Annotated in this window: 56 protein-coding genes (1 of these 56 running past the window's edge); 6 read left to right on the top strand and 50 right to left on the bottom strand. The window is 63.6% G+C overall.

Features of this window, described 5'->3' with window-relative positions; genetic code table 11:
• Nucleotides 1–350 precede the first annotated feature (350 nt).
• The 12 genes from AC1D05_RS20330 to AC1D05_RS20385 form a co-directional block, all read right to left on the bottom strand.
• Nucleotides 351–1,616: an ABC transporter substrate-binding protein gene (locus AC1D05_RS20330; RefSeq protein ID WP_477443369.1), complete on the bottom strand. Its 1,266-nt coding sequence runs from the start codon at nucleotides 1,614–1,616 to the stop codon at nucleotides 351–353.
• 39 nt (nucleotides 1,617–1,655) lie between these two features.
• Nucleotides 1,656–2,486 (bottom strand): carbohydrate ABC transporter permease, encoded by an 831-nt coding sequence (locus AC1D05_RS20335; protein WP_477443371.1) that lies wholly within the window; start codon nucleotides 2,484–2,486, stop codon nucleotides 1,656–1,658.
• Complete coding sequence (locus AC1D05_RS20340) at nucleotides 2,483–3,406, bottom strand: carbohydrate ABC transporter permease (protein ID WP_477443373.1); 924 nt, start codon at nucleotides 3,404–3,406, stop codon at nucleotides 2,483–2,485. Before AC1D05_RS20340 ends, AC1D05_RS20335 begins: the two co-directional genes overlap by 4 nt.
• Nucleotides 3,399–4,556: an ABC transporter ATP-binding protein gene (locus AC1D05_RS20345; protein WP_477443375.1), complete on the bottom strand. Its 1,158-nt coding sequence runs from the start codon at nucleotides 4,554–4,556 to the stop codon at nucleotides 3,399–3,401. Before AC1D05_RS20345 ends, AC1D05_RS20340 begins: the two co-directional genes overlap by 8 nt.
• Entirely contained in the window at nucleotides 4,553–5,389 is an 837-nt protein-coding gene (locus AC1D05_RS20350) for a metallophosphoesterase family protein (protein ID WP_477443377.1), read from the bottom strand. Before AC1D05_RS20350 ends, AC1D05_RS20345 begins: the two co-directional genes overlap by 4 nt.
• 248 nt (nucleotides 5,390–5,637) lie before the next feature.
• A complete protein-coding gene (locus AC1D05_RS20355; RefSeq protein ID WP_477443379.1) occupies nucleotides 5,638–6,045 on the bottom strand; it encodes a carboxymuconolactone decarboxylase family protein in 408 nt (135 codons plus the stop codon).
• A 366-nt stretch (nucleotides 6,046–6,411) separates the two neighbouring features.
• Complete coding sequence (locus AC1D05_RS20360; protein ID WP_477443381.1) at nucleotides 6,412–7,908, bottom strand: sugar ABC transporter ATP-binding protein; 1,497 nt, start codon at nucleotides 7,906–7,908, stop codon at nucleotides 6,412–6,414.
• Nucleotides 7,908–8,957 (bottom strand): SMP-30/gluconolactonase/LRE family protein, encoded by a 1,050-nt coding sequence (locus tag AC1D05_RS20365; RefSeq protein WP_477443383.1) that lies wholly within the window; start codon nucleotides 8,955–8,957, stop codon nucleotides 7,908–7,910. Before AC1D05_RS20365 ends, AC1D05_RS20360 begins: the two co-directional genes overlap by 1 nt.
• Complete coding sequence (locus AC1D05_RS20370; protein ID WP_477443384.1) at nucleotides 8,954–11,077, bottom strand: ABC transporter permease; 2,124 nt, start codon at nucleotides 11,075–11,077, stop codon at nucleotides 8,954–8,956. Before AC1D05_RS20370 ends, AC1D05_RS20365 begins: the two co-directional genes overlap by 4 nt.
• 75 nt (nucleotides 11,078–11,152) lie before the next feature.
• Nucleotides 11,153–12,178, bottom strand: coding sequence for a sugar ABC transporter substrate-binding protein (locus AC1D05_RS20375; protein ID WP_477443386.1), 1,026 nt, complete (start codon nucleotides 12,176–12,178; stop codon nucleotides 11,153–11,155).
• Between the two features lie 64 nt (nucleotides 12,179–12,242).
• Nucleotides 12,243–13,229: an ABC transporter permease gene (locus AC1D05_RS20380; RefSeq protein ID WP_477443388.1), complete on the bottom strand. Its 987-nt coding sequence runs from the start codon at nucleotides 13,227–13,229 to the stop codon at nucleotides 12,243–12,245.
• 269 nt (nucleotides 13,230–13,498) lie between these two features.
• Complete coding sequence (locus AC1D05_RS20385; RefSeq protein ID WP_477443389.1) at nucleotides 13,499–14,932, bottom strand: DHA2 family efflux MFS transporter permease subunit; 1,434 nt, start codon at nucleotides 14,930–14,932, stop codon at nucleotides 13,499–13,501.
• A gap of 122 nt (nucleotides 14,933–15,054) precedes the next feature.
• Here AC1D05_RS20385 and AC1D05_RS20390 point away from each other — a divergent pair, with 122 nt between their 5' ends.
• Nucleotides 15,055–16,056, top strand: a complete 1,002-nt coding sequence (locus AC1D05_RS20390; RefSeq protein WP_477443391.1) for an ornithine cyclodeaminase family protein — start codon at nucleotides 15,055–15,057, stop codon at nucleotides 16,054–16,056.
• The gene (locus AC1D05_RS20395; RefSeq protein WP_477443393.1) at nucleotides 16,053–17,561 is read left to right on the top strand and encodes an HAL/PAL/TAL family ammonia-lyase; all 1,509 of its coding nucleotides are present in this window, start codon (nucleotides 16,053–16,055) and stop codon (nucleotides 17,559–17,561) included. The genes AC1D05_RS20390 and AC1D05_RS20395 overlap by 4 nt, the downstream gene beginning before the upstream one ends.
• On the opposite strand, the gene AC1D05_RS20400 is transcribed toward AC1D05_RS20395, so the two are convergent.
• From AC1D05_RS20400 to AC1D05_RS20465, 14 genes are all read right to left on the bottom strand, one after another.
• Nucleotides 17,562–18,365, bottom strand: coding sequence for a 3-methyl-2-oxobutanoate hydroxymethyltransferase (locus AC1D05_RS20400; protein WP_477443395.1), 804 nt, complete (start codon nucleotides 18,363–18,365; stop codon nucleotides 17,562–17,564).
• 46 nt (nucleotides 18,366–18,411) lie between these two features.
• Nucleotides 18,412–18,723, bottom strand: a complete 312-nt coding sequence (locus tag AC1D05_RS20405) for a MocE family 2Fe-2S type ferredoxin (protein WP_477443397.1) — start codon at nucleotides 18,721–18,723, stop codon at nucleotides 18,412–18,414.
• 27 nt (nucleotides 18,724–18,750) lie between these two features.
• Nucleotides 18,751–19,872 carry a fatty acid desaturase family protein gene (locus AC1D05_RS20410; protein ID WP_477443399.1) on the bottom strand — a complete coding sequence of 374 codons (1,122 nt, stop codon included), beginning with the start codon at nucleotides 19,870–19,872 and terminating at the stop codon, nucleotides 18,751–18,753.
• A 10-nt stretch (nucleotides 19,873–19,882) separates the two neighbouring features.
• Complete coding sequence (locus tag AC1D05_RS20415; protein ID WP_477443401.1) at nucleotides 19,883–21,058, bottom strand: aldose 1-epimerase family protein; 1,176 nt, start codon at nucleotides 21,056–21,058, stop codon at nucleotides 19,883–19,885.
• Between the two features lie 10 nt (nucleotides 21,059–21,068).
• Nucleotides 21,069–21,851, bottom strand: coding sequence for an ATP-binding cassette domain-containing protein (locus AC1D05_RS20420; protein WP_477443787.1), 783 nt, complete (start codon nucleotides 21,849–21,851; stop codon nucleotides 21,069–21,071).
• The gene (locus tag AC1D05_RS20425; RefSeq protein ID WP_477443403.1) at nucleotides 21,848–22,852 is read right to left on the bottom strand and encodes an ABC transporter permease; all 1,005 of its coding nucleotides are present in this window, start codon (nucleotides 22,850–22,852) and stop codon (nucleotides 21,848–21,850) included. Before AC1D05_RS20425 ends, AC1D05_RS20420 begins: the two co-directional genes overlap by 4 nt.
• Before the next feature lie 58 nt (nucleotides 22,853–22,910).
• Entirely contained in the window at nucleotides 22,911–23,855 is a 945-nt protein-coding gene (locus AC1D05_RS20430; RefSeq protein ID WP_477443405.1) for a sugar ABC transporter substrate-binding protein, read from the bottom strand.
• Nucleotides 23,856–23,912: 57 nt separating this feature from the next.
• The gene (locus tag AC1D05_RS20435) at nucleotides 23,913–24,827 is read right to left on the bottom strand and encodes a sugar phosphate isomerase/epimerase family protein (RefSeq protein WP_477443407.1); all 915 of its coding nucleotides are present in this window, start codon (nucleotides 24,825–24,827) and stop codon (nucleotides 23,913–23,915) included.
• 55 nt (nucleotides 24,828–24,882) lie between these two features.
• Entirely contained in the window at nucleotides 24,883–25,968 is a 1,086-nt protein-coding gene (locus AC1D05_RS20440; RefSeq protein WP_477443408.1) for a Gfo/Idh/MocA family protein, read from the bottom strand.
• 35 nt (nucleotides 25,969–26,003) lie between these two features.
• Complete coding sequence (locus tag AC1D05_RS20445; RefSeq protein ID WP_477443410.1) at nucleotides 26,004–27,065, bottom strand: ABC transporter ATP-binding protein; 1,062 nt, start codon at nucleotides 27,063–27,065, stop codon at nucleotides 26,004–26,006.
• Nucleotide 27,066: 1 nt separating this feature from the next.
• Nucleotides 27,067–28,158, bottom strand: coding sequence for an ABC transporter ATP-binding protein (locus AC1D05_RS20450; RefSeq protein WP_477443412.1), 1,092 nt, complete (start codon nucleotides 28,156–28,158; stop codon nucleotides 27,067–27,069).
• Nucleotides 28,155–29,111 (bottom strand): carbohydrate ABC transporter permease, encoded by a 957-nt coding sequence (locus tag AC1D05_RS20455; RefSeq protein ID WP_477443414.1) that lies wholly within the window; start codon nucleotides 29,109–29,111, stop codon nucleotides 28,155–28,157. Before AC1D05_RS20455 ends, AC1D05_RS20450 begins: the two co-directional genes overlap by 4 nt.
• On the bottom strand, nucleotides 29,108–29,968 hold the full coding sequence (locus AC1D05_RS20460; RefSeq protein WP_023769530.1) for a carbohydrate ABC transporter permease: 861 nt from the start codon (nucleotides 29,966–29,968) through the stop codon (nucleotides 29,108–29,110). Before AC1D05_RS20460 ends, AC1D05_RS20455 begins: the two co-directional genes overlap by 4 nt.
• 82 nt (nucleotides 29,969–30,050) lie before the next feature.
• Entirely contained in the window at nucleotides 30,051–31,664 is a 1,614-nt protein-coding gene (locus AC1D05_RS20465; RefSeq protein ID WP_477443416.1) for an extracellular solute-binding protein, read from the bottom strand.
• A 357-nt stretch (nucleotides 31,665–32,021) separates the two neighbouring features.
• Between AC1D05_RS20465 and AC1D05_RS20470 the strand changes: the two genes are divergently transcribed.
• Nucleotides 32,022–33,050, top strand: coding sequence for a LacI family DNA-binding transcriptional regulator (locus AC1D05_RS20470; RefSeq protein ID WP_477443418.1), 1,029 nt, complete (start codon nucleotides 32,022–32,024; stop codon nucleotides 33,048–33,050).
• 49 nt (nucleotides 33,051–33,099) lie between these two features.
• On the opposite strand, the gene AC1D05_RS20475 is transcribed toward AC1D05_RS20470, so the two are convergent.
• The 15 genes from AC1D05_RS20475 to AC1D05_RS20545 form a co-directional block, all read right to left on the bottom strand.
• The gene (locus tag AC1D05_RS20475) at nucleotides 33,100–34,119 is read right to left on the bottom strand and encodes an aliphatic sulfonate ABC transporter substrate-binding protein (RefSeq protein WP_477443420.1); all 1,020 of its coding nucleotides are present in this window, start codon (nucleotides 34,117–34,119) and stop codon (nucleotides 33,100–33,102) included.
• A 36-nt stretch (nucleotides 34,120–34,155) separates the two neighbouring features.
• Nucleotides 34,156–35,061, bottom strand: coding sequence for an ABC transporter permease (locus AC1D05_RS20480; RefSeq protein WP_477443422.1), 906 nt, complete (start codon nucleotides 35,059–35,061; stop codon nucleotides 34,156–34,158).
• Nucleotides 35,062–35,073: 12 nt separating this feature from the next.
• Nucleotides 35,074–35,910 (bottom strand): ABC transporter ATP-binding protein, encoded by an 837-nt coding sequence (locus AC1D05_RS20485; RefSeq protein WP_477443424.1) that lies wholly within the window; start codon nucleotides 35,908–35,910, stop codon nucleotides 35,074–35,076.
• Nucleotides 35,911–35,927: 17 nt separating this feature from the next.
• Nucleotides 35,928–36,254 carry a 4Fe-4S binding protein gene (locus tag AC1D05_RS20490; protein ID WP_477443426.1) on the bottom strand — a complete coding sequence of 109 codons (327 nt, stop codon included), beginning with the start codon at nucleotides 36,252–36,254 and terminating at the stop codon, nucleotides 35,928–35,930.
• Nucleotides 36,251–37,873: an FAD-binding protein gene (locus AC1D05_RS20495; RefSeq protein ID WP_477443428.1), complete on the bottom strand. Its 1,623-nt coding sequence runs from the start codon at nucleotides 37,871–37,873 to the stop codon at nucleotides 36,251–36,253. The genes AC1D05_RS20490 and AC1D05_RS20495 overlap by 4 nt, the downstream gene beginning before the upstream one ends.
• A 39-nt stretch (nucleotides 37,874–37,912) precedes the next feature.
• Nucleotides 37,913–38,509 (bottom strand): thioredoxin family protein, encoded by a 597-nt coding sequence (locus tag AC1D05_RS20500; RefSeq protein ID WP_477443430.1) that lies wholly within the window; start codon nucleotides 38,507–38,509, stop codon nucleotides 37,913–37,915.
• A 283-nt stretch (nucleotides 38,510–38,792) separates the two neighbouring features.
• Entirely contained in the window at nucleotides 38,793–39,266 is a 474-nt protein-coding gene (locus tag AC1D05_RS20505) for an aconitase X swivel domain-containing protein (RefSeq protein WP_477443432.1), read from the bottom strand.
• Complete coding sequence (locus AC1D05_RS20510) at nucleotides 39,263–40,513, bottom strand: aconitase X (RefSeq protein ID WP_477443433.1); 1,251 nt, start codon at nucleotides 40,511–40,513, stop codon at nucleotides 39,263–39,265. The genes AC1D05_RS20505 and AC1D05_RS20510 overlap by 4 nt, the downstream gene beginning before the upstream one ends.
• Before the next feature lie 64 nt (nucleotides 40,514–40,577).
• The gene (locus AC1D05_RS20515) at nucleotides 40,578–41,645 is read right to left on the bottom strand and encodes an ABC transporter ATP-binding protein (protein WP_477443435.1); all 1,068 of its coding nucleotides are present in this window, start codon (nucleotides 41,643–41,645) and stop codon (nucleotides 40,578–40,580) included.
• Nucleotides 41,645–42,433, bottom strand: coding sequence for an ABC transporter permease (locus AC1D05_RS20520; RefSeq protein WP_477443437.1), 789 nt, complete (start codon nucleotides 42,431–42,433; stop codon nucleotides 41,645–41,647). Before AC1D05_RS20520 ends, AC1D05_RS20515 begins: the two co-directional genes overlap by 1 nt.
• Nucleotides 42,433–43,302: an ABC transporter permease gene (locus AC1D05_RS20525; RefSeq protein WP_477443439.1), complete on the bottom strand. Its 870-nt coding sequence runs from the start codon at nucleotides 43,300–43,302 to the stop codon at nucleotides 42,433–42,435. The genes AC1D05_RS20520 and AC1D05_RS20525 overlap by 1 nt, the downstream gene beginning before the upstream one ends.
• A 66-nt stretch (nucleotides 43,303–43,368) precedes the next feature.
• The gene (locus tag AC1D05_RS20530) at nucleotides 43,369–44,430 is read right to left on the bottom strand and encodes an ABC transporter substrate-binding protein (RefSeq protein WP_477443441.1); all 1,062 of its coding nucleotides are present in this window, start codon (nucleotides 44,428–44,430) and stop codon (nucleotides 43,369–43,371) included.
• A 39-nt stretch (nucleotides 44,431–44,469) separates the two neighbouring features.
• Nucleotides 44,470–45,453, bottom strand: a complete 984-nt coding sequence (locus tag AC1D05_RS20535; protein WP_477443443.1) for a PfkB family carbohydrate kinase — start codon at nucleotides 45,451–45,453, stop codon at nucleotides 44,470–44,472.
• Nucleotides 45,450–46,499 carry an ADP-ribosylglycohydrolase family protein gene (locus AC1D05_RS20540; protein WP_477443445.1) on the bottom strand — a complete coding sequence of 350 codons (1,050 nt, stop codon included), beginning with the start codon at nucleotides 46,497–46,499 and terminating at the stop codon, nucleotides 45,450–45,452. The genes AC1D05_RS20535 and AC1D05_RS20540 overlap by 4 nt, the downstream gene beginning before the upstream one ends.
• Before the next feature lie 3 nt (nucleotides 46,500–46,502).
• Complete coding sequence (locus AC1D05_RS20545) at nucleotides 46,503–47,228, bottom strand: GntR family transcriptional regulator (RefSeq protein ID WP_477443446.1); 726 nt, start codon at nucleotides 47,226–47,228, stop codon at nucleotides 46,503–46,505.
• Between the two features lie 188 nt (nucleotides 47,229–47,416).
• Between AC1D05_RS20545 and AC1D05_RS20550 the strand changes: the two genes are divergently transcribed.
• The 3 genes from AC1D05_RS20550 (at nucleotide 47,417) to AC1D05_RS20560 (ending at nucleotide 49,373) form a co-directional block, all read left to right on the top strand.
• Nucleotides 47,417–47,674, top strand: coding sequence for a hypothetical protein (locus tag AC1D05_RS20550; RefSeq protein WP_096447729.1), 258 nt, complete (start codon nucleotides 47,417–47,419; stop codon nucleotides 47,672–47,674).
• Nucleotides 47,675–47,819: 145 nt separating this feature from the next.
• The gene (locus AC1D05_RS20555) at nucleotides 47,820–48,113 is read left to right on the top strand and encodes a hypothetical protein (RefSeq protein ID WP_477443448.1); all 294 of its coding nucleotides are present in this window, start codon (nucleotides 47,820–47,822) and stop codon (nucleotides 48,111–48,113) included.
• Between the two features lie 189 nt (nucleotides 48,114–48,302).
• Nucleotides 48,303–49,373 carry a sensor histidine kinase gene (locus AC1D05_RS20560; protein ID WP_477443450.1) on the top strand — a complete coding sequence of 357 codons (1,071 nt, stop codon included), beginning with the start codon at nucleotides 48,303–48,305 and terminating at the stop codon, nucleotides 49,371–49,373.
• A 6-nt stretch (nucleotides 49,374–49,379) separates the two neighbouring features.
• Here AC1D05_RS20560 and AC1D05_RS20565 read toward each other — a convergent pair whose 3' ends face one another.
• The 9 genes from AC1D05_RS20565 to AC1D05_RS20605 form a co-directional block, all read right to left on the bottom strand.
• Complete coding sequence (locus AC1D05_RS20565; RefSeq protein ID WP_477443452.1) at nucleotides 49,380–49,865, bottom strand: pyridoxamine 5'-phosphate oxidase family protein; 486 nt, start codon at nucleotides 49,863–49,865, stop codon at nucleotides 49,380–49,382.
• Between the two features lie 17 nt (nucleotides 49,866–49,882).
• Nucleotides 49,883–50,056 (bottom strand): hypothetical protein, encoded by a 174-nt coding sequence (locus AC1D05_RS20570; RefSeq protein WP_477443454.1) that lies wholly within the window; start codon nucleotides 50,054–50,056, stop codon nucleotides 49,883–49,885.
• Between the two features lie 273 nt (nucleotides 50,057–50,329).
• Nucleotides 50,330–50,494 (bottom strand): DUF3309 family protein, encoded by a 165-nt coding sequence (locus AC1D05_RS20575; protein WP_202353493.1) that lies wholly within the window; start codon nucleotides 50,492–50,494, stop codon nucleotides 50,330–50,332.
• 187 nt (nucleotides 50,495–50,681) lie between these two features.
• On the bottom strand, nucleotides 50,682–51,185 hold the full coding sequence (locus AC1D05_RS20580; RefSeq protein ID WP_477443456.1) for a hypothetical protein: 504 nt from the start codon (nucleotides 51,183–51,185) through the stop codon (nucleotides 50,682–50,684).
• 347 nt (nucleotides 51,186–51,532) lie between these two features.
• Nucleotides 51,533–52,096, bottom strand: a complete 564-nt coding sequence (locus AC1D05_RS20585) for a hypothetical protein (protein WP_477443458.1) — start codon at nucleotides 52,094–52,096, stop codon at nucleotides 51,533–51,535.
• 559 nt (nucleotides 52,097–52,655) lie between these two features.
• Complete coding sequence (locus AC1D05_RS20590; protein WP_477443788.1) at nucleotides 52,656–53,345, bottom strand: methyltransferase family protein; 690 nt, start codon at nucleotides 53,343–53,345, stop codon at nucleotides 52,656–52,658.
• 178 nt (nucleotides 53,346–53,523) lie between these two features.
• Entirely contained in the window at nucleotides 53,524–54,540 is a 1,017-nt protein-coding gene (locus tag AC1D05_RS20595; protein ID WP_477443460.1) for an ABC transporter substrate-binding protein, read from the bottom strand.
• On the bottom strand, nucleotides 54,533–55,300 hold the full coding sequence (locus tag AC1D05_RS20600) for an ABC transporter ATP-binding protein (RefSeq protein WP_477443461.1): 768 nt from the start codon (nucleotides 55,298–55,300) through the stop codon (nucleotides 54,533–54,535). Before AC1D05_RS20600 ends, AC1D05_RS20595 begins: the two co-directional genes overlap by 8 nt.
• Nucleotides 55,297–55,841, bottom strand: partial view of an ABC transporter permease gene (locus AC1D05_RS20605; protein WP_477443463.1) — the 3' portion only. 277 nt of this gene lie beyond the right edge of the window; 545 of the gene's 822 nt are visible here — the last part of the coding sequence; its start codon lies beyond the right edge, outside the window; the stop codon is at nucleotides 55,297–55,299. The genes AC1D05_RS20600 and AC1D05_RS20605 overlap by 4 nt, the downstream gene beginning before the upstream one ends.

Below are 55,841 nucleotides of genomic sequence, written 5' to 3' on the forward strand. Positions count from 1 at the left end.
TTGGACGCTCAATGCGCTTGTGCAGGGCCTTCGCGGGAAAGTCCGTCGCCTTCAGGCCGACCGCAACGGACGGCCTATTCGACGCATGGTTCAGACATCAGAAAATAGAAACCATCGACCTCAATACCCTGGCTCGATAGAATGCAAAACTGTTCGCGATGTCCTCGCACACCTGTTCGCGATGTCTCCGGTCCAAACACCCCTGTGGGAGAAGGTGTCGCCGAAGGCGACGGATGAGGGGTGTTCCAGGGAACGCCAACGTCTCACTCCGCTGGAACACCCCTCATCCGTCTCGGCGCTGCCGATCTTCCTTCCCCCACCAGGGGGAAGGAAGAAGCCACCACAAGCCATTACTGCGTCGGCAGCATGCCTTCGACGTCGCTCGCCGCGTCCGTAAGCGCCTCCTTTGGCGAGGCCGACTGGTCGACGATCCGCGACAGATTGTCGACGATCGTCTGTGTCACCTTGACCCCGTTGGTGCCCGGGAAAGCATACCACGGAACCATCAGCGGCATCTGGCTGAGCCCGGCCTGGAACAGCGGGTTCTTCTTGTAGAAATCGCCGAGATAGTCTGATGATTTCGCCGCCAGCTCATTGTTGGGGACATAGCCGGTGCCCGGCACGACGACGGAAGCGCCATAGGGGCCGGCGGCGAATTTCGCGAACTTCCAGGCGGCTTCCTGCTTGGCAGCGTCCTTGGTCAGGATGACCACGGCATTGCCGCCGGTCGGCAGATGGCCGTTGACCGGATCGATCAGCGGAATCTTGGCGGTGCGCAGCGTGAACTTGTCGCCGACATTCTTGATCGTGTTGACCAGCGCACCTGTAGTCTGGAATTCGAAGCCGACCTTACCGGCCGCGAAGGCCTGCTCGCCCGCCGGCTTGGTGAAGACCGGCATGCCGCCCTCCTTCACCATGCGCGCCAGGATCTCCACCGCCTTCTCGCCTTCCGGACCATTGAAGGCGACCTTGCTTTCGTCCTCGTTCAGCATCTTGCCGCCCGCGCCGAACAGCAGCGCCGAGAACATCCAGTCATCGCCCTGCCAACGGAAGTCGATGCCGTCGACGCCGTTGCCGAGCGCCTTGATCTTGCCGCCAAGCGCGATCACCTCATCCCAGGTCTTGGGCGGGTTGTCGGGATCGCCACCAGCCGCTTTCACCAGGTCGGCGTTGTAATACATGATCGGGTTGGACGTGGCGAAGGCGAGGCCAACCTGCTTGCCGTTGACCTGCGCCAGCTTCAGGATCGTGTCGGAGAAGCCGAGCTCCGCCATATTGCCTTCCTTCTTGACCAGCGGGCCGAGATCGACGGCAACGTCACGCTCGTTGAGCATGCGCAGGCGGTTGAGGCCGATGAAGGTGATGTCGGGCATCTCGTCGGTGCCGGCCTGGCGAAGAATGGTCTGGATGCCTTCTTCATAGGTCGCCGACGGGCTGGCGAACTGGATCTTGATATCGGGATTTTCCTCCATGAACTTCTTCGAGATCGTGTCCATCACGTTCTTGAAGAAGCCGGGCATCGGATAGTGGACCGTCAGCACCGTTTCGGCATAGGCCGGAAGGGCCGCCGCCAGCGACACCGCCGCCGCGGCGAAAATCCTGGAAACATGCTTCATTGCTCGTGCTCCTTGTTGGCCCAATTGGTTGTAGGCAGATCAGCCTTTGAGACCGGTCATGGTGATGCCCTCGACGAAGCGCTTCTGCGCGAGCAGGAAGGCGGCGACGAGCGGGAGGGTGATGATCAGCGTGGCGGCCATCAGCGCGCCGTAGTCGTCGCCGGCCTCGGCTGCGCGGAAATACATCAGGCCGAGCGGCGGGGTGGCGTAGGCCTGCTTGCTGACGACGATCAGCGGCCAGTAGAGGTCGTTCCAGTGCGCAACGACGGAAAAGATGGCGAAGGCGGTGACCGCCGGCCAAGCGTTGGGGACGATGACGCGGGCGATGATGCCGAGTTCAGACATGCCGTCGAGCCGCGCCGCGTGCAGGAGATCGTCGGGCATGGCGCGGAAGAACTGCAGGAACATGAAGATCGCAAACACCGATATGGTGAACGGCGCGACCAGCGAGGCGTAGCTGTTGAGCAGCGACATCCTGTCGAAGGCGACGTAGAGCGGCAGCGCCGTCGCATGGATCGGCACCAGCAGGCCGAGCATGACCAACACCATCATCAGCCGCGCGGCGCGGAACTTCAGCTTGGCCATCGCGTAGGCGCAAGGGATCGCGACCACGACCTGGAAGAAGAAGATCAGGCCGCAGACGACGACGCCGTTCCACAGCAGCGTCGCCATCGGCACCTTGGCAAACGCCTTGGCGAAATTCTCGGCGAAGTAGAAATGCTGCGGGATGAGCGTCAGCGACGAAGTGAAGATGTCGCTCTGAGTCTTGCCCGCCGTCGAGATCATGAAGATGTAGGGCGCAAGGATCATCAGCGCGCCGAGCGAAAGCAGCGCGAAGCGGATGATGCGGCCGGCTGGGACGCTGCTCATGTGTAGTGCACCCGCCGGTCGAGCACGCGGTATTGCAGAAGCATCAGCACGACCAGGATCGCCAGGAAGACGACCGTCATCGCCGAGGCGTAGCCGACGCGCAAATAGACGAACCCCTCTTGGTAGATGGTGAAAAGCAGCACTTCCGACGCCTTGTTGGGGCCGCCATCGGTCAGCATCTTCACCGTTTCGAAAACCTTCACCGCATTGGTGATGCTGATGGTGACGACGAACAGCGTCGTCGGCCCGAGCATCGGCCAGGTGACCAGGAAGAACCGGTCGAGCGCCGATTTCGCGCCGTCGACGTGAGCGGCGGCATAGAGCTCGCGCGGGATCGCCGTCAGCCCTGCCAGGAATAGCACCATGTTGAAGCCGACCGACTGCCAAATGCCGATGATCGACAGGCTGTAAAGCACGGTGTTCGACGCGCCGAGCCAGTTCGGGCCGGGAATGCCAACCAGCGAAAGCAGCGCGTTGAGTGGCCCGATCGTCGGGTGGAAGATGTATTGCCAGACGGTCGCCATGGCGACGATCAGCGAGGCGACGGGTAGGAAATAGACAGTGCGGAAAAAGCCGCGCGCCCGCCCCTCGCCTTCGATCAACAGGGCAACGCCGAGGCCAAGCGCGATCGAGACCGGCGCGACGATCGCCGTGTAGACCGATGTGTTCCACAGCGATCGGCGGAAGGTGCGGTCGTTCAGAAGATGCGCATAATTCTCGAAGCCGACGAAGCGAAACTTGCCGTAGCCGAGTTCGAAATCGGTGAAGCCGAGGAAGATGACGGCGGCCACGGGCAAGAGCACGAACAGCAGCAACAGCACGATGGCCGGCGCCGCCAGCAGCCAGGCGGTGCGGTCCTCGCTGCGCGCACGAAGTGCCGCGGCGCTTGGGGCATTGCCCGCCAGCGCGACGCTAGACATAGGCCGGCTCCTGCCGTGCGCTCGCCGTCTCCGCGATGCGCAGCCGCTTTCCCTCCGGCCCGAAGACCATCGCCTGTTCCGGCGGCAACAGGATACCCACCGGCATTCCCGCAATCAGGTCCCTCGCTTCCTGCGGTGCCAGCTTGGCGATGACGATCTCGCCGGAGGCGTCGAGCCGGCAATGGGCAATGACTTCCGAGCCGAGGAATTCGAGGCGCTCGATCCGCCCGGCAAGGCCGCTGCGCCCGCTGGGGGACAGTTTGACGAATTCAGGCCGGATGCCGAGGCTGACCGGACCGTTCGCCACCTTCTCCAGCAGCGCCAGCCGGATGCCTTCGAAGCCGACCCAGCCGTTTTCGGCCCGCGCCTGGATGATGTTGATCCGCGGCTGACCGACGAAACGCGCGACCTCGATATGGGCGGGGTCGTTGTAGATCATTTCGGGCGCGGCGAGCTGCAGCAGATTGCCGCCGATCATCACCGCCACGCGGTCGGCCATCGAAAGCGCCTCGGCCTGGTCATGCGTCACATAAAGTGTCGGCACACCGGCGCGGCGGTGCAGTTCGACGATCTCGCCGCGCGCATGGACGCGCAAATTGGCATCGAGATTGGAGAGCGGCTCGTCCATGAGGAAGATGCTGGGATGCCGCACCATGGCGCGTGCGAGCGCCACGCGTTGCCGCTGGCCGCCCGACATCTGCCCCGGCTTGCGGTCGAGCAGATGGTCGATCTTGAGCAGAGCCGCCATCTCGCGGACATCGTGCGCGATGCCGGTGCGGATTTCTTTCTGGCCGGGCAGCAGGGAGCCGACCAGCGGCAGGCGCTGCGACCGGCTCAGCCGTTTCATGGCAAGCGGCACGGCGATGTTCTGACCCGCCGTCAGGTGCGGATAAAGTGCGTAGGACTGGAACACCATGGCGATGTTGCGGTCGGCCGCGGCAACCGGCGACATGTCCTTGCCGCCGACGAAGATGTCGCCGCTGTCGGCATGGTCGAGCCCCGCCAGGATGCGCAGCAAGGTACTCTTGCCGCACCCGGAAGGGCCGACGAGCGCGATGAACTCGCCGGCTTCGACATCGAGGCTGACGCCGTTCAAAATGGCGTTGCCGCCGAAGGATTTCTTCAGGCCGCGAAGCGACAGCGCGCTCATGACGCGACCCGCTTTCGAACCTTGTGCGCCTCGTGCGGATAGACCTCGGCCACCACATCATCGAGGACGTAAGCCGTCATGCCGGGGATGGCGACGATCTCGCTGGCGACCGTGTCGCCGAATTGATGGATCACGGCGCCAAGCAGCCGCTCGCCCGGCATCTCGCGCTCCATGTCGCCGACCACGAAGGCGGCCGACGGACCCCATACCAGCGACGTGTTTTCGTAATGGCCTTGCCATGCCCGGTGCAGGTGGCCGCTTGCAAACAGCGCGACATCATGGGCGGCGATCAGATCGTAGAGGCGCTGGCGTTGCGCCGGCCTGACGCTCCAGTAGCCGGTATCGCCCTCACCCGGTGCATCGACGAACAGCGGCTTGTGGGCGAAGAGCGCGGCGCGCCGGCCGCCACGGCTTTCCAGCACGGTCCGCAGCCAGTCGAACTGCGCCTCATCCTCGGCATCGTCAAACCCCATCAGCAGGCTGTCGAGCCCGATGAGGCGCCAGCTTCCCGTGTCCTCCATCCAGTAATCCGGGCCGACCAACCGGCGCCAGCGCTCGAGGCGTCCGGCATTGACCGGCTGCAGCGAACCGGGGAGATGGCCGACATCGTGATTGCCGGGCACCAGCAGCATCGGCGTGGAGACTTCCCGCATCAAATCCATGCAGAAGGCGATGTCATCGTCCTTGTCGGCACCGTCGACGCTGAGGTCGCCGGTATGGATGACAAGGTCGACGCCGCTCTGCTCGATCCAGGCGGCCAGCGGCTCCCAATTGCCGTTGAAGTGCGGCTTGGTCGGGCTGAAATGGGTGTCTGTAATCTGAACGATTTTCATGCCGGCTCCGCCATGCGAGCCGCGCCCCCAGGCGAGCGGCATCGCATGGGGCTTCCTTAGTGCCGTTCCATGTCACTTCCTTAACAGCGGCCGGGATAAACCCTGCAATTGCGGTCAGAGGCCGGCGAAGGGTAGCCGGCGGCGATCGCGGCAGCGCGGGAAACCGAATAGATTTCAGACGCTTATTGCTGTTCGACTACACGTCGGCCGCGCTCACAATCTTGTGACGGCGCAGCCGAAAATCACACTCACTTCACCTCGAATTGCTGATCGACCGGGATCTGCATCGCCGTCACCAGATGGTTGGTCTGGCCGGCGAGCCCGATGATCGACACCAGCTCGCCATGCTGCGCGTCGGTCATGCCCTTGGCCCGGGCGGCGGCCGTATGCGAGTGTACGCAGTAGGAGCAGCCATTGGCGGTCGACACCGCGATGTAGATCATCTCCTTGGTCAGCGGATCGATGGTGCTATCGGCAACCATCACCACCTTGAGCTGCTCCCACACCCGCTTCAGCGACGCCGGATCATTGGCCAGCCCGCGCCAGAAATTGTTGACGAAATCGGATTTGCGCGTCGCGCGGATATCGTCGAACACGGCCTTCACGGCCGGGATATTTTCGACCTCGGCATCGCTGAGGAGTTTTGTGGTGGCCATGGTGTGGTCCTTTCGTGTGAATTGAATCAGGTCGTTGAATCAAGCTTGGAGCAAAGATGGCTAACCGGCTTTCCTGATTCAGTTTTCGGGCGCACTGGAGTAGAGCCGTGGGGGTTTGCGGAGCCTCCCTCACCTTCGTCATCCACGGGCGGAGCAGCCGCGAAGCGGCGTCGCAGAGACCTAGGATCCATGCCGCGACCTTAGCCATAGAGTGCAGCGGAGCAGAATTCTGCACCGTGGCAGCGCATCCGAGTCCCGGCATGGATCCTCGGGTCTGCGCCGCGTCGCTTCGCTCCTTGCTCCGCCCGTGGATGACGAAGGGAGAGACGCCTCGGCCAATTGTCGACGCACACACCAGCCAGCACCCTAATGCACCGCCGCGTACATGATCTTCTCTTCCGTCGCCTCCGCCGGTGAAAACTCCTCGACGATCCGGCCCTGACGGCAGACGAGAATCCGGTCCGACAGGTTCATGATCTCCGGCAGATAGGACGAGATGACGACGACGGCCAATCCCTCATCGGCCAGCCGGTTGATGATCTGGTGGATCTCAGCAATCGCGCCGACATCGACGCCGCGCGTCGGCTCGTCGAAGATGACGATGCGTGGCTGCTGCACCAGCCCCTTGCCGATCACCACCTTCTGCTGGTTGCCGCCAGAGAGTTCAACGACGCGCGCATTGTCGTTGATTGCCTTGATGTTCAGCGTCTTCGTCCACTCCGCCGAAAGCGCGCGCATCTCTTGCTGGTTGATCACCCAGGCCTTTTCACGCCCCGCCGCCAGCAGCCCGCCGAACAGGTTTTCGGCAATGCCCATCGTCTCGAAAATGCCTTCGCTCTTGCGGTCCTCGGTGACGTAGACGATGCCGTCGGCCACCGCTTCGCTCGGCACGAGATAGCGCACGGGCTTGTCGTCAAGCTCGATCGCCCCACCGCGCAAGAAATCGCGCTTATAGATGCCCGAGACGATCTTGAAGGTCTCGGTGCGGCCGGAGCCGATCAGCCCGAACACGCCGGTGATCTGGCCCTCGAAGATCGAGAAGGAATTGTTGCGCACGACATTGCTCATCGAAATGTCCTGCACCGACAGTACCTTCTTGCCGGCCTTGCGCAGCTTGGCCTCGTCGCGCTGGCGATAGATCTGCCCCGACAGCGTGCGCCCGACCATCGCGGCAACGATCTTGTCGCGGTCGAAGGTCGACGTATCGTCGGTGACCACCAGCTCGCCGTCGCGCAAAATGGTGATGCGGTCGGCGATGGCAAGCGCCTCTTCCAGCGCATGGCTGATGAAGACGATCGAGACGCCGCTCGCCTTCAGCCGCCGGATCAGCGCGAAGAAGTGGCGCTTCTCTTCCGGCGTCAGCGTCGCCGTCGGTTCATCGAAGATTATGATCTCGGCATTGTGGTGGACCGCTCGGGCGATCTCGACCATCTGCCGCTTGGCCGCACCCAAGGTCGCCACCATGGCGTTGGGATCGACCGGGAAATTCAGCGACTGCAGGAACTGCTGTGCTGAAATATACGTGCCGCGCAGCCGGTTGAGGAATTTTTCAGTACCGAGATAGAGGTTCTGCGCCACCGTCATCGACGGAACCAGGCTGGTTTCCTGGAACACCATGGCAATGCCGGCCTCGAGCGCCGCATGCGGCGAGGCGTAGGCGATCTCCCGGCCCTTGTGGAACATCTTGCCCGACGTGGCGTCGACGACACCGGCGATGATCTTGGTCAGTGTGGATTTGCCGGCGCCATTCTCGCCGAGCAGCGCGTGGATTTCGCCCTTGCGCAGTTCAAAGCTGACATTCTTCACCGCAGGTACGCCGCGATAATTCTTAGTGACATTCTCCAGGCGAACGATCGGTTCCATCAGAAACCTCCCGTATCGACGGCAAGCACACAGTCGCCGCCCCTGGAGGCGATGAACAACCGGCCGTCCTTTTCCGCCACGCTGCAGATGCCGTGCCGCGTGCCGTTGGCACGGCTGTGCAGGCTGAACTGCGGCTGCATGTTCCGGTCGAGCCTGACCACGAGCCCGTAGGAACGGCTCGGCGACCACGGCTTGTGGATGCCCATGGTTCTGATGCCGCCGCATTGCAGCGGTTCGAGGAAGCTGCGGCTGGAAGCCAGCGCCGGCGCGATCCAGTAGGCTGGCGGCACCTGATCGATCATATCCTGCCGGTAGTGCGTCTCCTGCAGCACGAATTCGATCAGCCGGTTGCGCGGCGCAAACAGCGCCAGCCAGGCGCCACCATCGGCGGACGGCGAAAGCCGTGCAGGATAGCCGGGCAGATGCGTCAACACCGTCGAACGGCTGCCGGTCGTGCCATCGAAACGGATGAGCTGATGGCGCCAGCTTTCGCTGACCAGCACATCCCCGCCGGCGGGATGGAGCCCATAGGGAAAAGCGAGATCGCCGGCGACCTTGCGGAATTCGCCGCCTGCCGCGTCCCGCTTCCAAAGCGAACCGGACGCACCTTTCTTCATCAAATCGGCAGCCCACTGCGATGACGCGTGCGAGGCCGAACCATTGGTCAGCCACAGCGTGCCATCCTCGGCATAGGCAAGCGCGGTGATGCAGCGGATCTCGGCCGGCAGCGAAATTTCCTTGCCGGCGACCAGCAGCTTGCCGCTTTCGAGCGCCACCGTCAGTTCGCCCGATGGCGACAACGACAGCGCCGTGATGGGCGATGGAAAGGTCTCGACGATCTTGGGCTCCGTCTCAGCGGCAAGCGAATAGATGGCATTGCCGCTGGAGGCGAGCAGCCGGTCTCCGTCGGCCAGCAAATTGTCCGGCTCGGTCAGCTCGGCAAAAGCCGGCGCATCATCCAGCCGCGTGTTGGGCCGGAAAGCGCCATCGAGCGGCGGGATGGTCACCGCCTTGCCGCGAAACATGTCCAGGATCGGATCGAGGATCATGGCTTTGCTCCCCAGTAGGAAGCCGGGCTGGTCCAGTTCGGATCGGCGCCCGCAATCTTGTATCGGCCAATGCGGTTGTTGAGGATGCCGCCGACGAACAGATATCCTTTGTGCTCGCGCATCGAGGTGACCATCGGATGCGCGCCGCCGGTGAGGTCACCCATCGCCTCGACGATGCCGCCCTTCTCCGTAAATTTCACGACGCCGCCGGTGTTGATGTTGGGAAACAGCCATTCGTCCTGCGGCAGCCGGCGCGTCATGCGCTTGCGCATGTCGGGGTGGCGCAGCGACAGGTCAAAGCTCGGCGTGCGCATGCCGAGCCACGCCATCCAGTAATTGCCGTCCGAAGCCCGGTTGATGTTGTCGGGATAGCCCGGCATGTCGCGGATGACGCATTCGGCGGTGCCGGCCTTCGGCCCTTCCAGCCAGTAACGATGCACGCGGCAGGCCCAGCTTTCGGCGAAGAAGAGCGACTTGCCGTCATGCGCCATGCAGACACCGTTGGTGTAGCGGTAGCCGTCGAGCAGCGTCTTCGTCGAACCGTCCTTCGGGTCATAGACCAGCAGCCGGCCGGTGGCGCGGTTTTCGATCGAGTCCAGCGCCCAGTCATGGGCATCATAGCGCTTCGTAGAGTCGGTGAAGTAGATACGCCCGTCGGGAGCGATGTCGCAATCATTGGGATCGCGCAGGCGCGCATCGTCGACGATCGAGGTCCAGGAGCGCGACGTCTCGGCCGACAGGCGTTTTACCTCGCGCTCAGGTGAGACGGAATAGAGTCCCATGGCGCCGACGCAGCTGATCAGGTTGCCTGACTTGTCGAAGGCCAGGCCAAGCGGAAAGCCGCCAATATGAGCGAACACTTCCGATTTCACATAATCCGGCGCGAAGAAGCGGACGATCTCGCCATGGCGCGTGCCGCAATAGAGATTGTCGTCGCGGTCGAGGATGACGTCTTCCGGCCCTTCCAGCTCGCCCAGCCCGATATGGTCGGCCGCCGACAGACGGTTGTCGAGTTCGTAAGGCGTGCCTGAGCCCGGCACCGCCGACTGTGTCTCGCCCATCTTGAGATAGACCGGCGCGACATAGACCTCGTTCAGCACCTTGTGACGGTTCTTCAGCCAGCGGATGTCGATGGTCACGGCCACCGCCAGCATGATGCCGAGCACCATCTGGTTGGTGCCGGTGCCGTAGCCCAGCCGGATAAGACCGTTGGTCATGGTCAAGACGATGATGGCGCCCATCAGCCCCTTGATCACCGAGCCGCGGCCGCCGCCGAGGCTGACGCCACCGACCACCGCCGCCGTCAGCGCCATGATCTCGAGGTTGAGGCCGGTGCCCGGCCCTGCGCCGCTTAAGCGGCAGGCGATGAGGAAGCCGCCGATCGAGGCGCAGAAGCCGGAGAAGACATAGGTCATGAACACGGTGCGGCGCACGCGGATGCCGGCATTGTGCGCCGAGCGCCGGGAGCCGCCGACCGCCAGCACATGCCAGCCCGGCCGCGAGCGCGTCAGCGCGATATGGGTGACGATGGCAAGGATGATCGCCAGCCAAACCGACACGGAGAGACCCCAGAAGGTGCTGTCGCCGATGAAATCGAGCACATCCGAGGTGGCGGTCGAAAGCTGCACGTCGGCGGCGTAGGTGGTGACCAGGATGTCGAACAGCGCCCGTCCGAAAATGAAGGTCACCAGCGTGGTGAGGAAGGCGCGCAGGCGCAGATAGCCGACGAGATAGCCGTTGATGGCGCCGAAGACGAGGCCGGTGGCGAGCGAAGCGGCCAGCGCCAGCCAGATCGACTGTTCGAGGATGAAGAAGACATAGACGGCGGAAAAGCAGGACAGCGCGAAGATCGAGCCGACGGAGAGATCGATGCCGCCGCCCAGCATCACCACCGTCATACCGGTGACCACCATCGAGAACTCGCCGAGCTGGCGGGTCGATTCCTGCAGCGCGTTCAGCTTGAAGAAGCCCGGAATGACCGAGCCGAAAGTCGCCAAGGTCACCACTAGCGCCAGGAATGGAATGGCGTTGTCGGTCCAGCGTTTGGTCAGGATCTCGCCGACGAGATGGTCGGGCACGAGATTGTAGCGCCAGGACTGGAGGCGTTCGCGAAAGGACATTGGCTGCCGCTGATCAAGAGAAAGAGGTGGCCGAACTGTCCGGCCACCTCGTAGCATTCGGTCTGCAAAACCGGCTTATTTCGCCGCCGCTTCGGCCTGCAGCGCCTTCAGGTCCCAGCAGGTGTCGGGCTTGAGGTCGGCCTTGGTCGTCGCCGTCTCCAGCGTATAGATGTAGGTGTGCGAGGTGCCGGCAGGCTGCCCGCTCTGCAGCAGGAACTTGATGATGGCGTTCATGTCGCCCGACTGGCGGGCAAGGTCGGTCATCACCACGGCGCCATAGGTGCCGTCTGCCAGCTTGTCGCAATCGGCCGCCTTTTCGCCGCCGCCGGTGGTGACCAGGAACACCTTGCCGTCGAGCTTGGCGTCACGGATCGCCGCCGATGCGCCGGTGGCGTCACCGTCCCAGAAGTCGATGATCGAGCAGATGTCCGGGTTCTGCTGCAGCATCGTCGTCGTCACATTGCGCGAGGTCGTCGCATCCCAGTTGGAGTCGGGCTTGGCCACCACCTTGAAGTCGGGATGCTTGTCCAGCACCTTCATGATGCCGGCATACTGATAGAGGCTGGAAGAGTTCGCCTGGTCGCCCTGCACCAGGCCGATCTTCTTGGACGAATTTTCGCCGCACCCCTTGATCGCCGCTTCGGCCTCGAGCTGGCCAAGCCGGTCCCAGTCGCTGCCGACAAAGGCATCGGCCGGGAAGTTGGCGGGATTGTCGACCAGCAACACGTAGGTGCCTGCGGCCTGCGCCTTCTTCATCAGCTTGGAGTAGGAGTTGAGGTCCGGCGCGTGGATGATCAGCACGTCAGGCCTGGTGTCCGACGAGATGGCGTCGGTGATCGCCTGCGCGCCGGCATCGACCACCCAGTTCGGATCGCGCGTCTCGAACGTGCCGCCCCAGGCGTCAACTTCCTTCTTCAGATAGTGCGCCCAGCCCTGCGCCAGGTCGAAGCCCATCGCCAGCGGCACCAGCATGACGCGCTTGCCCTTGAGCGCCTGCGCGTAAGCCGCCGGGCCCGGATCGTCGGCGGCGAAGGTCGGCGCCACGAAGGCGGTAACGGCGAGCGCCGTTGCGGTGGCCATAAGTGTCTTGATCAGTCTCATGTCACGTCCTCTGGTTTGGTGTTGTTATCAGCGGCCGGCCCCAACCGTCCGCCGCAGTTCCGGTCTAGATGTCGCCCTGTTGCGCGGTCTGTTCGTCGCGCGGGTTGATGATGCCGTCGACGATGATGGCGCCGAGCAGGATCGCCGCCTTGATCAGGTTCTGGTAGAGCAGCGGAATGTCGATGATGGTCATGGCGTTGAGCAAAATGCCGATCAGTGCCGCCCCGACCAGCACGTTGCGCACCCCGCCCCGTCCGCCCGACAGGCCGATGCCGCCGATCACCGCCACCAGCACGATGTCGTAGAGCAGCGTCGAATTGACGATGCGGGTGTTGATCGAGTGCAGGCTGGCCGCCGTCAGCAGGCCGGCGATCAGCGCCACGAAAGCCGAGAGCACATAGCGCAGCACCAGCATCGGCCGCACCGGAATGCCGATATTGCGCGCGGCGACCGGATTGTCGCCGGCGAAATAGATGTAGCGCCCCCATTTGGTGTAGCGCAGGAAGAGGAAGAACAGGAAAGCCAGCCCGGCGAAGACGAACACCTCGATCGGAATGTCGAGGAAGCGCAGACCGCCGAGCAGCTCAACCCAATGGCCCTGCGGCACGGGTACCGCGTCCTGCGTGATCAGTTGCGAGCGCACATAGCCGAAGACGAAGGAGCCGGTCGCCAGCGTCACGAAGATCGCCGGCACATCCGCATAGGCGACGAGAAAACCATTGAGCAGGCCGATGGCAAGCACGCCGGCCAGTACGTAGGCGAAGGCAAGCCCGTCAGAAGTGCCGATGTTGAGCAATTGCAGATACCAGGCGACCGACATCGCCATGATCGCCACCGCCGACAGGTCGATGCCGCGGCCGATGATGACGACCGCCATGCCGAGCGCCAATATGCCCAGCACCGACACCGAGCGGACAATGGCGACGAGATTGTTGGGGTCGATGAAGCCCGGCAGGCCGATGGCAGCAGCGACGAACAGCACCACCGCGATGGCAAAGACAATGCCTTCCTGATTCAGGCTCCTGAGATTTAGCCAGCCAATCGCGTTCATGTCTGCATTTGCCCCGATGGCAGCGCTGCCATCCCGAAAGCAGAGCTAATCGCCTCGGCGCCGGTTCGTCAAATGAATCTGCGTTCAGAACGAGCCTTGGTGCCGATATTCGCCGAGTGGACGCATTGATTGTCTAAGCTGGCGCAATGCGCGGAAACTCCTGCATTTTTGGCAATCGATTGCGCCATCGCAGCCATTCGCGAAAGCGCTGCATCGAGGCGAAAGGATGAGGCGGAATTTATCTCCCATCAAGCGCAAAGAATACGATTTCAGTTCCCTGGCGCGTGGCCGGAAACCTCTGCCCCAGCGGCGGGCGGCAACACCAGAAAACGCAGCGCCGCCACCAGCCCGATGGCGCCAATCGCGAGAAAGGCGATTCGAAAATCGACGAGGTCGAGCGCCGGTCGCGCCCTGGCGATCTGCGACAGATTGAGGATCGCCGCCGCGACCGCAACGCCGAACAGCATCGCCACCTGCTGAAGCATGGACGATAGCGTCGCTGCCGAACTGCGCTGCGCCGCATCGATATCGGCGAAAGCCAGCGTGTTCAGCGCCGTGAACTGCATCGAGCGCGACAGGCCGGCGATCAGCATCAGCGCCACCACCAACACCTGCGGCGTCTGCGGCGAGATCGCCCCGCAAACCATGATCGAGGCCGAGGCGACGATGCCGTTGACCACCATCACCGAGCGGAAACCGAAACGCCGCAACGTCGGCGTCGTCACCGTCTTCATCCCGAGATTGCCGAGGAAATAAGCCAGGATCATCAAGCCGGCATCGACGGGCGAGAGGCCGAAGCCAACCTGGAACAAAAGCGGCAGCAGGAACGGCGTGGCGTTGATCGCCACCCGGAAGATGGTGCCGGCAGCGAGCGTCGAGATGGCGAAGGTCAGCACCTTGAACGAGGAGAGATCAAGCAGCGGATGCGGCGCACGCCTGAGATGCCGCACCGCCAGCCAGCCGATGACGATACCCGTCGCGATCAGCAGCACCGTCGGCAGCACGCCATCCTCGGGATGCGCGATGCGCTCGAGGCCGTAGAGCAGGCAGGCTAGCCCGAGCGACGTCAGGAAAAATCCCGGCCAGTCGAGCGGCTTGGGATCGGCTTCGCGGTCGCCGGGGATGAACCGCGCGACCAGCGCCAGCCCGATCAGCCCAAGCGGTATATTGATGAAGAAATTCCAGTGCCAGGACAGGTAGGTGGTGATGAAACCGCCGAGCACCGGCCCGACCACGGGCGCGAACAGCGCCGGCCAGGTGATCAGCGCGGTGGCGTTGAGGAGTTCGGATTTCGAGGCGTTGCGCAGGACGAGGATGCGGCCGACCGGCGTCATCAGCGCACTGCCCAGCCCCTGCACGGCGCGGGCGACAACGAATTCGGTCAAATTCCCCGAAAAGCCGCAGGCGAGCGAGGCCAGGGTGAACAGCGCGATCGCCACGAGAAAAATGTTGCGCGCGCCGAACCGGTCGGCAAGCCAGCCCGACAGCGGCACGAACACCGCCATGGTCAGCATATAGACGGTGATGCCGATGCTCATCGCCACCGCCGGCACGCCGAAGGAGGCGCCCATCTGCGGCAGCGAGGTCGAGATGATCGTCGAATCCAGCAGTTGCATGAAGAAGGCGATGGCGACGATCAGCGCCACGCGCCGCGCATTGGTGGCCGTTTCGGGTAAGGCTTCAGTCTCGGGAATGGCAGTCATGACGGGACCGGTTTGAACAGCATTTGGCCGGCCGCGTCCAGACTTGGCGCAACAAACTTTCGTGTCGCCTCGCGGCCTGCTATGGGATGGGAGGGATGGACCGAGGAAAGCATGCGCGTAAAATGAAGCCCATCTATATCGATTATCTCAATGCCCTCGACATTGATGCGCTAGATATGACCGACGGCGAAATCATTGCCGCCGTCGAGGCTGGCCTTGTCGCCCAGGGTAAGGGCCAGACGGTGATCGAGCCGCGCGTCCATCTTGAGCCGGATCCGTCCTTCCACGGCCATTTCAACGTCCTGCGCGGCTATGTGGCGCCGCTCGACACGGCGGGCGTGAAAATCGTCGGCGACTATGTCGACAACTATCTGCACGGGCTGCCCTCGGAATTCGGCATCCTCAATTTGTTCGATCCGCGCACCGGCACGCCGCGCGCCATCCTCGACGCCACCGTCATCACCGACATGCGCACCGGCGCCGTCACCGCCATCGGCGCCAAACATCTGGCGCGCAAGAATTCGAAAGTGCTCGCCCATATCGGCGCGCGCGGCACCGCCTACTGGAATGTGCGGCTGCTCGACCATCTCTTCGATTTCGACGAGATCCGCGTCCATTCACGCCGGCCGGAAAGCCGAGACGGCTTTGCCGCCAAGCTTTCGGCCGATCTCGGCAAGAAGGTCACCGCGGTCTCCGATTGGGAGAGCTGCGTCAGGGGCGCCGACATCGTCGTCGAGGCCTCGCGGCTGCCGGAACCGCAGCCATTGTTGAAGACCGAATGGATCAAGCCCGGTGCACTGGTGGTGCCCTATGGCACGATGAGCGCGGTGGAGCTGTCACTGACCGACATCATGCAGAAAATGGTGGTCGACGATTGGGGCCAGTGCAAGGGCGGCAAGTTCGGCTCGCTGCGCGCCCATGTCGAGACCGGACGGCTGAGCGAAAAGACACTGCATGCCGAACTCGGCCAGATCGCCGCCGGTCTCAAGCCGGGCAGGCAGAGCGAGGACGAAACGATCCTGTTCTGGCACCGCGGCCTGTCGCTGTCCGACATTGCGTTGGGCAAGGCGATGCTGGCCAAGGCGCAGTCGCAAGGCATCGGCCAAAGGCTGCGTTTCGCATGAGCGCGCTCGTCCTCACCGGAGCCGGCGTCAGTGTCGGCGATGTCGCCATCGTCGCCCGCGAAGCCCGCAAGGTGGAGATCGGACCCGATGTCATCGTCAGACTGGAGAAGGCGCGAAAGGTGCTCGACCAGGCCGCCGCCTCCGGCCAGCAGATCTATGGCCTGAACACGGGTCTCGGCGCCAATCTCGGCACATCGGTCGAGGGCGATGCCAGCGCCTTCCAGCGCCAGCTGCTTGAGGGACGCAGCGGCGCGGTCGGCGAAGCCTTGCCGGTCGAGGCAGTGCGGGCCACCATGGTCGCCCGCGCCTCGATGCTTTCCGCCGGCGGCTCCGGCCTTTCGCCCGCCGTGTTTGTCGCCCTGGTCGATGCGCTCAATGCTGGCGTCCATCCGGTCATGCCGTCGCTCGGCTCGATCGGTGCCGGCGACCTCGTGCTGATGACCGCGCTTGCCCGTGTGCTGATCGGCGAAGGCGAGGCCGATTACCAGGGAAGGCGCATGCCGGCGGCCAAGGCGCTGATGATGGCCCGCCTCGCCCCGATCAGCCTGGCGCCCAAGGACGGGCTGTCGTTGATCAATGCCTCGGCGGTCTCCTCGGGCAGCGGCGCGCTTTGCGTTACGGACGCGCTGTCGGCGCTGGCGCAACAGCAGCAGGCCGGCGCGCTGACCATGGAAGGTTTTGGCGCCAACCGCACCATCCTCGATCCGCGCCTGCAGATGGCGCGGCCGGCCGCCGGACAGCAGGAGGCGGCGAAGGCTCTGAATGATCTGCTAGCCCGCGACGAGGCCCCGGCGCCGACCACCTTACAGGATCCGCTGTCGATCCGTTGCATGCCGTCGATTCATGGGGCACTGATCGAGGCGATCGGCCAGGCGAAGCGTGCCGTCGAGATCGAGCTCAATGCCGCCGCCGACAACCCGCTGGTGTTGGGCGATGACGAACTGGTGCTGTCGACCGGCAATTTCCACACGGCCGCACTTTCGCTTGCCTTCGAGACGCTCAGCCTGGCAATCGCGCAATGCGCCGCCGCGAGCGTCGCCCGTTTCATCCAGCTCAGCGGTTCGGGCCGCAACGGCCTGACCAAATATCTCTCACCCATTGGTGGCGCTTCGGCCGGTTTCGTGCCGCTGCAGAAGACGGCGACATCGATCCTGGCTGCCATCCGCCACAAGGCCAATCCGGTGATGCTCGATTTTCTGCCCGTTTCGGAAGGCGTCGAGGATCACGCGACCCAGTCGCTTCTCACCGTCGCGAAATGCGCCGGAATGATCGCGCTGTGGCGACGGCTGATCGCCTTCGAGCTGATGGCCGCGGCCCAGGCGGTCGACCTGCGTGAAGGGTTGACGCTGGCACCACGCACCGGTGCGATCTATGCGTCGGTGCGCGCGCATGTGTCGATGCTGAAAGAGGACCGGCCGCTGGGAGCCGACGCCGAGGTGCTTCACGCCATGCTCGCCGATGGAACGTGGCAAGGCGCTGCGGCGGCCGGCAAAGACCCCGACTAGTCAGCTCTTTGCGTCCACCTTTTTCATGAACAGGCTGAGCTCGGCCGGGTCCATGTGCACGATGTGCCTGTCCTCTGGATAGGTGCCGCTGTTGACGTCGGCGACATATTCGGAAAATGCCGCTACCCGCTCCGCCTGCAGCCGGTCATACTCGGCGGCGAAGTTGCGATAGACCTTGGAATGCCGCGGCATGTGGCCCCGGTTCTGGCCGAGGATATCCTCGGCGAACAGATATTGCGCGTCGCAGCCGGTGCCCGCCCCCATCGACAGCATGATCAGCGAGGTGCGCTCCGAGATCGCCTTGGCCACCTCGACCGGCACCACTTCGATCTCGGCGCCGATGGCGCCGGCCGCCTCCAGCTGCTTCACCGCCTCGAATATCTGTATGGCGGTGTCGGCGGTCTTGCCGACCGCCTTGAAGCCGCCGGTCCAGGTGGCGCGGGACGGAATAAGGCCGACATGGCCGATGACAGGAATGGCATCGTCGGCCATGCGCTTGATCGTGGCATAGCCGGCGCTGCAATAGACCGCGTCGGCGCCGGCCTTGTAGAGCCGGAAGGACCAGCGGACAAAATCATCCGCCGTGCCGATCTCGAAGAAATTCTCGCCCGGCATGGTGAACAGGCTGGGCGCGGCATCGCGATATTGCGGGTTGAGCACCAGTTCGGGCGGCACTGAGACGATGTCGACCCCTGCTCGTTCGGCGGCCTCCGCCTCGTCTAGCGTCAGCACACGCAGCATGGTTAGCTGGCGCTTGCCTTTCATCGCGCGCAGATCGGCGACGGTCGGTCTCTTTCGGCTCATGAAAACGTCCCTCTATGCTGACTTGACGCGGATCGGTCGCCACGTTTCAGATCTGGATCATAACCTTGCCGGCCTCGATCTTCACCGGATAGATCGCGAGATTGACGCAGACCGGTGCGCCCTTGGCCTGGCCGGTCTTGTAGTTGAAGCGGCCATTGTGCTTGGGGCATTCGATGATGTCGTCCATTACCAGCCCGTCGGCGAGATGCGCCTTCTCATGCGTGCAGAAGCCGTCGGTGGCGAAGAACTCGTCATCCGGCGAGCGGTAGACCGCAAAGGTGCGGCCGCCATGATCGAAGCGGATGACGTCCTCTTCCTCGACATCGTCCACCGCGCACGCTTCAACCCAATCGGCCATCTCAACCCCTGCAAAATTCGCGATCGCTTATTCAGCCGCCGCCGACATATCGACCTCGTGAAACTCGCCGCGATAGGGCCTGGCCGTCGGCGGCAATTCGCGCTTTAGGTAATAATCCTCATATTTCAGCTGCCGGAGCAGAACCGGCCAGACCTCGCGATAGGCATGCCACATCGACGGGTTCGGCTCGGGAAGATCGTGCTTGATCAGCTCGTGCAGCCTGGGCAGCGCATGATACGGCACCATCGGGAACATGTGGTGCTCGACATGATAATTCATGTTCCAGTAAATGAAGCGGCTGATCGGGTTCATGTAGACGGTGCGGGTGTTGAGCCGGTGGTCGATGACATTGTCGGCAAGGCCGATATGCTGCAGCAGGCCGGTCGTCACCATGTGCCAAGTGCCATAGAGGCGCGGCAGGCCGATAAGCACCAGTGGGATCCATGACCTCAGCGCGATCGCAAGCGCGATCGTCGCGACATAGATGGCGACGTGCCAGCGGGCAACGACCACGGCCTTGTGCTGTTCCATCTCGGGGATGTAGCTCTTCTCGTCCTCCGACAGCGTGCCGAAGGCCTGGCGCACCAGCGTCGGCAGCGAATAGCGGAAGTCGAGAATGCCGGTGAAGGCCAGTCCCGCCTTCAACAGGTCGGGCGGACGCATGACGGCGATCTCGGCGTCGCGGCCGACGATGATGGTGTCGGTGTGGTGACGGGCATGGCTCCAGCGCCATTGCACGGGATTGCGCATCAGCATGAAGGAGGCGATGTGGTAGACAACATCGTTCATCCAGCGCGTGCGGAAGGCCGTGCCGTGGCCGCATTCATGCCAGCGCGAGTCGCTCGACGAGCCGTAGAGCACGCCATAGACGAACAGGAACGGCACCACCCACCACGAGGCCCAGAACCAGACGATGCCGGCGGCGGAGCCCGCGATGACGGCGAGCCAGATGATGGTGTCGCGGATCGCCGGGCCATCGGAGCGCTGCATCAGCTCCTTCATCGCCTTGCGCGGTACCTCGGTGTGGTACCACTCGGCCGAGGCCAGGCCGGTCTCGATCGCGGCCCGCGTGCTTTCACCGACCAGGCTGTAGTCGCGCTTGTTGCCCTTCACACCGACCTCCGGTTTCCAGCCCGCCAGCCGGAGCATTCCTGTCGCATCATGCCCCCAATCTCGCAAAATTGCCCGACGGCCTGGGATAATCCTGCTGCGGCTGCCTGGCGATCGCCGCGATCCTGCCTTCAGCCTCCGCAATCTCACCAGCGCCATCGAGGACGCGAAACACCGCGTCGTAGGCCCGGGCTTCGCCATGCTGCAGCCAGATCATCTCGCCGCGTTCGCGCGCGGCGAGATCGCCGAGCACATGATGGGTCGACGGCTCTATGCCCAGCGCATACTGCCCGGCCTGGAAATTCTGCCATTGATAGGCGCAAGGCAACTGATCCTTGCGCGTCACCACTTCGAAGCCGAGACCGAGCCGGTCATTGACCACCGCCACCGGCACCTCGCCCTTTGCGTCGGCGCCCATTTCGTGCTGCCAGACCTGCTCGCTGAATCCCATTTGCGGCTCCGGCACGGTGCGGTAGCCGACCTTCTGCGCCTCGTAACGCTCGCCGGCATGGCCGGCCCAAACCACGTCGCTGATCGGCGCCAGATAGCGCGAGCCCTGGTCGAGCAAGGGATGGCCGACATTGACGTGGTAGAAATACATATGCGGCGTGCGGTTGAAGCCGTGGTTGACGACACGGTCGGAAAGCCGGATCTCGTTGCCGCCGACATCGGCCTCGATGCGGCGGATGAGATGCAGATCCTCGCCGAACACCGCCGCCTGCTGGACGATGCCTTCGGCCCACAGCACGCATCGGTCGCCATCCCACGCCTCGCCATAGCCGGTCAGCCGCGCCGGGATCGTGCCGACGCGGCCGTGCAGCGAATGGGTGACGGTCTTCTTGCCGGGGTAATTGTAGTTTTCGGCCGGCACGTCTTCGCGGCCCAGTATGTGGTCGAGGCCGCAGGTGACCAGCAGGCCGGAAAAGGAGCGTGCCCAGGCGAGCCCGCTCTCCCCTTCATAATCGTGCAGGCCCGGATGGCGAAAGCCGCTCGGCGAATGCCAGCCGATTGCCTGGCCCTTGAAGTCACAGTCCGAGATATCGAGCGCCCGGTCGACCAGCGCGGTGAAACGAAGGCCCGAACCGGTGCGGAACTCCAGCATGCGGATGCCGCGCTCCACGCCGTCGCCAAGCGTCATCAGCCGCACGCCGGCGAACTGCGACAGCATGCCGGAGCGCTCGGCCACTTGCCTTCGTGACAGCGTCTTCCCGTAAAGCTCTACCATGCGACGCCCTTCACTTTGCCCTCGCCTCCTTGAGCAGGGCCGACATATCGGCGCCGGTGATGATGCTTTCCACGGTCAAGAGGTCGGTGTCGGCGACGATCTGTTCGGCGACGATTTCGCCGCGGCGCATGACGATGATGCGGTCGGCGACCTGGAACACGTGGTGGATGTTGTGGGTGATCAAAAGCACCGAATGGCCGGCGTCGCGCACCTCCTTGACGAAGCGCAGCACGCCATGGGTTTCCTCGACGCCGAGATTGTTGGTCGGCTCGTCGAGGATGATCACCTTGGCGGCGAACTGCATGGCGCGCGAAATCGCGATTGACTGGCGTTCGCCGCCCGACAGTGTCGAGACCAGCGCATCGGCGTCGAGCTTCTTCGAGATACCGACGCGCTTGAGCAGTTCGGAAGCAGCCTTGCGCAACTTCGCCAGATCGAGCGGCGCGAAGACGCCGAGCCAGCCGAAATTGACCGGCTCGCGGCCGAGAAACAGGTTGCGGGCGATGCTGAGATCCGGGGCCAGCGACGTGTCCTGGTGGATGGTCTCGATGCCGAGATCCATGGCATCGCGGGTCGAGCGGATCGAAACCTTCTCGCCGCGCACATAGATGTCGCCCCGGTCGGCTGGAAACACGCCCGAGATCGCCTTGATCAGCGTCGATTTGCCGGCGCCATTGTCGCCGAGCAGCGCCACCACTTCCCCCTCCCGCAATGTCAGCGAGGCGTTCTTCAGCGCACGCACGCTGCCGAAGGATTTTTGCAGATTCTGCAGCCGCAGCACGTCCATCGTCAGCTCCTTGCGGCGTTCTTCTGCAGCAGAGCGTGCAGGATGAGCATGGCCAGGATGATCAGGCCGACGAAGATGTTGTAGGCGAGCCCCGGCACACCGATCAGCACGATGCCGTTGCGGATGGCGCGCAGCATCAGCGCGCCGACAATGGTGCCGAGGATGGTGCCGCGCCCGCCGGTCAGCGCCGTGCCGCCGACCACCACCATGGCGATCACTTCCAGCTCGTAGCCGGTACCGGCCACTGGCGAGGCAGCGGAGATGCGGAAGGCGCTGATCATGCCGGCAAGGCCGGCCAGCACCGAGGTCGCGACGAACAGCCCGATCTTGACCGCATCCGCCGGCACGCCACGCGCCACCGCCGCGTTGCGATTGGAGCCGATGGCGCTGATCCAGTTGCCGAGCTTGGCGTAGCGCAGGATGTAGATCGCAAACAGCGACAGGCCGATGAACCACCACAGCGAGGTGTAGAAGCGGAACGAGCCGATGTTGAAGCTGCCGGCAAGCAGCGTCACGAAAAAGCCGGGCTGGTCCCAAGATTTCAGCGGAAACCCTTGCGTGATGTAGAGCGCCGCCCCGCGCACGACGAGCAGCATCGACAGCGTCACCAGGAAGGACGAGATGCCGATCTTGGTGACGATCAGCCCGTTGATCGCGCCGATCGCGATGCACAGGACAAGCCCGGCCAGCAGGGCGACGCCGATATCCCAGCCGCCGTTCTGCACCAGCAGCATCACCACCACCGGCGCCAGTCCGAACACGGCGCCGACGGACAGGTCGAATTCGCCCGCCGTCAAAAGCAGCGTCATGCCGAGCGCGATGATGCCGAGCTCCGGCAGGAACGCCATCATGTTGGAGATGTTGAGCGGCGACAGGAAGTTGCGGTCGGCGATGGCGAACACCGCCAGCAGGACAATGAGGATGACGAGCGAGGAGAATTGCGGCGAGCGTATCAGGCTCGATCTGCGTTTCCCGACAGGCATCTCGTCTTCTGCGGCGATCGTCATGACTGTTTGAACCATGCTTGAAAGACGCCCGCCGCTTTCGCAGCGGGCGCTGCTTTTCTCACTTCTTGTCGTAGAGCTTCAGGATCGGGTCGACGCTGGAGGCGTCGTAGAGGCCGAAAGTGTGGATGTCGTAGCCGATCGGTTCGCCCGAGGCGGCGAGCCCGAGCAACGCCACCGGCATGAAGCCCTGCGCCGACGGGTACTGCCAGGCGGCGGCATTGACGAAGCCGTCCTTGACGGCCTGCGCCGTCTCCTTGGAGTTGCCCCAGCCGACGACCGGGATCTTACCGGCCGGCACGCCGGCGCCGTCGAACACCCGCTTGACGCTGGCCGCCACGGAATCGCCGAGCGCGATGATCGCCGGCGGATTGTTGGCCACCATGTAATCGGTCATCTTGGCGATGATGCCGGCCGGATCGGTGCCGCAATCGACCACGTCATATTTGATCCCCAACGGATCGAACACGCTGGCGATGCCTTCGGTTTCCAGCTGCTGATAGCTGGCGCCGGGGACCTCCACCGGCAGGAACACCTTGTCGCCCTGCTTCACCATCTTGTGGTCGACGAGATATTTCGCCCAGATCGCCCCGGCCTCCTTGAGGTCGGCGCCGACATAGGCCTGGCGTCCGGTCGCCGGATCGTCGGTGTTGAAGAACACGATCGGAATGCCGGCCGCCTTGGCCGCCTTCACTTCTTCGGCCCACAGGCCGGGCTGTGCCGAGGTCGTGGCGATTCCGTCGGGCTTGGCGGCAAGCGCAGAGTTGAAGGCCTCCTTCTGCGCCGCCATGTCGCCGCCGCTGAAGGAGATCTTGCAGGTCACCTTGAGCTGGTCACAGGCTTTTGTGGCGCCGGCGTTCCAGTCAATCCAGAACGCATCCGACGGACCGCCATGCGACAGCAGATAAAAGGTCTTCTGGCCATCCTGCGCCTGCGCCGTCGTGCCCAGGGCGACGCCGGCGAGCACCGTCGCGGCGGCCGCCAATTTCAATGCGAATTTCAACATTCTGTCCTCCCTTGTTTGGAGCCGCACCGCCGCGAACCGGGCAGCGCGGCGTGATCATCACAGGCCGTTGGCGCGGAACTTCCCGTCGAGGAATGTCTTGGCGCGGGGCACGTCGTCTTCCGAGAGATGCTCGATGATGACCGGGATGTTCGGATGCTTCTCCGCCAGCCGCTTGAGGTAGAGATCGTAATTCAGCGAGCCGAGGCCGGGCGCCGGCAGTTCGATCTCGCCAACGCCGCGGAAGGTGTGGCTTTCCATCGCATCGGCGTCGCCGATATCGGCGTGCTTCTCCGACTTGTCGTCGCCCGAGCGCTTGACGTCCTTGGCGTGGGCGATTTTGATCTTGTCGGTCAGCGTGTCGAACACCTGGTTCAGGATCTGGTCCATCCTGTCGATGTTGTGCGTCTCGAAATAGTTGGTCGGGTCCATCAGCAGGCCAAGGCCGGGATGGTCGACCTGCGCGAACAGCTTCACCGTCTCCTCGACCGAGCCGACGACGTTGTTGACATAGGTTTCGAGCAGGAAGACCGCGCCATGGTCGTAGGCCGTCTGCGCGAGGTCGGCGATCACCTTGCGGCATTCCTCGAAACCTTCCTCGGTCTTGTTCTTGGGGTGATGCACCCAGTCGGATTCGGTGTTGTAGGTGCCGGTTTCCGAGATCACATAAGGCGAGCCGAAATGGCGGGCGTTGCGGATGATCTCCTTAAGATAGCCGACGCGCTTGTCGCGCTCGGCCTTGTCGGGATGGATGATGTTGGTGTAGCCCGACACGCAGCAGACCGGCAGATTGTGGTCGCGGAAGACGTCGCGCACCTTCTTCGCCTTGTCCTTGGTGATCTGCCCAGCCGACAGGTCGACATCCTTGAAGTGCAGGTCGAGCTGCACCGTGTTGAAACCGAGGCCGCGGATCTTCTTCGCCGTCTCTTCGAGGCCGTACGGGAAATAGCCCGTGAAAATACCTGCCTGCATCATGGTGTGAATTCCTCCCTGTAAGCGATTCAGTTGTCTGGTGTTTCAGTTGCGGTGATCAGATAGCGATTTCGGAAAGCTTGACCGTGCGGCCTGACGCCATCGAGCGGTAGCCCGCCTCGACCAGCGCCATGGTCTTGACGTTGTCGGCGACGGAGAGCGCCGGCGGCGTGCCGGTCTTCACCGCGTGCTGCAGCTGCTCCATGACGCCGATGAAGGCATGCGGGAACCACATCGTGTCCCAGCTTGGGCTGACCCATTCGCCGCCGGTCGTCTCGGCCGAGGCATAGGTCAGCGTCGAGGCCGCCCCTGTCGGCCAGCCGATCGTGCCCTTGGCGACGCCCTTGGTGCCGTCGACACGCCAGTTGATATGCTGGTCGTCCTTGTAGCCGTCCTGGCGCGGTCCGGACCAGACATCCTCCAGCGACACGGCGAGAACGCCGGATGGGAAGCGCAGCGTCGAGACGGTGATGCCGTCCAGATGGTCGAATGTCGTGCGCGGGTCTTTGCGGGTGAGTGTCGTGATCTCATCGGGATCGCCGAACAGGAAGCGCAGCACGTCGAGATGGTGCACGCTCATATTGGCGAGCGTCAGCCGGTCGTAATCCTCGAGAAAGGTCTGCCAGTGCGGGATGGCATGCATGTCGATCTGCGCGAAGACGATGTCGCCGAGCGCGCCGCTGTCCATAATCTGCTTCAGGACTCGCATCGACTGGTCGTAGCGCATGTTCTGGTTGACCGAGAGGATCTTGCCGGCCTTCGCCGCCTCGTCGCGCAGCTTGACGGCTTCCTCGACCGACAGCGCCAAGGGCTTCTGCGCCAGGATCGCCTTGATGTGCTTCTGCTTCAGCGCATGGCGGATCAGCGCCGGCTGCAGGTCGGGCGGAAAGGCCAGGTCGATGATCTCGACATTGGTGTCCTCGATCAGCTGTTCCGGCGTGTTGTGCACGGTCGGGATGCCCCAGCGTGTCGCGACCTTCTGCGCATTCGCCGGGGTGCGCGAGGCGATCGCCACCACCGGAAACCCGGCTTCCTTGTAAGCGGCGAGATGGCACTCGGCCATGATCATGCCTGCCCCGACGCAGCCGATCCTGTATTCCTTGGTGCGGACCTTCACGTCCGGCTCGAAGCCTTTGGCAGTCATATCGTCCTCCCGAAATTCTTTGCTCACGGCCGCAGTCATCGTGCCAGCGCTCCCCCGCTCTGTCCGAAATAATGCACGCGTGCCGGCTCGCAGGATATCGCTACCATCGCATCCGGCCTGACGTCAGGCTGGCCGCGCAACAGCGCCTTCAGCCGCGCCTGCCCGGCGGCGAGTGTCACGACGGTGTAGCCGCCAAGCGGCTCGACCTCGAACACCCGCGCCGGGCGGCCCGAGCCCCCGTCCGCCCACGGATTGACCTTGATGTCTTCCGGTCTCAGCCCGATCTCGACAGCGTCGGCGGGAGCAGTCTTGTCGGCAATGCGGATCGTGCCTTCGGCCGCCTCAACGCCGCCCTCGCCCCTGGCCGATTTGAGGATGTTCATGACAGGCGAACCGAGCAGCCGCGCCACATAGGTGCTGGCCGGGCGGTCATAGATCTCGGCCGGCGCGCCGATCTGCCTGATCCTGCCATTCTCCAATATGGCGATGCGGTCGGCGATCGACATCGCCTCTTCCTGGTCGTGGGTGACATAGATCAGCGTCTTGCCGAGCTCGCGCTGGATGCGCTTCAGCTCGACGCGCGTCTCCTCGCGCAGCCGCGCATCGAGCGCCGAGATCGGGTCATCCATCAGATAGGCGTTGGGGTCGCGCACCAGCGCACGCGCGATCGCCACACGCTGCCGCTCGCCGCCCGAGAGCTGCGCCGGCGGCTTGTGCAGGATGTGGCCGATATGCAGCTTGGCGGCGACATCGGCGACGCGCTTTTTGATCCGGAGCTCCGCAACGCCGCGTTCGACCAGCGGAAAGCGCACATTGTCGAGCGCGCTCATATGGGGGAACAGCGCCAAGTTCTGGAACACCATCGCCACATTGCGCTCGGCCGGCGACATCGCGTTGACCGGTCTGCCGCCGATAAGGATTTCGCCGGTGTCCGGTGCCTCCAGCCCGAGCACCAGGCGCAGGATCGTCGACTTGCCCGACAGCGGCGGCCCGAAGAAGCAGAAGAACTCGTTGTCGTTGACGGTGAACGAGGCGTCGTCGACGGCGAGTGTGTTGCCGTAGCGCTTGGTCACATTGCGAAAGACGATGTCAGCCATCTCAACCTGCCTTCATCGCAACACCAGAGGCGGCATCGAAGACACGTACCGACGACGCGTCAGGGGCGACAATTGCGGTTTGCCCGATCGCCAGCCCGACATCATTGTCGAAGACCGCTTTGACGGCGCCCTCGCCCTCACCGAGATGGACGATGGTGCGCGCACCGATGCGCTCGACGAAGGTGACAGGCATGGCAAGCCCGCGCCCATCTTGCGCCAGCGCCACCTGCTCCGGCCGGAAACCGTAAAGCAGGTCGCCGCGCGCGCCGCGCAAGCTCGCCGCCAGTTCATCCGGCAGCGGCGGCGTGATGCCCAGCGGCCCGAGATCGACGACCAGCCCGCGATCGCTCTCCGCCGGCTTGCCCTTGAGCAGGTTCATGCCCGGCGCACCGATGAAGCGGGCGACGAAGACATTGACCGGATTGTTGTAGACTTCGAGCGGCGTGCCGACCTGCTGCAGCACACCATGGTCCATGACGGCGATGCGGTCGGCCATGGTCATGGCTTCGAGCTGGTCGTGGGTGACATAGACCATGGTCTGCCTGAACTGGCGCTGCAGCTGTTTCAACTCGGTGCGCATGACCGCCCGGAACGCCGCATCGACATTGGACAGCGGCTCGTCGAGCAGGAAGATCGCCGGCTCCATGATCGCCGAGCGGCCGATCGCCACGCGCTGCAAGATGTTGACCGACAGCCTATCCGCCTTGCGGTCGAGCAGCGGCGTCAGTTGCAGCAGTTCGGCGATGGCGCCGACGCGGCGGTCGATCTCGGCTTTGGCGGCACCGCGCATCCTCGGCCCGTAGGCGAGGTTCTGCCGCACCGTCATATGGGTGAAGATGGCGTAGTTCTGGAAGACAAAGCCGACACCGCGCCGGCCCATCGGCACCCCGGCCATGTCGCGCTCGCCAAACAGGATCCTGCCGCTGGTCGGCTCTTCCATGCCGGCTATCATGTTCATCGTCGTCGACTTGCCGCAGCCCGATGGCCCGAGCAGCGCCATGAACTCGCCGTCCGCTATATCGAGGTCCATGGTCTTCAGCGCGGTGAAGTCGCCGAATGTCTTGGTGAGGTTGCGCAGTTGGATCGCGCTCATGCCGCCACCTGCCTTGCCCGCGCCATTCGCTTCATGGCGAAAACGGCAACGATGGACAGCACGATCAGGATGGCGAGCGCGATGGCCGCGACATAGCCCCAGATCAGGTCCTGTGTGGTGACCTTGTAGATGTAGACGGAGATCGTTTCCGTGGCGACGCCGGGGCCGCCGCCGGTCATGATGTAGAGCGTGTCGAAGATCTTGAAATTCTCGATCACGCGGATCGCCAGCGCGATGATGATGATGGTCTTCATCTTCGGCAGCACGATGGTGACGAAGCGCTGCCACGGATTGGCGCCGAGCAAGGTCGCCGCCTTGATCTGGTCCTCCGGCACGCCGACCAGGCCGGCGAGCAGGATGAGGAACATCAGCGGCGTCCACTGCCAGATATCGGCAATCATCACCGCGATCAGCGCCAGCGTCGGGTCCGACAGCCAGGCGATGGTGACCTGCGTGCCTGATAGGGCGGACAGGATGTCGTTCACCGGGCCGCCCGACTGGAACAGCATGAAGAACATGTAGCCGGCCACCGCCGGCACCACCATCATCGGCATCAGCAGGATCGAATAGAAGATGCGCTTGCCGGGAAAATCGTCGGCGAACAGCGTCGCCAGCGCGAGACCCAGGAACTCCGCCGGCACGCAGACGACCATGACGATGGCCGTGCGCTTCAACGCGCTCCAGAAGCGGGCATCGGCAGCGAGATCGGTGTAGTTGGCAAAGCTGTTCCACATCTCCCAGGCATTCCACCAGCCGAGGCCCGACAGCGGCGACCAGTCGGTGACGCTGATGTAGAGCTGCATCAGCAGCGGAAAGACCGAGATGAACAGCACCAGTATCTGCGCCGGCAGCGTCAGCCGGAAGCCCAGCCGGGCGCCTTCGTCCCGCAGGGCCGGCTTTGCAGGCGCGGCGCCCATCTCGTCCTCCGAAACAGTCACGGTCACCGCGCTCATTGCTTGAGCGCCCCGAAGGTCAGACCGCGCACCAGATGACGCTGGATGGCGATGCCCATGATGACGGGCGGCACGGCGGCGATGAGCCCGAGCGCTGCCTTGGCGCCGTAGAGCTGGCCGGTCATCGAGGACGACAGCGAGGCCATGTAGACCGGGATCGTCACCCATTCGCGCGTCGTCAGAAGCAGCGCGATCAGATAGTCCGACCAGTTGAGGATGAAGACGAACAATGCAGCACTGGCGAGCGGTGCACGCATCATCGGCAGCGTGATGCGGGTGAAGACGCGCAGCCGCGAGCAGCCTTCGACAAGTGCTGCCTCCTCGATCTCGCGCGGCATGTCGTCGAAGAAGGTCTTCATCAGCCAGAAGGCGAACGGCAAGGTGACGATGCCATAGATCAATGCCAGGCCCCACCAGCTGTCGGTGAAGTTCAGGAACGCCCACATGATCATCACCGGGATCATCACCGCCATCGGCGGAAACAACCGGAGCTGGATCAGTGCCAGCGGCAGGTTCTGTCCGGAGCCGAAGCGCGACAGCCCATAGGCCGCCGCCGTGCCCGCCGACATGGCGATCGCGGTGCCGAACACCGCCGACAGCAGCGACGACAGGATCGGCTTCAGCGCCGTGCGGTCGAGCGCCACGATCAGGCTGTTGGTGGATTCGCCGAACACGAAGCGGAAATTGCTGAGCGTCGGGTTCTTCGGCCACCATGTCAGGTCGGCACCCGTCGCCGACCATTCGGCGATCGGCTTGAAGGCCATCGACACCATCCACAGGATCGGCACCAGCGTCACCGCCATCGCCGCGAGGATCGCGGCGTAGCGGAATATCTCGAAAGGAACGGAACGCTTCATCTGGCTGCTTTTGCTGGTGGCGTTGAGTGCGGAGGGGAAGAGCTTTCGCCCCTCCCCTCCGGCTCTGATCCAGGGAGACGGATCAGCTGATCGGATCGAGAACGGTCGGCCAGGCCTCCTTGTTGGTTCTGATGGCTTCGAGCAATTTGTCCTCACCGATGCGCCGGGCGATCTTCTTCCACTCGGTCTCGGTGTCGGCCATCGCTTGCTCCGATGTCTTGGCCTTGGTCAGTGAAGCCATGAGGTTTTCGTCGAGCGCATTGTGGAAGGCGGTGGCGCCGGGATAGTTGATGGTCGGCACCGTGCGGGCGACCGTCTCGCGCACCACGTCCATGTGGTAGGCGTGATAGGTCTGGCGCACCAGCGGATCGGAGAAATCCGAAAGCCGGAACGGATCGAGATAGCCGCCGGGGTTGGCGCTCATCCAGGCATAGATGCGGGCCGAGCCCAGCCATTGCAGCAGGAGATAGGCGACCTCCTGGTTCTTGGACTGCGACGAGACCATGCCGGTCAGCGAGAACCACAGCACCGATCGGCTGATCAGCTTGCCGTCGATCTCGCGGCCGGGCGGCAGCATCGAGCCGATCTTGCCGGTGACGGCCGAATCCTTGTTGCCGGCATTGTCGAGGAATTTCGGCAGGTTGGAGAAGGCGCAGGTCATCGCCGCACCGCCCTTGGCGAAATTGCCATACTGCTCCGGCCAGCCCCACGAGATCGCATCCGGCGAGTGGTGAGCAAGCGAGCCGACATATTCGTTGGTGGCGGCGATGCCGTGTTCGGAATTGATCAGCGGCTTGCCGTCGTCGCCGAACAGGAACTGGTTGGGCGAGGCCATCGAGACATAGCGCTGGTACCAATTGGTGTAGCCCCAGCCCTGGTTGCGCAGGTCGGTCGAGCCGAACAGGCCCTTGTCCGGGCGCTGGAAGAAGGCGGCGATATCGCCGTGCTGTTTCCAGGTTTTCGGCGGCGCCAGATCGTAGCCGTATTTGTCCTTGAAGGCCTTCTGTTCGGCTGCGTCGCCGAACAGGTCGGTGCGGTAGACCCAGGTCTGGAAGTCGCCGTCAAGCGACACGCCATAGTTCGAGCCGCGATATTTGTTGAGCAGCGACACGCCCTTGGCGCCGTCGACATAGCCGGTCTTGGGATCGTCCCATTCAGGCTTGTACTGCGCAACGAAGTCGTCGAGCTTGGCGATGCCGCCGGTTTCGGCGAGGTCGCCGAGGCGGTTCCATTCGGTCGAATAGATGTCGTAGGCCCCACCCTTGGTGGAGATGTCCTGCATCGTCTTGGTGAATTCCTGGCCGTTCGGCAGGCCGACGATTTCGATCGGAATGCCGGTCTCTTTTTCCCACAATTCCTTGATCGACGGCGCGCCGGCCGGGAAAGGCTGCGTCAGCTGGCCGATCGAGCCATCCGACAGGCCGAGGACGATCTTCGCCGGCGCCTTGCCGGCTCCCTTCAGCGCCTTGGCCGCCTCGATGGCGCGGCCTTCCGGCGTATCGGCGCCATATTGATAGCGCTCGGCGCCCTCGAAGCCGGTCGGGCCGCCGATCATGCCCGGCGCCAGTGCGTCGGCGGCGAAGGCACGGCCGGGGCGAATGAATTGCGGTGCGATACCTGTGGCGGCTACGAACACTGCCGCCTTTCCTCCGGACGCCAGCAACCGGCGTCGCGATATGCGGATCAGATCAGACATTGGGTTTCCTCCCTCAGGGCTCACGTTTCCTCCACGAGCCCATGAGGGATATTGACGGCAGGATCGGAAGGCTGTCAACATCATAAATAATCAAAACACCTCACAACATCGCAATGGGGCGAGGAAATGCGTCATACCGGGGTCCATATACCGCTCCAGATGCCTCGATTTGATGGGAAATGTATCTTCCCGTCCCGAAATAGCCGTGCCAGCCGAGCTGATTTAGCCGGACGGCTTGCGCTTCGGCCAAGGCCGGATACATCATTTCCCATCAGAATCGCCGATGGCGAGGAGTCGTGGCCATCAGGCCGGCTGCCGGCATTGCGTGATCCTGATGCGTTGAGGAGATGAAAGACGGTGCGTTCCACCCTGACTGACATAGCCCGGGAAGCCGGCGTTTCCGCCGCCACCGTCGACCGCGTGCTCAACAACCGGCCCGGCGTGCGGGCGCGCACCCGCGAAATCGTGCTCGAAATGGCGCAGCGCCTCGGCTACATCGCCGAAAGCCCGAACGGGGTGCCGCCGCGCGCTTTGCACGGCGAGGTCATCCGGCTCGACTTCGCGCTGCCGGCCGGCACCAATTCCTTCATCAAGATGCTGCATCGGCACATCGAGGCGCAGGCTTTGGCGCGGCCGGATCTCGACGTCCACATCGCCACCATAGAAGGCTTCAATCCCGACCGGCTCGCCCGCCTGCTGCAGGATTTGCGCGGACAGACGCAAGGCGTCGGCGTCATCGCGCTCGACCATCCGACGGTGCGCGAGGCGATCCGCTCGCTGTCGGCCAACGACATCAAGGTGGTGACCATCGCCTCCGACATCCTGCATGTGCCGAGGGTCGCCTATATCGGCATCGACAACCGCGCCGCCGGGCGGCTGGCCGGCTATCTGCTCAACCGTTTCATGGGGTCGGAACGCCCCGGCAAGGTGGCGCTGTTCGCCGGCTCGCTGTCCTATCGCGGCCATGAGGAGCGCGAGATGGGATTCCGACACATATTGACCGAGGAATCGCCCAATCTGGAGATTGTCGAAATGCGCGAAATGCTCGACGACCGCGAGAAGGCCTATTCGGAGGCATCAGCGCTTCTGGACCGCCACCCCGACCTTGCCGCGATCTACAATGTCGGCGCCGGCAACACCGGCATCGCACGCGCGCTCAAGGAGCGCGGCCGCGCGCAATCCATGGTCTTCCTCGGCCATGAGGTGACGGACGGTACCAAGGACCTGCTGCTCGACGGCACGCTCGACGCGGTCATCGACCAGAACCCGCGCGTCGAGGCGCGTGAGGCGCTCAACACCTTGACCCATGCGGTCCGGGGATTGCCCTATGAACTGCACCAGCCGAGACTGCAGGTGATCTTCAAGGAAAACATCCCGGAGATTTGATCCGGCAGAACGGGGCAGCGCTGCGAAGCGCCCGCTCGATATTTCCGGCCTACTGGACGGCAGCGACTTCCGCTGCGGCGCCGTCGACAAAGCTCTTGTCGACCCATTTGCCGTAGTCGATCGAGCCCTTCAGCAGCCCGGCACCGGCCATGAATTTTTCCTCGCCCTGCAAGGCGGCGATCGCGTCGTCGGTGAGTTTCGGATCCTGGTGGAACACGCCATCGGCATATGTCTTGCGCACGGATTTTTCCGACGATTTGGTCGCCTCGACAAAGGTCTTGATCGTGTCCTCGGGATGCGCGTCGGCCCAGCGCGAAATCTCGATATCGACCTTTAGCAGCCGCTTGACCAGCTCGGGATATTTCGCCGCAAAGGCGCCATTGACCGAGATGACGTTGGGCACGTTCCATTCCGGATGGGTGCCGGTGTCGAACAGCACGCGCGCCTCGCCGGTATCGACCAGCTTGGCTGCCGTCGAGTCGGTCTCGACGATGGCGTCGATGTCACCGCGCAACAGCGCCGGTCCCGACGCCTCGAACGGCAGGTTCAGTCCCTCCACATCATTCGTCGTCAGGCCGACGCTGTTCAGCGCCTTGCTGAAATTCGAATGCCGCACCGTGCCGGTGAGATAGGCAACCTTCTTGCCCTTGAGGTCCTGCAGCGTCTTCAGCGGCGAGTCGGTCTTGACGACGATGTAGGAGCCGCCAGCCTTCACATAGCTCGACAGGCCGATCAGCTTGACGTCGGCGCCGGACGCCGCAACGCGCAGCGCCGGGTTGTTGCCGGTGTAGGTGAACTCGATGGCGCCGGTGGCCAGCGCTGTCGTCGCCTCCGAGCCGCCATTGAAGGTCACCAGTTCGACCTTGATGCCGTCCTTGGAGAATTCCTTTTCCCACCAGCCATCCTTCTGGGCAAGGATGAATTTGAGATGCCCGGGCGCGGTGCTGCCGATGCGGATGACATCGGGCATGTCCTGCGCGAAGGCAGGCATGCCGCCGAGGCCGATGACGACGGCTATGGCGCCCTTCAGGAGCAGTCGGCGAAGTCCATCGAATGCGATGCTGGTCATGTGAAAAATCCTTCCTGATTGGAATGAATGGGTGGCTTAAATGAGCGAAGACTCGGACTGGCCCTTCCAGGCGGTTGCCCAGCGTTCGAACCAGACGAGCAGGTAGTTGACCGTCAGCCCGATGACGGTGAGCGTCAGGATGCCGGCATACATGTCGGCTGTTTCCATCATCAGCTGCGAGTTCTGGATGAGGAAACCGAGGCCGGATTTGGCCGCCAGCATCTCGGCGCCGATCACCGCGAACAGCGAGGATTTCACCGCCAGCCGCGCGCCGGCGACGATCGAGGGAATGCTGGCCGGCAGGATGACTTTGCGGAACAGATCGAAGTCCGACGTACCCATCGAGCGGGCTGCCTTGATCAGCAGCGGATCGACCGACTTGACGCCGCTGATCGTGTTGACGAGGAGAAAGAACACCGAGGAGTAGAAGGTGATCGCCACCTTCGATTCCTCGCCAATGCCGAGCAGCAGGATGAACACCGGCAGCAGCGCGAATTGCGAGGTGTTGCGCAGCGTCTGCACAAGCAGGTCCGAAACCTTCTCGAACAGCGCATAGCGGCCCATCAGCAGGCCCAGTGGAATGGCCACCACCACGCCGAGCGCGAAACCGATCGCCGCGCGCTGCAGGCTGATGCCGATATGCTCGATCAGCACGCCCGAGGCGAGCAGGTTCCACCACGCCACCATCACCTCGCTCAGCGGCGGAAAGAAGATGCGATTGAGCCAGCCGAGACGCGGCGCGATCTCCCACAGCAGGAAGAACAGGCCGAGCAGTGGCAGGCCATAGAGGAAGGTGCCGGCATGCGCCCGTCTCTTCCGGAACTTCGTGCCCGCGGCAACACTGCGCGCCTTGATCGCGGGGACTTTCGCCGGAACCGCGGCCTCGCCGGCAACACTGCGAAAGCCGATGGCGGGGCCAAGCTTTTCGGTCAGGTAGGCCATGGCTCTAGCTCCTCAATGGCTGAAGGCTGGCGACAGCGTCCAGTCCTTCTGCGCCTTGTTGACCTCGTCACGCAGCACGTCCCAGACGCGGGCGCGATAATCGTTGAAAGCGGTGCTGGCGCGAATGTCGCCGTCGCGCGGCCGTGGCAGATCGATATCGATGATCTCCTTCACCGCGCCCGGCCGCGCCGTCATCACCACCACGCGGTCGGCGAGGAAGATCGCCTCGTCGATCGAGTGGGTGACGAAAATGACCGTCGTCTTGATCTTGCCCCAGATCCGCAAAAGCTCGCCTTGCAGCAGTTCGCGCGTCTGCTGGTCGAGCGCCGCGAAAGGCTCGTCCATCAACAGCACTTCCGGATTGCTGGCCAGCGCCCGCGCGATCGCCACGCGCTGCTGCATGCCCCCGGATAGCTGGTTGGGAAAACGGTCCTCGAAGCCGGCAAGGCCAAACAGGGACAGCAGATGCCGGGCGGTGGCCGTGCGTTCGGCCTTGGCGACGCCGCGAACCTCCAGCGCATATTCGATGTTGGCCAGCGCCGTGCGCCAAGGAAACAGCGCATATTGCTGGAAGACATAGCCGGTCTTCGGATCGGGCTTGGTGATGCGCCTGCCGTCGAGCTGGACATCGCCGCCGGTCGCCGGCGTCAGCCCGCCAATGATATCGAGCAGCACCGACTTGCCCGAGCCGCTCGGACCGACCAGCGTGATGAACTCGCCCTTGCGGATGGAGAGATCGACGCCCTCGAGCACGGTGACGCGGTCGGTCGCCTCGCCGTCGACGGTGACGAACTGCCCCGGCTTGAGCTGGAAGGTCTTCTTGATGTCGCTGACGACGATGCGGTCCATTTCTGTCTCCGATCGGTTCACTGCGCCACGCGGATGCGGTGCGTCGGGTCGAATTCCGAGCCCCCAGTCTTGCCGCGCTTCCAGCCGAGCGCGCGAGCATAGGAGCCGAACAGAAGCCGCTCCTCGACTTCCGCCTCGCTGATGCCGGTTGGTCCGTCCGCCACCTCGGCCACGTAAAGCGCGTCGGTCGGGCAGTAGATCTCGCAGAGGAAGCAGGTCTGGCAGTCGTCCTGCCGGGCGATGATTGGCGCGCCGTTCTCGGTCGCGTCGAAGACATTGGTCGGGCACACCTTGACGCAGATGTCGCACTCGACGCAGCGCGTGGCCGAGACGATCTCGATCATGACGCCAGCTCCGCCAGCCGTTCAGGCGCGCCGGCGATACGGAATCGGTCGACACCGGTGATCACCAGCCGATGCGCCAGGGCGTTCTTGCCCGGCAGGTCGCTTCGGCGATGCATGCCACGACTCTCGGTGCGATGCAGGGCGGCCGCTACCGACCAGCGCCCGACAGCGGCGATCGATGCCGCCTCGCGTGTGCGCACCCGGTCCAGCCCCTCGCCCTGCAGATGATCGCGCACATCGCGCCAGACGCTCTCCAGCCGCTCTCGGCTTTTCTCCAGGCCGGCGCCTGTGCGAAAGAAATTTCCGTTGAGCGGCGTCACCTCATTGCGTACCGCTTCGATGACTTCGCTTGCGGCGACGTCGGCGCGAGGCGTTGCCGCCGGGCGCAATCCGGCCTGACCGAGCGGCCGCGAAGCACTGCGGAATGCCTTGCCGGTCCGTCGCTTGGCATGGGTCGAGGCGCCCTTGCCGGCCCACCAGCCGCTGGCCAGCGCCCAGGACGAATTGACAGCGCCGCCACCCGACACCGCACCGGTCATAATCTCGCGGCTGGCCGCGTCGCCGGCTACATAGAGACCGGGCACGCCGGTGGCGCAGTCGTCGGAGACGATGTCGATGCCGCCGGTGCCACGCACCGTGCCCTCGGCGCGCAGCGTGATGCGGAACAGCTCGGTGAACGGATCGATGCCGGCGCGGTCGTAGGGCACGAAGCAGTTCGGCTGGCCCTGGCGCAGCCAACCCTGCAGCGCCGGTTCGGCCTGGTCAAGCCGCGCATAGACCGGACCGTCGATCAGCGCCCGCGCCACCTCTTCCTCGCGGTCGCCAATGCCGTTGCGCAATGGTTCGCCGGTCGGCCCGAGGATCGGTGAACCATCCTCGCGATGGAACGAGGCCCAGCGAAACGGCAGCCCCTTGTTCAACGAGGAACCATAGGGCGCCAGCGTGTACTTGCCGGTGAATTCCATGCCCGACAGGCTGGCGCCGGCTTCCGCCGCCATCAGATAGCCGTCGCCGGTCAGGCCGGTACCGCCGAGGATGCGCTCGCGGAAGGCGCAGCCACCGGTCGCCAGCACCACGGCATTGGCATCGACGCGCCAGTCATGGCCCGCCTGCCTGGCAACGCCGGAAGCGCCGACGATGGCATCGCCATCCGACAGCAGTTCCAGTGCCGGATGATGGTCGAGCACGGTGACGCCGGCCATCAACACACGACGGCGCATGAAACGCATATAGTCGGGACCGCGCAGATTGGCGATGTACAGCCGGCCATCCTCCTCGCTCGGGAAGGGATAGCCCCATTCGGAAAGCCTGAGCAGATTGTGGTAGGCGGTGTCGACGCAGCGCAGCATCCAGCGCTGGTCGGCGAGTTCGCCGGTGCGCTGCCAGCGGCGTTCGACCACGGCATGCCTGTTGTCGCCCGGCGGCACGCACCAAGTGCCGGTGTTGGACGGTGCCGTGGCGCCGCTGGTGCCGAGGTAACCCTTGTCGGCCAGCACCACCTTGGCACCGCTTTCAGCCGCCGCGACCGCCGCCCAGGCAGCCGAAGGCCCACCGCCGAGCACCAGCACATCGGCCTGCAGGTGCAGACTGTCGGAAGCGGATCGTTGTGGCTGGGGCATGGCTACTCGGCGATCAGGTCTAGACAGGCTGGAGCCGCTTCAGGCGGCGCGGGCCGCACCCGCGAACCAAACCGGCTCGTTGCCGGCGCTCCATTTGATGTTGCAGCCGATCGACGGCACCTGATCGGCGGCCGGCCTGCCGCCCTCTAGCACCGTATCGACCGCAGCGCGCAGATCGGCACCCGTCACCGGTCTGCCGTTGCCGGGCCGCGCATCGTCGAACTGACCGTGATAGGCGAGCCGGCGATCGGCGCCGAACAGGAAGAAGTCGGGCGTGCAGGCCGCGCCATAGGCTTTCGCCGTCTGCTGCGACGCATCCTTGAGATAGGGAAAGGAATAACCGAATTTCTCCGCCTCCTCGCCAATGCGTGCGAGCGTCTCCTCCGGATGCGCCTCATGGTCGTTGGCGTTGATCGCCACCACCTGCAGCCCCTTGGCCGCATAATCCCTGGCGAAGGCGGCAAGCTGCTCGCGGATCAGCACGACGAACGGGCAGTGGTTTGAGATGAAGGCGACCAGCAAGGCCGGCCTGGCATCGAAGTCGGCCAGCCGGTGCAGCACGCCCTGTGCGTCGGGCAGCAGGAAGTCCGCTGCTTTGGTGCCAAGATCGATCGGGTTGGATTCTGTTTTCGGCATCCCTGCGCTCCCTTTTTCCACCGATTTCACGGACCATACCACAGGCGCTTAGGGCGCCTTCAGTTAGTCTATGAATTTAGTAGAATTATAGGCTGGAGAACGCGTTTACGGTCAACCGCGGGGACTAGAATATCGTGCCAATGTTCCAGGCCGGACCGGCACGTTTGTGCGGCAAGCAGTCGATCCGGAGAAATCAGCCGCGGACCGTGACTTGGCGAGGGCAGCGGGTTCCGCGGTCAATGGGCGTTGTTCCTGCCCAGCGAACCGCCCGCTTAGCCGACGGCTACTGGCGGCGTTGCTCCGGGAGATTGATGGCTGGCTGAACGCTGACGATTGCCCGACCATCATCGGCTGAGCTGATTGCGATCCGGTCGCCGGAAACAATCCCCGCAATGTCGCAGACCACCAGCGGCATGTGGATGGCGTAGAGAAACTCGGCGACGATGGCGCCCACCGCCAGGATCGGGTCCGGACGCTGCAAGACAATGCCGGCCGGCGCCGTGCCCCGGCGGATCGCTTCGGCCAGCACCGACGATGAGGACGACGATCCCCGCCCGCTCGGCATGACCAGAATCTTGCCGGCGACATTCTGGCCGAGCCCCGGATGCGAATGGTCAATAATCTCACCAGTCTCGGCATCGACACCGCCCCAGAAGCTGAGCGGCTGCGAGAACACCAGAGCCAGGCCATCGGCCTCACCGGCAAGTTGGAAAGTGCCCGGCCGTTCGACGGCTCCTGCTGCAACCGGCTGCGTCATGAGGCGCTCCGCACGACATGCCCGACCGCCGCGGAGCGGATGCAGTCCTTTATGTCGGCGAAGGCGACGGTCACGCCGATATTGCCCGGCGCGTAATGTGCCCACTTGCCGGAATTGGTCATGACAACGCCCTCGAGCCGCTCGAGGATGGAGGTGACATAGGTGCAGGTGTCGGCGACAGGGATCAGGCCGAAAGCCTCCATGCCGGCCAGCGCGCCCTCCTCCTGCAGCCGCGTCAGCGTCGCGCGACCGGTGTTGACGTAGATCGGGATGCCCCTGCCCGGCGCAACGTCGCGCAGCATTGGCAACAGGCGCATCCACTCCTCATGCGAAAAATGCGGCGTGCCCAGTGAGACCGCCGAGAGCAGCGCGCCGTCAGGCACCATCGACAGCCTGGCAAGCGCATGATCGAGATCGGCACGGGTGATGCGGATCGTCTCTTCCGGCGCGTGGCCTTGAAAAGCCTCATCGAGCGTCCTAGCCTCCGGCGTGATGCCGACCGCATGGAACAGCGCCACGGCACCCGTCGTCGCGGCCGCCGCGCCCAGCGCCTTCAGCTGATCCTCATCGCGCGGCTGCTGCAGGCCTGCAATGACCGGAATGCGGTCGCCACTGGCTTGCCCGATGATCAGACCGACACCGACGAACAGGCTGTCGCTTGGTTCGGCCTCGGCGATATCCAGTTCAAACAGGATGCGGCCACGCCGGTTTTCGCTGAGATGCAGGCCCCAGGCAGGCGCGCGCCCGGTCATGGCGCGGCACAAATCGATGAAATCGCCATAGCGGTTGGTGCGCGCGCCGATCACCGAATTGGCAAAGACGATGGCGTTGGATTCACCCCAGGCGATCTGCTGGCCGAACTCCGGCCGAAACCGCGTCTGATACGGCGCGCAAGTAAACGTCGCCTGGCAGCCTAGCTCCATATGCGCCTTCATCAGCCGCCGCGCCGGCACCTCGTCCGCCGCCGGCATCTTCACCATGCCGGGATGGATGAGGTCGAACGAGCCGACATTCAGCGTCGTCGGCACCTGCACGCGGCCGCCGCCCTCGACCAGCCGTTCGACGAAATCGAGCCCGGCCTTGCCATGGTAGAGGCAGCCATCGATATGGGCACCTGATATGTCGAGCAGACCGCCTGCGCCGATGGCGTTGGAGAAAGCGACGAGGATTTTCATCGCCGCGGCCGCGGATGGGCCTTGCTCGCCGTCGAGCATGGATCGGTCCTGTGCGGTCAGCTCAAGCGTCATCGGTGTGTTCCAGGCCTTACTCGACCTGATGGCGGGACAGCGCCCCAGCTGTCAATGCCATCAATCAACCCGCCGCGATCAACACCGTACTTTCCGGCGACCAGCGCAGCACCACATCCTGCCCTTCCGTCAGCCTGTCGGCCCCGGTGTTCTGCACGATGACCTTCAGCGTCTGGCCGGCGCGCTCGACAAAATACGTGCTGTTGTTGCCGGCGAAGATGCGCTTGGAAACCTGGCCCTTGAGCATGTTGGCATTGGCAGCATCCGGAACCCCGGCGTCGGTGGCGATGCGGATGCGTTCGGGCCGCACGGCACAGCTGGCCTTGGCACCAGCGGCAAGCGTCGGACCGGCGCCGGCCGCAATCGCCGTGCCGTCCGGCAGGCGGATGCCGTTGCCTGTCGAGTCGCCGCGAAAAATGTTGGCGTCGCCGAGGAAAGTCGCGGCAAACTCGCTTTTCGGCCGGTCGTAGATTTCCTCCGGCGGCCCTTCCTGCACCAACCGGCCGTCGCGCAAAATGCCGATGCGGTCGCTCATCGTCAGCGCCTCTTCCTGGTCGTGGGTGACGAAGATGGTGGTGATGCCGATCTCGCGCTGGATACGCTTGAGCTCGATCTGCATATCGACGCGCAGCGCCTTGTCGAGCGCGCCGAGCGGCTCGTCGAGCAACAGCACGCGCGGCTTGGTGACGATGGCGCGCGCCAGCGCGACGCGCTGACGCTGGCCGCCGGAGAGCTGGTGCGGACGCCGACCGCCGAGCTTGCCCAATTGCACGAGGTCGAGCGCGCGCTGCACTTCGGTGGCAATCACCGCCTTGGCTTCGCCGCGCACCGACAGGCCGAAGGCGACATTGTCGGCGACGCTCATATTGGGGAACAGCGCATAATTCTGGAACACCATGCCGATGCGCCGCTTCTCGACCGGCACCCGCTCGACACTTTCACCGCCTATGGAAATACGACCGGAGTCGGGAAAGTCGAAGCCGGCGATCTGACGCAGCAGCGTGGTCTTGCCGCTGCCGGATGGCCCAAGCAGCGCATAGAAGCCGCCATCGGCGAAATCGATGGAGACATTGTCCAGCGCCTTGTGCGCGCCAAAGCTGCGGGAGACATCAGATACCTGCACGCCGGCCATTATTTCTCTCCGCCGAATTTGAAGAACCGCGCCGTGAGCAGCATCAGCGCCATCGACACGACAATGATGATGGTCGAGACCGCATTGATCTCGGGCGTAAAGCCCTTGCGGATCGCGGCGTAGATTTCGACCGGCAGTGTCGTCTGGCCAGGCGTCGCCAGGAAATAGGAGACGACGAACTGGTCGAACGAGACGGCAAAGGCAAACAACCCGCCGGCAATGACGCCGGGCATGATCCAGGGCAGCGTGACGCGGTTCGTCACTTGCCACTGGTTGGCGCCGAGCGAGCGCGCCGCCTCTTCCAGCTCCGGCGTGAAAGTCTGCAGCCGCGCCGAGACGACGACGATGACATAGGGCAGCGCCAGCGCGACATGGCCGAGCAGGATGGCGAACAGGCCGCGCCCGATGCCGACGCCGAAGAAGAAGATCAGCATCGCCGTGCCGGTGATCAGCCACGGAATGGCGATCGGCGGAAACAGCAGCGCCTGCAGCACTTTCTTGCCGCGGAATTCATAGCGATAAAGCGCCAGCGACGCCGCCGAGCCCAGCACCACGCTGATGAGCGTGGTGATGACAGCAATTTCCAGGCTGTTCCAGGTCGCGGCAATCAGCTGGTCGTTCTGCCACAGCGACGCGTACCATTCCGTCGTCCATTCGAATGGCAATTGATAGAAGGGCGAGACGTTGAACGACATCAGCGCCATGATGATGATCGGCAGATAAAGGAAGGCGAGCAGCAGTCCGATATAGAGGCGGCCAAGTCCTTCGAGGATGCGCGTCGTCACCATCACGCAGCCCTCCGCAGCACTGGCGAGGCAATCGCCAGGATGACCAGCACCACGGCCAGCAGGATGAAGGAGAGCGCGGCACCCAGCGGCCAGTTGAACACCGCGACGAACTGGTCCTCGATGACGGTGCCGTAGAAGGTGCCGGTGCGGCCACCGAGGATGCGCGGCTCCATGAAGGAACCGACGACGGGAACGAAGATCAGCGCCGCCCCCGCCACCAGGCCGGGCATCGACAGCGGGATGATCACCCGCTTCAGCACCTGCAACCGCGAGGCGCCGAGCGAACGGCCGGCCTCGATCAGCGAGTCGTCGATCGCTTGCAAGGTGAGATAACAGGTCAGCACCATATAGGGCACGTAGGAGTGCACCAGCCCGATGATGACGGCCGGATAGGAATACATGAGATCGATGTTGATCTTGAACGGCAGCACGGCGTTGAGCGCCGTGTCGAGGATGCCGCCCTCACGCAGCACCATTGCCCAGGAGAAGATGCGCACCAGCCCGTTCGACCAGAACGGCAGGATGACCAGCAGGAAGATCGCTTCGCGGCTGCGCCCTTTCAGCACCTTGGCAAGCACGTAGGCCGCCGGGTAGCCGATAACGATGCACCACAATGTCACTTCAAGGCCGAGGCGCAGCGAGGCGAGCAGCAGTGTCAGATAAAGACTCTGCGAGAAGAAGGCGGCGTAGTTGCCAAGGGTGAACGCCCACGGCTTTCCCGACAGCGGCAGCTCGGTCATGAAGGAGAAGAAGACCATGGCCGAGAGCGGCAGGAAGATCGCCACCGTCAGCCAGAGATAGGCCGGTGCCAGCAGCGGCAGCGCCGATCTCAACCCGCTGCGCGATGCGGTCGCGCTCTGTGCTGCCATGCCACCACCCTCCCCAGGATTGAAGGGCCAGCCGGCGCGAACCGCCGGCTGGTCCGGACGCGAACTTTACTTCACGTCGACCTTGAGCTGCTGCCAGAGCGCCAGATAGGCCTCGCGCTGGGCATCGGTGACCGGCGCCTGGAACTGGATGCGCTTGGCGACCTCGGGATCGCCCATCACCTTGCGGTTAAAGGAGTCTTCGGGCAGCGCTTCGACCGCTTTTGTGTTCGCCGAAACCGGGGCGCCCACCTTGGTGACCCATTCGACATAGAATTTCGGGTCGATCATCCAGTTGATGAAGGCCTGCGCGCCTTCGACATTTTTCGAACCTGCCGGAATGGAAAAGGCATCCAGCCAGGCGACGGCGCCTTCCCTTGGAATGACCAGCGAAACCGGCAGCTTGAAGTGGGTCTTGGCGCGGTCGGCCGAGCCGCTCCAGTAGGTGCCGATGTCGATCTGGTTGGAGGCGACCATCTGGTTCCAGTCGTTCTCCGAGCTCCAGAAGGTCTTGATCTGCGGCATCAGCGAAGTGAGCTTCGTCTTGACCGCATCCATATCCTTGATGTCGTTGATGTTCTGGCCGGTGGCGATGGCGCCGAACTGCACCGCCTCGACGGCGTCGTCGCGGATGACGACGCGGCCCTTATGCGCGGGATCCCACATTTCGGCGATCGACGTCGGCGGCTTGTCGAAGGACTTTTCGTTGATGGCGAGCGCCGTCAGGCCCCACACCCACGGCACGCCATAGACCTTGCCGTCATGGTCGAGCATCGGCGAGCCGGCCTTGTCCTTGCTGATGTCGGCATAGTTCGGCAGTTTCGAGGTATCGATCGGCTGGATCAGCTTTTCCGCCATCGCCTGGTCGTTGAAGGCGGCGTTGATCATGACGACGTCGTAGAGACCGGGATTGGTCCGGATCTTGGTCAGCATTTCCTGTTCGGAATTGAAGAAGTCGTTGACGACCTTGTTGCCGGTCGCCTTCTCGAAGGCTGCGATGGCCCAGGGTTCGTCGGCGCCGTAGCCTTTCCAGTTGAGCACATGCACTTCAGCGGCACTAGCGGCCAGCGTGAGCGCGGTGGTGAAGACGGCGGTCGCCGTCAAGAGAGCAGTCAGTCTTGGCATGCGCATGTTGGTTCCTCTCTTTGGTTTGCCCGCTTCCCGGGCTTGTCAGGCTGTCTGATGGGCCTTCTTTGTCTGGCCCGGCGCGCCGGTCGAAGGACCATTGGCCTGGCTCAGGAAAGTCTGGATTTCCGCATCGGTCGGCGCCGATGAACCGCCATGGCGGGTGACCGAAATGGCCGCTGCCGCATTGGCGTAGCCGGCCGCCTCGAAGGGTGGCACACCGCGCGCCAACGCACTGACGAAAGCGCCGATGTGGGTGTCGCCGGCGCCGTTGGTGTCGATGGCATCGACCTTGAACCCGGCGATGGTCTGCGCCGTGCCGTCGGCCAGCCTGACATGGCAGCCCTTGGCGGCGGAGCGGATGACGACACCGGCCGCCTGTGGGCAATGGTCGGCAAGCAGCCGCGCCGCGAGGGCCTCGACATCACCGGGGCCGGTGATCTCGGCGGCCTCCGTCGTATTGCAGCTCAGCCACGTGGTGCGGCCGAGCACCCGCGACAGGATGGCGCGCGGAATGTCTGCAATGACCGGCGTCGGGTCGAAGACAAAGGGAATGCTTTCCGGCAGCGCCTCGATCCAGTCGGTCAGCGCGTCGCGGCTGTGGGGATAGCTCAGCGTATAGCCTGAGGTGAACACCCAATCCCCCGGCGCCACTGAGACCGGCGCCATCATGTCGAGGCTGAGCACGCTTTCAGCACCGGGCCACGACACGAAAGTACGTTCGGCATCGCTTGAGATCATCGCCACGCAATTGCCGCTGTCCATCAGAGGCGATGGCGGCGTCAGCGTTTCGATGCCCTCGGCGGCGAAGGCGGCGCGCAGGAAATCGCCGTTCGGCCCGCTGCCGAGCTGGCCGCCGAACACCACTGTCATGCCGGTGCGGGTGGCCGCGACCATCATGTTGAAGCCGCCGCCGGCGACCTGGGCAAAGCTCGATGCCGTCTTCTCGGTGCCCGGCGCCGGCAAGGCGTCGATTCGGTAGACATAGTCGACCACCGCGCTGCCGATATGGACGAGGCACCCGCTCATGCCGCCGCGTCCTTGCCGGAACCGGTTTTTGGCGCAAGCCCTTTGGACGTCCGCGCCGCGACAAGGTCGGCGGCCAGCGCGCGGAGCTCGGCCATGTCGATCCCCCTGAGGCCGGCGACACGTTCGCTTGGCAACCGCGAAAACCCGGTGCAGGCGCCGGCCATGCCGGCCGCGATGGCGCCGATCGTGTCGGTGTCGCCGCCGAGATTGGCGCTGATGACAGCCGCTTGCCAGGGGTCGCCGCCGGCGACTTCCAGCACCGCGAAGGCCGCCGGAACCGATTCCTGGCTGGCGACGCCGGTGCCGACCAGATCGGTGATCAGCCCGATCGCGTCCCTCGTCACCTTGCCGCGCACCAGATCCCGTGCCCAGACGATACGCGCGGCGATGTCGCCGCCGGTCACCCAATGGCCAAGCGTCGCCCCTCGCCTCGCCGCGGCAATGGCACTGTCGGAGGCGGCGCGCCAGTCACCGCCGGCAACGCCGCGGCTGACGGCGGCCGCGACGGCCGCGGCAGACGCTACGGCGATCGAGGTGTTGTGCGTCGCCCGGCAAGTCTCTGCCACCTTGGCGACGAACGTGTCGAGCGGCTCCAGCGGCATCATGATGCCGACCGGCGCGATGCGCATGGCCGCGCCATTGGTGTCGCCGCTGCGCCCCGCCTCCTCCGCCGGCACGCCATTGTTGATGGCGTCGATGGCGCGCTTCGTCGAAGGACCCAGCAGATCGTAGCTGCCGCGCGCCTTGACCTCGCGCTCCCAGTCGAGCAGCGCGTTGACCCAGCGCGCATGGTCGAAGCGCTCGCCGGACTCAACCAGGATGCGGCCAAGCAGCAGCGCCTGTTCCGTATCATCGGTAATGGTGCCGGCCGCGAGCCCCTTCGATACCGGATGGTCGGCGAAGGGCGCGATGAAATCCTCGACATGGCCGTAGAGTTCGGCAATCCGGGTCGGCGACAAAAGCTGCGTCGGCATGCCGAGCGCATCTCCCAGCGCTCCGCCGATAAGCGCGCCCATGGCGCGATCAAGCGTGGTGTTGTCCGGCATCGCTCAGAACCTCATATGCAGCGCGAAATGCGCGGGATTGAGCAAGCTGGTGACATATTCGATCGGCCGGTCATCGGCGGCGCGGGTCAGCCGGCGGCCGCGCAGGAACGGCGTGCCTTGCGGGCAACCGAGGATGGCGGCATCCTCAGCATTGAGCATCTCGATGCCGACCCATTCCTCGCCGTGGTCGGGGATGAGGCCGGCACCGCGCAGCGTCTGGTGCAGCGACCCTTCGCGCAGTCCGCGCAGCGGCACATCCTCCAGTTCCGGTGACAGCGGCAGGCGGCTGCGCTCGATGGAGATCGCATGGCCGTCGCTGGCATTGGTGCGCACCCGGTCGACAGCGATGAAGAACGGGCTTTCAATGCCAAGCAAGACAGCGAGATCAGCGTCTTCGATGACCTCCAGCCGCAGCGTCCTGGTCTCGGCATTGGCGCCGGCATTGGCAAGCGCGCGTGACCAGCCGATCGAATCGTCGACCGGCTTGCCGTCGAAGGTGACGAAGGAGCCGATGCCGACCTTGGTGGTGATCAGCCCGCGGCTGGACAGTTCCTCGAGGCCCTTGCGGACCGTGTTGCGGCTGACGGAGAAGCGCTGGACGAGCTCGTTCTCGCTTTGCAGGCGGTCGCCGAAGCCGAGAACACCGGAGCGGATTTCGTGTTCGAGAACGGTGGCGATCTGCTCGGGCTTGCCCGTGCCGGGAGACAGTTGAACCGCGCGCCGCTTCATATCCATACCTGTTCAGTGAACCTGTATAGTCCTGTTCAATATACGGCAACAAACCGCATGTCAATGCGATGGCCGAAGAGTGCTCAAGGGAGGCAGCGGGCTCCGGAGACTGCTGCAAAATACGATGGAAGCCAGACAACCGACCCCTGGGTTCGGTAGTGTGATAGGCTCCGCGTCGAAGGAGCACCATGTCCCATTCAACAGAGCACAAGAATCCCAAGCTGATCGTCGTGGTCGCGTTCGATCGCGGCGAAGACGGTGAATTGTTTCCCGCCTTCGGCCCCGCCGACCAGCAGAGCGAAGACCGCGCCATACGCACCGCCAGGGCGCTGGCGGCAAAGCATGTCGGCGTCATCGCCTGGAGCCGCGATGCCGACCCGACACTTGGCGACTACGGACCACCCACCACGCTGTTTGTCAGCGGTGACGTACCGGACATGGAATAATTCGGCAGCGCTTGGGCAGACTAGGCAGACCAGATAGAATGAAATCGGATTTTAATATTCCTTCATCCAAAGGAACTGTTTTCTATCGATTCCGTTTATCTGCAGGTCGTTTATTCCAATGGCCTCCACAGAGAGGAATTCCCCAATGAACTTCAAGATGCTCACGATGGGCGCGATGGCGCTTGCAATGATGACCGGCTCGGCGCTGGCCGCTTCAGGCGGCAACACTTCCGCGCTCGACAATCGGGACAAGATGACGCCTTTCTATACGGACTCCGGCATGAAGACGATGAAGTCCGAGAAGGAATTCAAGGTGGCCTGGATGGCGATGAAGGAAGAAGACCGCGCAGGCATGATGAAGGAATGCGGCGACAAGGCCATTGCCAAGTCGCATGACAATTTCTGCAAGATGACCAAGCAGCTCGGCGGCGCGAACTGACGCACCGCGATTTGGGCGCAGGCCTGAATGGAACAGCTGGACGAAGGCGGGCCGAGTGCCCGCCTTTTTCAGTGACAATATGAGACATCACGTCATCGTGGCCGGCGATTCACTTCGCGACAACGGTCGGGCAAAGGGATAGAGTCCATGCTTGGAGAGGCAAAACGCCGCTCATCTGGCTTTTTGCCCATGTTTCAACCCATCGCGAATATCGAGGATGCGCAGACGCTGGCGCAGGCGATCGTCAATACGATCACCGAGCCGTTCCTGGTCCTGGACGAACAGTTTCGCGTGCTGGCCGCCAGCCGCTCCTTCTACAAGACATTCGAAGTCGACCCGGCGCAGACCCAGGGCTCGTTGCTCTACGCGCTCGGCGACGGCCAATGGGATATTCCCGCCCTTCGCCTGCTGCTGGAAACGATCATCCCCGAGAAAACCGCCATGGACGGTTTCGAGGTCGAGCATGATTTCCCGCGGATCGGCCGCAGAACCATGCTGCTCAACGCCCGCAAGGTGCTTTACGACCACAGCCCGGCCGTCACCATCCTTCTCGCTTTCAACGACATAACCGCCCGTCGGGTCATTGAGAGAGAAAAGGAGGAGCTGCTCAAGCGCACGGAAGATCTGCTCCACCAGAAGGACGTGCTGCTGCGCGAGATGGAGCACCGGGTTGCCAACAGCCTGCAGATCATCGCCAGCATCCTGTTGCTGAAGGCACGCTCGGTCACGTCGGAAGAAACGCGCCAGCATCTCAAGGATGCCCACCAGCGCGTGCTGTCCGTGGCCGAGGTGCAACGCCATCTCCACACCGCGGCCGGCATCGACGAGATCGATGTCGGCTCCTACCTTCCGAAGCTGTGCGGCAGCCTCGCCTCGTCAATGGTTGGCGAAGCTCAGCCTATCACGGTCACAGTGACGGCCGAAGGCGGCAGGATGGACTCGCAAAAGGCGGTCAGCCTCGGTCTGATCGTCACCGAACTCGTCCTCAACGCCATCAAATATGCATTTCCCAGGGAAAAGGCCGGCGCCCGTATCCAGGTGAGCTATGAGACCGCCGGCAACGACTGGAAGCTGACGGTTTCGGACAATGGCGTCGGCAAGATCGCCAACGACTTGCCGGCCACCGGCCTAGGGACAGCCATTGTCGAAGCGCTGGTGAAGCAGCTGGAGGCCAAGGTTGAGACGATCAGCGACAATGGCGGCACCAGCGTGTCGGTCACCCGGGCGACTTTCGCCTCACGGGTGCCGCGTGCGGCGTAAGAACCGTTACCACGAGGCCTGCCTTCCCGACATCGCTTCGATCCTGATCTGATAGAAGAGATGGCTGCCCGAGGGCGCCAGAGCATCGCCGGGCTTCAGGGCTCCCGGCTCCCACCAATTCGCGTGCGTGGCAAGAAGCGACCAGGCAAGCCGGCGGTCGCCGTCGACAGGAGCGGTCATCCTTTCGACGCCGGTCATGCCGGCATCCAGATCAGGCGCTTTGGGCAATTCCTCAAACAGGCCTTCCACCACGACGCTCCTCCAGCCATTGACACCGCCGACATCGTCGACCTGAAGGCAGACATGGGGGTTGGCCCGCATCCAGTCGACTTTCTTGCCGGGAAGCGAGAAACTGAAAATGGAATTCTCGCCGAAGGCGAAATGGACCGGCACCACATAGGGTTTCTGGTCACGCACGCAGGCCAGGCGACCAAGGCGTTGCGTCTTCAAAAGGGCGACGCAGTCCTGCCGCGTCATCTCCTTGATGTTCATCCAATCCTGCTTCCTGTTCAGGCCGCGCGATCGATGCGGCGTATAACCTTGATAGCCTCTGCTTCCGCCATGCCGATCAACGCGTCTATACCCTGGATCGTCTCTATCTGACCGCGAGCCGCCACCATCCGCCGCAGGACATGAAGATCATCGCGAATTTCGCAGAGTGTCGTTCTGAGTGTTGCGGGCATTGGGCAGCCTTCCGCAAACTCAACTGTCTCGACGCAAGCCGGTTCCCTCCCCTTCAACGCAAAAGCCCGCTCCGGCATACCGGGGCGGGCCTTGGAGGAGGATGAAGGGGTGGGACCCTCTCCTCTTGTTTCCACGGGGGGTGTGGACCGAATTCACAATACGAGAGTCGCGAAGAATTTTGGATCACAAGCCGGCTTGCTTTCATCACGATCCGGTGCGCTCCCTTTGTTTGGCAGTCACGAGATCGCGATTATCCGAAGCCCTGCGAGCTTCTAGATCCGCCCTAGCACGACAAGGATGATGAGGATCAGCAGCACAAGCCCAAGCCCGCCGCCACCATAGTAGCCCGTTCCATAGAATGGGCCGCCGCCGAGCCCGCTGAAGCCGCCCAGCAGCGCAATGACAAGAATGATGATGAGTATGGTGCCTAAGCTCATGGTTCCCGCTCCCGTTGGGCGCTGATGCGCCGGTTTGAGCACCGTTGGTTGCATGCGGTGTTTCGAAGACGAGAACGTTCGAGCGGCCTTACCGTTCCGCGTGAAGGTGCATGATCGCGAAGAAGATTCGCCGGCAAAATTAAGAGGCCCGCCACCTTATGGGCAGCGGGCCCTGACATTTCCTGCTCTACCGGCGCGAGATCAGCAGGCACAGCTGACGCAGGTCGGGATCGTAGCTGCCCGAACTGGCCAGCACGTCGGCGCAGCGCTTCTTCATCCGCGCCACCTGGCTGTCGGACATATCGGCGACGACGCCTGGCAGGCTGGGATTTGACAGACTGCTGGGCTTTGCTCCACCAGTGCCCGCGACGCCAGAGCCAACACCGACACCCGCACCGACTCCGTTTTGACCGCCAACCGTAGCACCGAGCCCTGCTGTGGTGCCCCCGCTGTCGCCAATGCTTGCTCCGGCGCCCGCATCGACACCAGTCCCACCGCCAATCGATGCACCGGCGCCGCCATCGACGCCATTGCCCCCGCCGACCGAAGCACCGGCGCCGGCATTGACACCGCTACTGCCGCCGACCGAGGCGCCAGCGCCGATTCCGGCGGCGAGGGCCGGCATGCATAGAGCGGCCACGACTGCGCTGCCCGCGAGGATTGTGGAAAGTCTTTTTTCGATACCAAACATGGCTCTCTCCTTGGGTTGTCTCGAACAACCGGACTTCAAAACCGGCTGTATAACCAACCTGAGCCTCTATCATTGGTTGCTAAAACAAGAAGAACAACCAATGGTATAGTTAATCGTGTACCGGCCAATTTGAGACAACTGGACCCATTGGGGAGATGTTGCTCGGGAATTGGCGGAAACGTTCTCCGCCTGGAAGCCTGAAAGGCGGCCCTGAGCGCCGACGTTACGAACGCGCTCCACAGCAGGAAGCCCGCCTGAGTGGCGGGCTTCCGACCGGCCGCAGGCCAGGAGAGTGCTGTCGAAGCCTCACGGCTGGTTGTGCACTTCCACTCCCGGCGGTTCTGGCCCTAGCGGCGGGCGATCAGCAGACAGAGCTGACGCAGATCGCGATCATAGGTGCCTTCGCTGCTGAGCACGTCGACACAACGCTTCTTCATGCGCGTCACCTGGCTGTTGGACATCTGGGCCACAACACCCGGCAGGCTCGGACGGCTGGGGTTCGAGAGATTGCTCGGGTTGGACGGATTGCTGGGATTGGTTCCGCCACCGATGCCGAGACCGACGCCGATGCCGCCCGTGCCGCCGACATTGGCGCCGAGCCCGGCGGTGACCCCGCCCGTGACGCCTACATTGGCCCCTACGCCAGCACTGATGCCGCCCGAGCCACCGACATTAGCGCCAACCCCCGCATTGACACCATTGCTGCCGCCGCCCGAGGCGCCGAGCCCGGCGCTGACACCGTTCGAGCCGCCGACATTGGCACCGGCGCCGGCATTGACGCCACCACTGCCACCCACCGAGGAGCCGACACCGACGCCAATCCCGCCGGCTGCATTCGCCGGCAAGGAAAGAACGACGACCATTGCACTACCTACCAACACACTGGCGACTGTTTTGATGGTAAAAGCCATAACACTCTCCTGCTGTCGTTGCGCTAAGGCAGTCGGCGTACAGCCGATTGCAAATTCAGCTACGTGACAGGCAGGGGGCAGTTTCAGCCCGGCGTATACTTATGAAGGTCATGGTATTTATTGAAAAAATAAGGAGCATATAAAAGTAATAAACCTATAATACATATGTAGAAAATATTTTGGACCAACAATATACATTGGCGATATATCAAATTATTTGGAAAGAAAAACGATTCTCCGGAGAACCCGCATCCCGTCATTGCTGGCAGACATCTCCGCCTGATGCATAGCGTAAAGATCGGACATCGGTCATCGATCGAAGGTACCAGATCGCAATGACCGTCAGACACTCATGGCCGTGCCCATCAGCAATCTGGACAGCGGGCGGCATTGGAAAACGGGCAACCGATAACCGGTCTTCCACCGAAATCTTGTCAAAACAGAAAGATAGAGCGGATCAGCGCTTCTGTGAAACGATCGACCGCTTCAGGGAGCCCTGCGGCCAATCCCGAGCCAAAGAGGATGGGCCACCCCAGCCTCTTCATCGACAGTCTTGCCCTCAGAATATCCGGTAGAACAGCCTGTAGCGCACACGTTCCATGTAGGCACGATACTCTGGCTCGGCGGCCAGCAGGGCCTCCTCGCGCAGGATACGATACAGCTGCAGATAGGTGATGACCGCATAGACCGCGAGGTTGTGGAAGGAAAAGGCCGAGAGCAGATAGAGCACATGACCGGCTAGGTAGCCGGCATAGATCGGGTGCCGCACAATCCGGTACGCGCCGCCCGTCATCACGCCGCGATTGGCGGGCAGGATGGCAAAGGAACGACCCAGTGATATCTTGCCCCAGATGACGAACAACAGCGCAACGAACTGCAGCGGCGCGGCGAAATAGACCGGAACAAGCACCACGCCAGGCTGGAGGCTGATCAGCGCAACCCCGAAACTGGCCGTCACGGAGACGATGACCGTAAGCGGATTCCAGTCACGCGTCACCGGACGCCGCGACAGAAGCAGCCAGGTGAAGGTGAGTATCTCGGAAATCGCCACCAGCGCGGCGTTGAGCCGGGTCGGATCCTCCACGACCTGATAGACGCCGCGATAGACGAACAGCCCCGCGCAGGCCAGGGCACAGAGGCGAAAGAAGCCTTCGCGCAGGTCGACCAGCAGGTCACGCCTTCGCGCGGCGGAGAAAAATCCACCCTCATTGTTATGCGAAAGCGCTTCACTTTTTGACGTGAGCAACACGAGCACCCCGATGATCCCTCGAAGGGACCATTGCATGCAACCATTGCCGGGCGGTTAACCGGCAAGATCGCAATGGCATCAAACGGAGTGACGCTTCCGAAAGCATACGGGGCAGGAAGCCCCCAGGACGCCAAGCCAACGGAGTAGGCCGGGCGCTACCGGTGATGCGTATCCAGCCTCACCCCAAGTCCAGGTTTGCGAAATACTTCGCGAAATCAGGGCGTTGCGCCAGGACCTTACCATCGGCATCGCGCAAAATGCCGGCGGTGAAGAGATAGTCGCCGATCGCATCCATCTTGGCCGGATCCATCGTGCCGATGGCGCCGTTTTCTGCGCGCAGATAGTGTCCGTCGATCAGCGCCTTCAGCGACGCCTCGATCAATGCCGGGTTGGTAAGGGCATCCTTGTTGGCGGCAATCAGCAGCGTGGCGGCTTCCTTCGGATGATCGACGGTGAACTGATAGCCGCGCCGCGTTGCCTGGATAAAGGCCGCCGCCAATGCCGGGTTTGCCTTGAGATAGGCTTCGCTCGACGAGATCAGCGTCGTGTGCTCGTCGGGCACGCCATAATCGGCGTAGACGAAGCTGCGCTGCTTGATGCCTTTGAGTTCGGCTTCGACGCCCTCCCAGGTCGAGACTTCGAGCGTGAAGTCGACGGAGCCATTGGCCAGCGCTTCATAGGCGGAGGTGCCGAGCGTCACCGTTTCGAAATTGCCCTTGCCGCCGTCATGGCGGATGATGGTCGAGATCAGCGCGTTTTCCCAAGCGCTGCCGAAACCGCCATAGGTCAGGCCGTCAAGATCCTTCGGGCTCTTGATCTCGTTGCGCGCCGCATTGAACACCACTCGGCCGGTCTCTGACTGCACCACGGCATAGACGGCCTTCAAGTCGGCACCGGCGGTCTTCTGAGTGAACAGGCTGATGGTGCCGTTGATGCCGAAATCAGCGACGCGGTTGGCGACCAGCGTGCCGGCGCCGGTGTCGCTGTAGGGCAGAATGTCGACTTCGAGGCCGGCCTCGCGATAAAACCCCTTGTCGCGGGCGACGAACAGCCCGATGTGGTTGGTGTTGACCGTCCAGTCCAGCGCGACGGTGACTTTTTGCGTCGCGGCGAAGGAGCGGTTCGATCCGGCGATCAGCGGAAATCCGCTGGCAAGAGTGAGCAGCAAAGCCTGCCGGCGCGTCAAGTCAGTCATGGTCATGTCCTTTGGATGGTTGCGGGTTGAGCAAAATGTCGAGGATCTCGGCTTCGAGTGCGCTGGCCTGTTGCGCGGCGGCGCCGGTCGGATCGCGCGGGCGCGGCAACGGCACTCTGATGTCACGCACCACACGGGCCGGGCGCGCCGACAGCACATAGATGCGGTCGGACAGGAATACGGCCTCGCGCACATCGTGGGTTATCAGCAGCGCCGTCCAGCGGTGATGCCGCCACATCTGCTCGAGCCAGCGCTGCATGGCCGCGCGGGTCAGTGCGTCGAGCGCGCCGAATGGCTCGTCGAGCAAAAGCATGTCGCGCTCCTGCACCACCGTGCGCAAAAGCGCCGCGCGCTGGCGCATGCCGCCCGACAGCTGGGCCGGAAAATGCCGCTCGAAGCCGGCAAGCCCGAACTCGGCAAACAGCGGCGCGACGCGCGCCCGCGCCGCCTTGCGCCTGACGCCTTGCACCTCGAGCCCGAGCGTTGCGTTGTCGAGGATGCGCCGCCACGGCATCAGTGCGTCGCGCTGCGGCATGAATGCAAAATGCCTGCCATGGTTGTCGAGTGGCGTGCCGTCGAAGAACATCTCGCCCTCGCCATGCTCCGCCCCCGTCAGAAGCTGGAACAGCGTCGACTTGCCGGCGCCCGAAGGCCCAAGGATCGAGACGAATTCGCCGGCACCGACGCTGAGCGAAATGTCGGCGAGCACATCGAGCCCGCCAAACGCCTTGCGCACATGCCGCAATTCGAGCCGGCTCATCGCCACGGCCCCTTCCCGGCCGGCTGTCGGCCGGCCCGCTCCCAAGGCATGGCGAGGCGCTGCAAGAGCACCGTCAGGCCGAACAGGACGAGGGTGAGTGCGGCACTGACACCGACGGCGGCCAGCACCAGATCGGGGCGGAAATTGTTCTTGGCGTTGAGCATGTAGATGCCCAACCCTTTGGCCGCGCCGGCATATTCGGCGAAGATGGCGCCGACCACGGCATAGGTGATGGAGATCCTCAAGCCCGCGAAGAAATAGGGCAGCGCCGAAGGCAGCCGGGCCAGCACGAAGACGCGCCAGCGCCTTGCCCCCATGGCGCGCAGCATCTGGCCGATCTCGACCTCGGTCGCCTCGTAGCCCTGCACCAGAGCCACAAGCATCGGGAAGAAGGTGACCAGCGCCACCAGCATGATCTTGGGGGTGAGTCCGAAGCCGAACCACAGCACCACCAGCGGCGCGATCGCCACCAGCGGCAAGGTCTGGCTGACGATGAAGACGGGAAACAGCGCGCGCCGCAGCGGCTGGAAGAAGTCGACCA

This window comes from Mesorhizobium sp. P2_E9 (assembly GCF_056403815.1).

Bases quoted from the DNA above. Each gene is read 5' to 3' on its own strand.
- AC1D05_RS20415 (WP_477443401.1), bottom strand. From the start codon at position 21,058: ATGGTAGAGCTTTACGGGAAGACGCTGTCACGAAGGCAAGTGGCCGAG.
- AC1D05_RS20455 (WP_477443414.1), bottom strand. From the start codon at position 29,111: ATGAGCGCGGTGACCGTGACTGTTTCGGAGGACGAGATGGGCGCCGCG.
- AC1D05_RS20360 (WP_477443381.1), bottom strand. From the start codon at position 7,908: ATGGAACCGATCGTTCGCCTGGAGAATGTCACTAAGAATTATCGCGGC.
- AC1D05_RS20445 (WP_477443410.1), bottom strand. From the start codon at position 27,065: ATGGCTGACATCGTCTTTCGCAATGTGACCAAGCGCTACGGCAACACA.
- AC1D05_RS20340 (WP_477443373.1), bottom strand. From the start codon at position 3,406: ATGTCTAGCGTCGCGCTGGCGGGCAATGCCCCAAGCGCCGCGGCACTT.
- AC1D05_RS20535 (WP_477443443.1), bottom strand. From the start codon at position 45,453: ATGAGCGGGTGCCTCGTCCATATCGGCAGCGCGGTGGTCGACTATGTC.
- AC1D05_RS20330 (WP_477443369.1), bottom strand. From the start codon at position 1,616: ATGAAGCATGTTTCCAGGATTTTCGCCGCGGCGGCGGTGTCGCTGGCG.
- AC1D05_RS20530 (WP_477443441.1), bottom strand. From the start codon at position 44,430: ATGCGCATGCCAAGACTGACTGCTCTCTTGACGGCGACCGCCGTCTTC.
- AC1D05_RS20540 (WP_477443445.1), bottom strand. From the start codon at position 46,499: ATGCCGGACAACACCACGCTTGATCGCGCCATGGGCGCGCTTATCGGC.
- AC1D05_RS20370 (WP_477443384.1), bottom strand. From the start codon at position 11,077: ATGTCCTTTCGCGAACGCCTCCAGTCCTGGCGCTACAATCTCGTGCCC.
- AC1D05_RS20405 (WP_477443397.1), bottom strand. From the start codon at position 18,723: ATGGCCGATTGGGTTGAAGCGTGCGCGGTGGACGATGTCGAGGAAGAG.
- AC1D05_RS20550 (WP_096447729.1), top strand. From the start codon at position 47,417: ATGTCCCATTCAACAGAGCACAAGAATCCCAAGCTGATCGTCGTGGTC.
- AC1D05_RS20440 (WP_477443408.1), bottom strand. From the start codon at position 25,968: ATGACTGCCAAAGGCTTCGAGCCGGACGTGAAGGTCCGCACCAAGGAA.
- AC1D05_RS20335 (WP_477443371.1), bottom strand. From the start codon at position 2,486: ATGAGCAGCGTCCCAGCCGGCCGCATCATCCGCTTCGCGCTGCTTTCG.
- AC1D05_RS20350 (WP_477443377.1), bottom strand. From the start codon at position 5,389: ATGAAAATCGTTCAGATTACAGACACCCATTTCAGCCCGACCAAGCCG.
- AC1D05_RS20435 (WP_477443407.1), bottom strand. From the start codon at position 24,827: ATGATGCAGGCAGGTATTTTCACGGGCTATTTCCCGTACGGCCTCGAA.
- AC1D05_RS20495 (WP_477443428.1), bottom strand. From the start codon at position 37,873: ATGCCCCAGCCACAACGATCCGCTTCCGACAGTCTGCACCTGCAGGCC.
- AC1D05_RS20545 (WP_477443446.1), bottom strand. From the start codon at position 47,228: ATGAAGCGGCGCGCGGTTCAACTGTCTCCCGGCACGGGCAAGCCCGAG.
- AC1D05_RS20380 (WP_477443388.1), bottom strand. From the start codon at position 13,229: ATGAACGCGATTGGCTGGCTAAATCTCAGGAGCCTGAATCAGGAAGGC.
- AC1D05_RS20585 (WP_477443458.1), bottom strand. From the start codon at position 52,096: ATGGCTTTTACCATCAAAACAGTCGCCAGTGTGTTGGTAGGTAGTGCA.
- AC1D05_RS20600 (WP_477443461.1), bottom strand. From the start codon at position 55,300: ATGAGCCGGCTCGAATTGCGGCATGTGCGCAAGGCGTTTGGCGGGCTC.
- AC1D05_RS20475 (WP_477443420.1), bottom strand. From the start codon at position 34,119: ATGACCAGCATCGCATTCGATGGACTTCGCCGACTGCTCCTGAAGGGC.
- AC1D05_RS20390 (WP_477443391.1), top strand. From the start codon at position 15,055: ATGAAGCCCATCTATATCGATTATCTCAATGCCCTCGACATTGATGCG.
- AC1D05_RS20480 (WP_477443422.1), bottom strand. From the start codon at position 35,061: ATGGCCTACCTGACCGAAAAGCTTGGCCCCGCCATCGGCTTTCGCAGT.
- AC1D05_RS20355 (WP_477443379.1), bottom strand. From the start codon at position 6,045: ATGGCCACCACAAAACTCCTCAGCGATGCCGAGGTCGAAAATATCCCG.
- AC1D05_RS20400 (WP_477443395.1), bottom strand. From the start codon at position 18,365: ATGAGCCGAAAGAGACCGACCGTCGCCGATCTGCGCGCGATGAAAGGC.
- AC1D05_RS20460 (WP_023769530.1), bottom strand. From the start codon at position 29,968: ATGAAGCGTTCCGTTCCTTTCGAGATATTCCGCTACGCCGCGATCCTC.
- AC1D05_RS20575 (WP_202353493.1), bottom strand. From the start codon at position 50,494: ATGAGCTTAGGCACCATACTCATCATCATTCTTGTCATTGCGCTGCTG.
- AC1D05_RS20570 (WP_477443454.1), bottom strand. From the start codon at position 50,056: ATGCCCGCAACACTCAGAACGACACTCTGCGAAATTCGCGATGATCTT.
- AC1D05_RS20450 (WP_477443412.1), bottom strand. From the start codon at position 28,158: ATGAGCGCGATCCAACTGCGCAACCTCACCAAGACATTCGGCGACTTC.
- AC1D05_RS20425 (WP_477443403.1), bottom strand. From the start codon at position 22,852: ATGACGATCGCCGCAGAAGACGAGATGCCTGTCGGGAAACGCAGATCG.
- AC1D05_RS20595 (WP_477443460.1), bottom strand. From the start codon at position 54,540: ATGACTGACTTGACGCGCCGGCAGGCTTTGCTGCTCACTCTTGCCAGC.
- AC1D05_RS20465 (WP_477443416.1), bottom strand. From the start codon at position 31,664: ATGTCTGATCTGATCCGCATATCGCGACGCCGGTTGCTGGCGTCCGGA.
- AC1D05_RS20430 (WP_477443405.1), bottom strand. From the start codon at position 23,855: ATGTTGAAATTCGCATTGAAATTGGCGGCCGCCGCGACGGTGCTCGCC.
- AC1D05_RS20555 (WP_477443448.1), top strand. From the start codon at position 47,820: ATGAACTTCAAGATGCTCACGATGGGCGCGATGGCGCTTGCAATGATG.
- AC1D05_RS20525 (WP_477443439.1), bottom strand. From the start codon at position 43,302: ATGGCAGCACAGAGCGCGACCGCATCGCGCAGCGGGTTGAGATCGGCG.
- AC1D05_RS20345 (WP_477443375.1), bottom strand. From the start codon at position 4,556: ATGAGCGCGCTGTCGCTTCGCGGCCTGAAGAAATCCTTCGGCGGCAAC.
- AC1D05_RS20485 (WP_477443424.1), bottom strand. From the start codon at position 35,910: ATGGACCGCATCGTCGTCAGCGACATCAAGAAGACCTTCCAGCTCAAG.
- AC1D05_RS20565 (WP_477443452.1), bottom strand. From the start codon at position 49,865: ATGAACATCAAGGAGATGACGCGGCAGGACTGCGTCGCCCTTTTGAAG.
- AC1D05_RS20490 (WP_477443426.1), bottom strand. From the start codon at position 36,254: ATGATCGAGATCGTCTCGGCCACGCGCTGCGTCGAGTGCGACATCTGC.
- AC1D05_RS20510 (WP_477443433.1), bottom strand. From the start codon at position 40,513: ATGACGCTTGAGCTGACCGCACAGGACCGATCCATGCTCGACGGCGAG.
- AC1D05_RS20375 (WP_477443386.1), bottom strand. From the start codon at position 12,178: ATGAGACTGATCAAGACACTTATGGCCACCGCAACGGCGCTCGCCGTT.
- AC1D05_RS20520 (WP_477443437.1), bottom strand. From the start codon at position 42,433: ATGGTGACGACGCGCATCCTCGAAGGACTTGGCCGCCTCTATATCGGA.
- AC1D05_RS20560 (WP_477443450.1), top strand. From the start codon at position 48,303: ATGTTTCAACCCATCGCGAATATCGAGGATGCGCAGACGCTGGCGCAG.
- AC1D05_RS20580 (WP_477443456.1), bottom strand. From the start codon at position 51,185: ATGTTTGGTATCGAAAAAAGACTTTCCACAATCCTCGCGGGCAGCGCA.
- AC1D05_RS20385 (WP_477443389.1), bottom strand. From the start codon at position 14,932: ATGACTGCCATTCCCGAGACTGAAGCCTTACCCGAAACGGCCACCAAT.
- AC1D05_RS20505 (WP_477443432.1), bottom strand. From the start codon at position 39,266: ATGACGCAGCCGGTTGCAGCAGGAGCCGTCGAACGGCCGGGCACTTTC.
- AC1D05_RS20395 (WP_477443393.1), top strand. From the start codon at position 16,053: ATGAGCGCGCTCGTCCTCACCGGAGCCGGCGTCAGTGTCGGCGATGTC.
- AC1D05_RS20515 (WP_477443435.1), bottom strand. From the start codon at position 41,645: ATGGCCGGCGTGCAGGTATCTGATGTCTCCCGCAGCTTTGGCGCGCAC.
- AC1D05_RS20410 (WP_477443399.1), bottom strand. From the start codon at position 19,872: ATGCTCCGGCTGGCGGGCTGGAAACCGGAGGTCGGTGTGAAGGGCAAC.
- AC1D05_RS20500 (WP_477443430.1), bottom strand. From the start codon at position 38,509: ATGCCGAAAACAGAATCCAACCCGATCGATCTTGGCACCAAAGCAGCG.
- AC1D05_RS20365 (WP_477443383.1), bottom strand. From the start codon at position 8,957: ATGATCCTCGATCCGATCCTGGACATGTTTCGCGGCAAGGCGGTGACC.